Source organism: Mesorhizobium sp. B4-1-4 (genome assembly GCF_006439395.2).
GTDB lineage: Bacteria > Pseudomonadota > Alphaproteobacteria > Rhizobiales > Rhizobiaceae > Mesorhizobium.
This window is the reverse complement of the sequence record NZ_CP083950.1, coordinates 3,054,825-3,111,688: the sequence shown is the minus strand read 5'-3', so window position 1 is coordinate 3,111,688 and position 56,864 is coordinate 3,054,825. Positions and strand designations below refer to the sequence as shown.

51 protein-coding genes and 1 pseudogene (2 of these 52 cut by a window edge) are annotated in these 56,864 nt (G+C 62.6%); 29 read left to right on the top strand and 23 right to left on the bottom strand.

Going from position 1 to position 56,864, the window contains the following annotated elements; genetic code table 11:
* The 4 genes from FJW03_RS14975 to FJW03_RS14960 all read left to right on the top strand — a co-directional run.
* Positions 1 to 165: the 3' portion of an NAD(P)/FAD-dependent oxidoreductase gene (locus tag FJW03_RS14975; protein ID WP_140761760.1), read on the top strand. It extends 1,089 nt beyond the left edge of the window; 165 of the gene's 1,254 nt are visible here — the last part of the coding sequence; its start codon lies beyond the left edge, outside the window; the stop codon is at positions 163 to 165.
* Positions 166 to 319: 154 nt separating this feature from the next.
* Positions 320 to 1,372, top strand: coding sequence for a proline racemase family protein (locus FJW03_RS14970; RefSeq protein ID WP_140761757.1), 1,053 nt, complete (start codon positions 320 to 322; stop codon positions 1,370 to 1,372).
* A gap of 11 nt (positions 1,373 to 1,383) precedes the next feature.
* On the top strand, positions 1,384 to 2,151 hold the full coding sequence (locus FJW03_RS14965; RefSeq protein ID WP_140761870.1) for an SDR family NAD(P)-dependent oxidoreductase: 768 nt from the start codon (positions 1,384 to 1,386) through the stop codon (positions 2,149 to 2,151).
* Between the two features lie 28 nt (positions 2,152 to 2,179).
* The gene (locus FJW03_RS14960; RefSeq protein ID WP_140761754.1) at positions 2,180 to 2,935 is read left to right on the top strand and encodes an SDR family NAD(P)-dependent oxidoreductase; all 756 of its coding nucleotides are present in this window, start codon (positions 2,180 to 2,182) and stop codon (positions 2,933 to 2,935) included.
* Positions 2,936 to 3,573: 638 nt separating this feature from the next.
* Here FJW03_RS14960 and FJW03_RS14955 read toward each other — a convergent pair.
* Positions 3,574 to 4,692 (bottom strand): NAD(P)/FAD-dependent oxidoreductase, encoded by a 1,119-nt coding sequence (locus FJW03_RS14955; RefSeq protein WP_140761751.1) that lies wholly within the window; start codon positions 4,690 to 4,692, stop codon positions 3,574 to 3,576.
* 214 nt (positions 4,693 to 4,906) lie between these two features.
* Between FJW03_RS14955 and FJW03_RS14950 the strand changes: the two genes are divergently transcribed.
* The 5 genes from FJW03_RS14950 to FJW03_RS14930 all read left to right on the top strand — a co-directional run bounded on the left by FJW03_RS14950 (position 4,907) and on the right by FJW03_RS14930 (position 11,633).
* A complete protein-coding gene (locus tag FJW03_RS14950; protein WP_140761748.1) occupies positions 4,907 to 5,812 on the top strand; it encodes a LysR family transcriptional regulator in 906 nt (301 codons plus the stop codon).
* Between the two features lie 89 nt (positions 5,813 to 5,901).
* Positions 5,902 to 7,980 (top strand): hydantoinase/oxoprolinase family protein, encoded by a 2,079-nt coding sequence (locus tag FJW03_RS14945; protein WP_140761745.1) that lies wholly within the window; start codon positions 5,902 to 5,904, stop codon positions 7,978 to 7,980.
* Between the two features lie 4 nt (positions 7,981 to 7,984).
* A complete protein-coding gene (locus FJW03_RS14940; RefSeq protein ID WP_140761743.1) occupies positions 7,985 to 9,970 on the top strand; it encodes a hydantoinase B/oxoprolinase family protein in 1,986 nt (661 codons plus the stop codon).
* Positions 9,967 to 10,269 (top strand): (2Fe-2S)-binding protein, encoded by a 303-nt coding sequence (locus FJW03_RS14935; protein ID WP_140761740.1) that lies wholly within the window; start codon positions 9,967 to 9,969, stop codon positions 10,267 to 10,269. The genes FJW03_RS14940 and FJW03_RS14935 overlap by 4 nt, the downstream gene beginning before the upstream one ends.
* Positions 10,266 to 11,633: an NAD(P)/FAD-dependent oxidoreductase gene (locus FJW03_RS14930; RefSeq protein WP_140761737.1), complete on the top strand. Its 1,368-nt coding sequence runs from the start codon at positions 10,266 to 10,268 to the stop codon at positions 11,631 to 11,633. Before FJW03_RS14935 ends, FJW03_RS14930 begins: the two co-directional genes overlap by 4 nt.
* Positions 11,634 to 11,679: 46 nt before the next feature.
* On the opposite strand, the gene FJW03_RS14925 is transcribed toward FJW03_RS14930, so the two are convergent.
* On the bottom strand, positions 11,680 to 13,005 hold the full coding sequence (locus FJW03_RS14925; protein WP_140761734.1) for an NAD(P)/FAD-dependent oxidoreductase: 1,326 nt from the start codon (positions 13,003 to 13,005) through the stop codon (positions 11,680 to 11,682).
* Positions 13,006 to 13,229: 224 nt separating this feature from the next.
* Between FJW03_RS14925 and FJW03_RS14920 the strand changes: the two genes are divergently transcribed.
* Positions 13,230 to 13,706, top strand: a complete 477-nt coding sequence (locus FJW03_RS14920; RefSeq protein WP_140610868.1) for an Lrp/AsnC family transcriptional regulator — start codon at positions 13,230 to 13,232, stop codon at positions 13,704 to 13,706.
* Positions 13,707 to 13,743: 37 nt separating this feature from the next.
* Here the strand turns inward: FJW03_RS14920 and FJW03_RS14915 are convergent, their stop codons facing one another.
* The gene (locus FJW03_RS14915) at positions 13,744 to 14,685 is read right to left on the bottom strand and encodes a LysR substrate-binding domain-containing protein (RefSeq protein WP_140761732.1); all 942 of its coding nucleotides are present in this window, start codon (positions 14,683 to 14,685) and stop codon (positions 13,744 to 13,746) included.
* A gap of 72 nt (positions 14,686 to 14,757) precedes the next feature.
* Here FJW03_RS14915 and FJW03_RS14910 point away from each other — a divergent pair, with 72 nt between their 5' ends.
* Positions 14,758 to 16,833, top strand: a complete 2,076-nt coding sequence (locus FJW03_RS14910; protein WP_140761729.1) for an NADH:flavin oxidoreductase — start codon at positions 14,758 to 14,760, stop codon at positions 16,831 to 16,833.
* Between the two features lie 217 nt (positions 16,834 to 17,050).
* Here FJW03_RS14910 and FJW03_RS14900 read toward each other — a convergent pair whose 3' ends face one another.
* The 7 genes from FJW03_RS14900 to FJW03_RS14870 form a co-directional block, all read right to left on the bottom strand.
* A complete protein-coding gene (locus tag FJW03_RS14900; RefSeq protein ID WP_140698198.1) occupies positions 17,051 to 18,706 on the bottom strand; it encodes an ABC transporter ATP-binding protein in 1,656 nt (551 codons plus the stop codon).
* Complete coding sequence (locus tag FJW03_RS14895; protein WP_140761726.1) at positions 18,703 to 19,554, bottom strand: ABC transporter permease; 852 nt, start codon at positions 19,552 to 19,554, stop codon at positions 18,703 to 18,705. Before FJW03_RS14895 ends, FJW03_RS14900 begins: the two co-directional genes overlap by 4 nt.
* Positions 19,551 to 20,501 (bottom strand): ABC transporter permease, encoded by a 951-nt coding sequence (locus FJW03_RS14890; RefSeq protein ID WP_140761723.1) that lies wholly within the window; start codon positions 20,499 to 20,501, stop codon positions 19,551 to 19,553. Before FJW03_RS14890 ends, FJW03_RS14895 begins: the two co-directional genes overlap by 4 nt.
* 86 nt (positions 20,502 to 20,587) lie before the next feature.
* On the bottom strand, positions 20,588 to 22,198 hold the full coding sequence (locus FJW03_RS14885; protein WP_140761720.1) for an ABC transporter substrate-binding protein: 1,611 nt from the start codon (positions 22,196 to 22,198) through the stop codon (positions 20,588 to 20,590).
* Between the two features lie 65 nt (positions 22,199 to 22,263).
* The gene (locus FJW03_RS14880) at positions 22,264 to 22,956 is read right to left on the bottom strand and encodes an HAD-IA family hydrolase (RefSeq protein ID WP_413466508.1); all 693 of its coding nucleotides are present in this window, start codon (positions 22,954 to 22,956) and stop codon (positions 22,264 to 22,266) included.
* A gap of 266 nt (positions 22,957 to 23,222) precedes the next feature.
* Complete coding sequence (locus FJW03_RS14875) at positions 23,223 to 24,596, bottom strand: aspartate aminotransferase family protein (RefSeq protein WP_140761717.1); 1,374 nt, start codon at positions 24,594 to 24,596, stop codon at positions 23,223 to 23,225.
* A gap of 14 nt (positions 24,597 to 24,610) precedes the next feature.
* Entirely contained in the window at positions 24,611 to 25,450 is an 840-nt protein-coding gene (locus tag FJW03_RS14870) for a GNAT family N-acetyltransferase (protein ID WP_140761714.1), read from the bottom strand.
* Positions 25,451 to 25,767: 317 nt separating this feature from the next.
* Here FJW03_RS14870 and FJW03_RS14865 point away from each other — a divergent pair, with 317 nt between their 5' ends.
* Together FJW03_RS14865 and FJW03_RS14860 are read left to right on the top strand one after the other, a co-directional pair.
* The gene (locus FJW03_RS14865) at positions 25,768 to 26,436 is read left to right on the top strand and encodes a haloacid dehalogenase type II (RefSeq protein ID WP_140761711.1); all 669 of its coding nucleotides are present in this window, start codon (positions 25,768 to 25,770) and stop codon (positions 26,434 to 26,436) included.
* 16 nt (positions 26,437 to 26,452) lie between these two features.
* Positions 26,453 to 27,727 (top strand): NAD(P)/FAD-dependent oxidoreductase, encoded by a 1,275-nt coding sequence (locus FJW03_RS14860; RefSeq protein ID WP_140761867.1) that lies wholly within the window; start codon positions 26,453 to 26,455, stop codon positions 27,725 to 27,727.
* Positions 27,728 to 27,751: 24 nt separating this feature from the next.
* Here the strand turns inward: FJW03_RS14860 and FJW03_RS14855 are convergent, their stop codons facing one another.
* The 6 genes from FJW03_RS14855 to argE all read right to left on the bottom strand — a co-directional run bounded on the left by FJW03_RS14855 (position 27,752) and on the right by argE (position 34,333).
* A complete protein-coding gene (locus FJW03_RS14855) occupies positions 27,752 to 29,209 on the bottom strand; it encodes an NAD-dependent succinate-semialdehyde dehydrogenase (RefSeq protein WP_140761709.1) in 1,458 nt (485 codons plus the stop codon).
* Positions 29,210 to 29,225: 16 nt separating this feature from the next.
* On the bottom strand, positions 29,226 to 30,269 hold the full coding sequence (locus FJW03_RS14850) for a tartrate dehydrogenase (RefSeq protein ID WP_140610881.1): 1,044 nt from the start codon (positions 30,267 to 30,269) through the stop codon (positions 29,226 to 29,228).
* Between the two features lie 10 nt (positions 30,270 to 30,279).
* Positions 30,280 to 31,743 (bottom strand): aldehyde dehydrogenase family protein, encoded by a 1,464-nt coding sequence (locus tag FJW03_RS14845; protein WP_140610882.1) that lies wholly within the window; start codon positions 31,741 to 31,743, stop codon positions 30,280 to 30,282.
* 150 nt (positions 31,744 to 31,893) lie between these two features.
* Positions 31,894 to 32,247 (bottom strand): cupin domain-containing protein, encoded by a 354-nt coding sequence (locus FJW03_RS14840; RefSeq protein WP_140610883.1) that lies wholly within the window; start codon positions 32,245 to 32,247, stop codon positions 31,894 to 31,896.
* Between the two features lie 24 nt (positions 32,248 to 32,271).
* Positions 32,272 to 33,195: a 2-hydroxyacid dehydrogenase gene (locus FJW03_RS14835; protein WP_140761706.1), complete on the bottom strand. Its 924-nt coding sequence runs from the start codon at positions 33,193 to 33,195 to the stop codon at positions 32,272 to 32,274.
* Positions 33,196 to 33,208: 13 nt separating this feature from the next.
* Positions 33,209 to 34,333 (bottom strand): acetylornithine deacetylase, encoded by a 1,125-nt coding sequence (gene argE, locus FJW03_RS14830; RefSeq protein ID WP_140761703.1) that lies wholly within the window; start codon positions 34,331 to 34,333, stop codon positions 33,209 to 33,211.
* 233 nt (positions 34,334 to 34,566) lie between these two features.
* Between argE and FJW03_RS14825 the strand changes: the two genes are divergently transcribed.
* Entirely contained in the window at positions 34,567 to 35,469 is a 903-nt protein-coding gene (locus FJW03_RS14825; RefSeq protein WP_140761700.1) for a GNAT family N-acetyltransferase, read from the top strand.
* A 255-nt stretch (positions 35,470 to 35,724) separates the two neighbouring features.
* On the opposite strand, the gene FJW03_RS14820 is transcribed toward FJW03_RS14825, so the two are convergent.
* Entirely contained in the window at positions 35,725 to 36,759 is a 1,035-nt protein-coding gene (locus FJW03_RS14820) for a LacI family DNA-binding transcriptional regulator (RefSeq protein WP_140761697.1), read from the bottom strand.
* A gap of 192 nt (positions 36,760 to 36,951) precedes the next feature.
* On the opposite strand from FJW03_RS14820, the gene FJW03_RS14815 reads away from it, so the two are divergent.
* The 11 genes from FJW03_RS14815 to FJW03_RS14765 all read left to right on the top strand — a co-directional run bounded on the left by FJW03_RS14815 (position 36,952) and on the right by FJW03_RS14765 (position 46,548).
* Positions 36,952 to 37,998, top strand: a complete 1,047-nt coding sequence (locus FJW03_RS14815) for a sterol desaturase family protein (protein WP_140761694.1) — start codon at positions 36,952 to 36,954, stop codon at positions 37,996 to 37,998.
* Positions 37,999 to 38,110: 112 nt separating this feature from the next.
* The gene (locus FJW03_RS14810) at positions 38,111 to 39,061 is read left to right on the top strand and encodes a sugar ABC transporter substrate-binding protein (RefSeq protein WP_140698288.1); all 951 of its coding nucleotides are present in this window, start codon (positions 38,111 to 38,113) and stop codon (positions 39,059 to 39,061) included.
* Between the two features lie 208 nt (positions 39,062 to 39,269).
* Positions 39,270 to 40,214, top strand: coding sequence for an ABC transporter permease (locus FJW03_RS14805; RefSeq protein WP_226890695.1), 945 nt, complete (start codon positions 39,270 to 39,272; stop codon positions 40,212 to 40,214).
* Positions 40,214 to 41,233, top strand: coding sequence for an ABC transporter permease (locus tag FJW03_RS14800; protein WP_140761864.1), 1,020 nt, complete (start codon positions 40,214 to 40,216; stop codon positions 41,231 to 41,233). The genes FJW03_RS14805 and FJW03_RS14800 overlap by 1 nt, the downstream gene beginning before the upstream one ends.
* A gap of 127 nt (positions 41,234 to 41,360) precedes the next feature.
* A complete protein-coding gene (locus tag FJW03_RS14795; RefSeq protein ID WP_140761688.1) occupies positions 41,361 to 42,206 on the top strand; it encodes an ATP-binding cassette domain-containing protein in 846 nt (281 codons plus the stop codon).
* An 89-nt stretch (positions 42,207 to 42,295) separates the two neighbouring features.
* The gene (locus tag FJW03_RS14790; RefSeq protein ID WP_140761861.1) at positions 42,296 to 43,300 is read left to right on the top strand and encodes a Gfo/Idh/MocA family oxidoreductase; all 1,005 of its coding nucleotides are present in this window, start codon (positions 42,296 to 42,298) and stop codon (positions 43,298 to 43,300) included.
* A complete protein-coding gene (locus FJW03_RS14785; RefSeq protein ID WP_140761685.1) occupies positions 43,297 to 44,256 on the top strand; it encodes a sugar phosphate isomerase/epimerase family protein in 960 nt (319 codons plus the stop codon). Before FJW03_RS14790 ends, FJW03_RS14785 begins: the two co-directional genes overlap by 4 nt.
* A gap of 11 nt (positions 44,257 to 44,267) precedes the next feature.
* Positions 44,268 to 44,576 (top strand): MocE family 2Fe-2S type ferredoxin, encoded by a 309-nt coding sequence (locus FJW03_RS14780; protein WP_140610892.1) that lies wholly within the window; start codon positions 44,268 to 44,270, stop codon positions 44,574 to 44,576.
* A gap of 6 nt (positions 44,577 to 44,582) precedes the next feature.
* Complete coding sequence (locus tag FJW03_RS14775) at positions 44,583 to 45,374, top strand: TIM barrel protein (protein ID WP_140761682.1); 792 nt, start codon at positions 44,583 to 44,585, stop codon at positions 45,372 to 45,374.
* A gap of 57 nt (positions 45,375 to 45,431) precedes the next feature.
* Positions 45,432 to 46,211: a 3-methyl-2-oxobutanoate hydroxymethyltransferase gene (locus tag FJW03_RS14770; protein ID WP_226890673.1), complete on the top strand. Its 780-nt coding sequence runs from the start codon at positions 45,432 to 45,434 to the stop codon at positions 46,209 to 46,211.
* Positions 46,212 to 46,305: 94 nt separating this feature from the next.
* A complete protein-coding gene (locus tag FJW03_RS14765) occupies positions 46,306 to 46,548 on the top strand; it encodes a MurR/RpiR family transcriptional regulator (protein WP_140761679.1) in 243 nt (80 codons plus the stop codon).
* Positions 46,549 to 46,985: 437 nt separating this feature from the next.
* On the opposite strand, the gene FJW03_RS14760 is transcribed toward FJW03_RS14765, so the two are convergent.
* Together FJW03_RS14760 and FJW03_RS14755 are read right to left on the bottom strand one after the other, a co-directional pair.
* The gene (locus FJW03_RS14760; protein WP_140761676.1) at positions 46,986 to 47,168 is read right to left on the bottom strand and encodes a hypothetical protein; all 183 of its coding nucleotides are present in this window, start codon (positions 47,166 to 47,168) and stop codon (positions 46,986 to 46,988) included.
* Between the two features lie 593 nt (positions 47,169 to 47,761).
* On the bottom strand, positions 47,762 to 49,237 hold the full coding sequence (locus tag FJW03_RS14755) for an inorganic triphosphatase (protein WP_319022915.1): 1,476 nt from the start codon (positions 49,235 to 49,237) through the stop codon (positions 47,762 to 47,764).
* 44 nt (positions 49,238 to 49,281) lie between these two features.
* On the opposite strand from FJW03_RS14755, the pseudogene FJW03_RS30360 reads away from it, so the two are divergent.
* Positions 49,282 to 49,494: pseudogene (locus FJW03_RS30360) on the top strand (hypothetical protein); the annotation flags it as partial.
* 343 nt (positions 49,495 to 49,837) lie between these two features.
* On the opposite strand, the gene FJW03_RS14745 reads toward FJW03_RS30360, so the two are convergent.
* The 3 genes from FJW03_RS14745 to FJW03_RS14735 are packed head-to-tail and all read right to left on the bottom strand — an operon-like array spanning position 49,838 to position 52,386.
* Entirely contained in the window at positions 49,838 to 50,626 is a 789-nt protein-coding gene (locus FJW03_RS14745) for an amino acid ABC transporter ATP-binding protein (protein ID WP_281407076.1), read from the bottom strand.
* Complete coding sequence (locus tag FJW03_RS14740) at positions 50,623 to 51,591, bottom strand: amino acid ABC transporter permease (RefSeq protein ID WP_140761673.1); 969 nt, start codon at positions 51,589 to 51,591, stop codon at positions 50,623 to 50,625. The genes FJW03_RS14745 and FJW03_RS14740 overlap by 4 nt, the downstream gene beginning before the upstream one ends.
* Before the next feature lie 36 nt (positions 51,592 to 51,627).
* Complete coding sequence (locus tag FJW03_RS14735) at positions 51,628 to 52,386, bottom strand: ABC transporter substrate-binding protein (protein WP_181173184.1); 759 nt, start codon at positions 52,384 to 52,386, stop codon at positions 51,628 to 51,630.
* A gap of 502 nt (positions 52,387 to 52,888) precedes the next feature.
* Between FJW03_RS14735 and hutC the strand changes: the two genes are divergently transcribed.
* The 3 genes from hutC to FJW03_RS14720 all read left to right on the top strand — a co-directional run bounded on the left by hutC (position 52,889) and on the right by FJW03_RS14720 (position 56,423).
* Complete coding sequence (gene hutC / locus FJW03_RS14730; RefSeq protein ID WP_140610897.1) at positions 52,889 to 53,650, top strand: histidine utilization repressor; 762 nt, start codon at positions 52,889 to 52,891, stop codon at positions 53,648 to 53,650.
* 86 nt (positions 53,651 to 53,736) lie between these two features.
* Positions 53,737 to 54,858, top strand: coding sequence for a histidinol-phosphate transaminase (hisC, locus tag FJW03_RS14725; RefSeq protein WP_140761667.1), 1,122 nt, complete (start codon positions 53,737 to 53,739; stop codon positions 54,856 to 54,858).
* A 203-nt stretch (positions 54,859 to 55,061) separates the two neighbouring features.
* Positions 55,062 to 56,423, top strand: coding sequence for an FAD-binding oxidoreductase (locus FJW03_RS14720; protein ID WP_226890672.1), 1,362 nt, complete (start codon positions 55,062 to 55,064; stop codon positions 56,421 to 56,423).
* Between the two features lie 54 nt (positions 56,424 to 56,477).
* Here FJW03_RS14720 and FJW03_RS14715 read toward each other — a convergent pair whose 3' ends face one another.
* A protein-coding gene (locus FJW03_RS14715) for a LysR family transcriptional regulator (protein ID WP_140761661.1) crosses the window boundary here: on the bottom strand, positions 56,478 to 56,864 show its 3' end. It continues 513 nt past the right edge of the window; only the last 387 of its 900 coding nucleotides appear in the window; the start codon falls outside the window, past its right edge; the stop codon is at positions 56,478 to 56,480.

The following is a 56,864-nucleotide window of genomic DNA, read 5'->3' as shown; positions in this document are numbered from 1 at the left end:
CCAATCATCGGCCCATCCGCGAGGACAAGAGGCCTCTATTACGCAACCGGCCATGGCCATCTCGGCCTGACCTATGCCGCAACCACCGCCCGCCTCATCGCCGATCTAACCACGGGCAAAACACCGCCGATCGACCTTCGCCCCTATCGCGTCGACAGGTTCTAAGGGAGGGCCAACGAACCGTCAGCAGACAGTCGATGCGGACTTCTGCCCGCCGGCAATGAAGCATTCGCCGCAAGCTGAGGAAGTGGGGCGCGGAACACTACTTTGAGACTAAGCAGATCATCGATCAACGGGCAGTGACAATAGGTTGGTTCAAATGAGCGTTCTTTCAGCCCCCCAATGGCAAGGGTCGATAGAAATACTGCAGGTGCACTGCCAAGGAGAGATCGGCAAGGTAATCACCGGCGGCGCGCCAGAGATCCCCGGTTCGACGCTGCTCGACAAGATGAATCACATCAACTCTGTCGATGATAGCCTGCGTCGTTTCGTGACGTTCGAGCCCAGGGCCAGTGTCGCCATGTCGGTGAACCTGCTTGTCGAGCCGTGCCGACCGGATGCCGATGCCGGCTTTATCGTGCTGCAGGCCGACAGGGCGCATCCGATGTCGGGAAGCAACTGCATCTGCGTCGTGACTGCGCTGCTGGAATCCGGCCGTGTGCAGATGCAGGAGCCGGAAACCATTGTCCGTCTCGACACGCCGGCCGGATTGATCGTGGCACGCGCGCGCTGCTCCAACGGTCGCTGTCTTTCTGTCAGTCTTGACAATGTGCCGGCCTTCGTGGAGGCCCTCGACCAGACAGTCGAAATGCCGCGCTGGGGGCGCCTCAAGGCCGACATCGCGTTCGGCGGAGTCTATTACGCCATCGTCGATGTCGACCAGATCGGCCTTGAAATCGTACCGCACCACGCTCGCGCGCTCGCTGAAGCCGGCATTGAGTTGAAGGCATTGCTAAAGGATCAGATTTCGGTTCAGCATCCCGAACTGCCCGGCATTAACGAGATTGCCTATGTGATGTTTCGCGGCCGCGACGACGACGGCGCGGTGCGCACCTGCACGACGCTGAAACCCGGCCGGGTCGACCGCTCCCCATGCGGGACTGGCAGTTCCGCCAATCTTGCGGTGCTGCATGCAAGGGGCGAGCTCAAGGTCGGCGATGTGCGCAAATCACGATCGATCATCGGCGGCGAGTTTCTCGCCGAGGCCATCGGCCTGGCCACGGTCGGCGGCAGGGATGCGGTCCTGCCCAGGATCACCGGTCAGGCGTGGATCTATGGCCGGGAACAGCTACGACTGGACGACAATGACCCCTTCGCCTCGGGATTTGCACTCTCCGACACTTGGGGACCGCAGGTCGACGAACTCGGTTGATTGGAAGTTCAATGTCATCCCTCACCAAACCTCTGGACGGCCAGACCGTCCTGGTCACCGGCGCCTCCGGCGCAATCGGCAGCGCGATTGTCCGGCAGATCGCGAACGAAGGTGCCCGCGTCATCATTCACTACGGCCGCGATCGCAAGAGCGCGAACCTCCTCCTGGAGCAGATCGGCGGCGCGGGATGGACGGTCCAAGCAGATTTGGCCTCTGCCGCGGGACCGACACAGTTGTGGAACCAGGCCGTCGGGCTTGCCGGCCGTATCGATTCCATCATCAACAATGCCGGCGTACGAACTGAGATTTCCATCGGGTCGGATCTCGATGAGTGGCAGGCAGCCTGGCGCCGGGAGTTTCAGCTCGACTTCTTCGCCGTTACCGACCTTTGCAGGGCTGCAATCCTGCACTTTCGCGAGCATGGTGGTGGGCGCATTGTCAATATGGCGAGCCGCGCAGGACAGCGCGGCTACAGCGCCGAAGCGATGCCGTATGGCGCGGCGAAGGCTGCGCTGATCAATCTCACCAAATCGATTGCCCGCAGCTTCGGCGCTGAGGGGGTTGTGGCGATAGCGATCGCGCCGGGCTGGGTGCGAACGGAAATGGCCGAGGAATTCGTGTCGCGGTTTGGCGAGGCTGCTGCGGTCGCCGACATTCCGATAGGGCGGATGGCCGAGCCGTCCGAAGTGGCCGAACTGGTCAGCTTCGCCTTGCGCCCTTCGCAGCGCTCGCTCAGCGGAGCCACGCTCGACGTCAACGGCGCCAGCTACATCAGATGAAAAGTCATCAGGGCCAAGGAAATGCGAGATGAAGCGGTTTGATGAGAAGGTCGCCATTGTGACCGGCGGCGCTGGCGGCATCGGATCGGCTATTTCCCGTCGCCTTGCTGATGAGGGCGCTTTCGTCGTCGTCACCGACATGGATCTGGACGCCGCCAGTTCGGTTGTTGCTGAAATTTCGGCGAGCGGCGGTAATGCGCGTGCGGTTCGCACCGACATATCCAATGGGCTTGCCTGTGCCGACCTGGTTTCGGATGTGCTGCGCGTCAACAGACATATCGATATCCTCGCCAACAATGCAGGCATCAACCGGCGCGGTAACCTGCTCGACCTTAGCGAAGGTGACTGGCACGCCAGTTTCGATGTCAATCTGCACTCGATGTTCTACCTCTGCCGTGCCGTGCTGCCGCATATGATCGAGAATGGCGGCGGCGCGATCGTCAACACCGCGTCGCAATGGGGGTTGCATCCTGCGCCCAATCACATCGCCTACAATGTGACAAAGGCCGCGGTTGCGTCGTTCACGCAGAACCTCGCCCGCGACTACGCGCCTCACAAAATTCGTGTAAACGCCGTCTGCCCAGGCGAAATCCACACGCCCATGCTGGAGGCCGGTGTGAAGCGCTCCGGCAGGACGATTGCCGACCTCGAGAGACTTGTCCCGTTCGGCCGCATTGGTAAGCCTGAGGAAGTCGCCGCACTTGTCGCCTTTCTCGCGTCGAATGAGGCCCAGTTCATGTGCGGATCGCTTGTCGAGATCACTGGCGCGCAGGCTGTGGCTTGATTTGACGCATTTGCACGAATACCGAAAACAGGGATCGACTGACGTTCTGGAGACAATACCTGAATTTCGGGAGCCCGCCACCGCACTAAACAGCTGGCGCAGAAAGTGCGGTGTGGCGTTGCCGCCGAGCATTTCGCTGTCGACGTCCGCTTCTGCTGCCGGATCATCTTGGGGTTGCCAGTGTCGTTTTTGGCCAAAACACCTATTTCAATCTTCGCCATCAGTGATGGTTGTAGGTGAAAAGAAATAGACAGAGGGTAGACAGCGCGGCCGGCGTACGAACAGTGGCACTATACCTGAAGGTCATCAGCATAATTGCGAGGTTCGATCTAATCAGCGGCGAGATCATACGGAACGATACGGGAAGACATCTGATTTTTGCCCACGAAAAAGCCAACGAAATCAATAACATTCGGACATCCTCCGGGCCCACCATTATCGTTATTTATCAATGGCTTACGGAATGGCTCGCCAAAGTCGATTCAAGAAGCCGGTCCGCCACTCGCCGATCGCCTTTATCTTCTAGCGAATGGCGGCTTTGCGCGCCTCATATCGCCCGTTGCGGTAAGCTCTGGTGTTTCCTAAAAAAGACCATTGCTAATTGCTTCGGGGAGGCCAACCCTGATCGGTTCGCTTCATTAGGCTGCGCGGCTGAAGCGATTGATCCTGAAATCGTCGATCGGTATCTCGCAACGGTCGGTCACGATCAGTTCGGCCATGGCGTCACCAACGCCGGGGCCGAGCTGGAAGCCGTGTCCGCTGAAGCCGAAAGCGTGAAACAACCCTGGCGTCGTTGCCGAGCGTCCCATGACCGGCAGCATGTCCCGCACATAGCCTTCGCATCCGGACCAGGTGCGGATGACTGCAACCCGCGTGATTGCCGGCAGCAGCCGCGCGACAGCACGCAACTGCACCGGAAGTCGCATCGGATCGGCGGCCGCATGGCCAGGATCGAGGTCCACCGGCACCCTTTCGGCCGCGCCGCCGAAGACGATGTTGCCCCGCTCGACCTGGCGCAGATAGGCGCCATGGTCCTTGTCGCGCGTCCAGATGCCCACCACCGGCAAGATCCGATGCGGCAGCGGCTCGGTCACGCCCATCTGCGGGCCACGGGCGTCGAGCGGCACCTCCTCACCGAACTGCGCGGCGATGCGCGCGCCCCATGCGCCGGCACTGTTGAGCAGGCACTCGGCGGCGAACGTGCCCTTTCCAGTGGCGACAAGGAAGCCGGAATCCGTATGCTTGATCGTCTGGACTTCACCTCCCTCAACAATTTCCGCGCCCAGCTTGCGCGCGGCTTCGGCGAAGGCCGGCGCGATCAGCCGCGGATTGCCGCTGCCGTCGCGGGGCGAGAACGAGGCCGCGATCGCGTCGGGACCGAGTCCGCGAAAACGGGCACGAATTTCGCTCGGACCAAGTTCTTCCAGTTCAAGCCCCCAGGGCCGCGCCGCTTGAGCATAGGCGCGCATGTCGGCGAGACCGCCTTCATCGAAGATCAGCCGGACATGGCCGGTGGCGCGGAATTCCACGTCGCGGCCGAGCATTTTCTCGGCCTCGCCCCACAGACTGAGCGAGCGGTGGGCCAGCGGAAGCTGGGACAGATGGCGCCCGGTGCGCCGGATATTGCCGAAGGAAGCGACGGTTGCCCCCGTGCCGATCCGATTGCGCTCGATCAACGTCACGCGCGCGCCGCGCCTGGCAAGGAAATAGGCCGAAGCCGTCCCCATCAATCCGCCGCCCAGCACGATCACATCCATAGTCGTTTCTCAGAGCATGATTCCGAAAGTGGGAACCGGTTTTCGGAAAAGATCTGCTCCAACGAAGAGCTAAATCAGGATGACGACTTAACCAAACTTCATCCTGATTTAGCCCAGAGCGGATATCCTTGAACATGACGATCTTGTCCGCCCGGCGGCATTGCGTCAAAGATGGGTTTGGACAAGAGCCATAAGTTTTACCTATGGAGTGGCAATGCGGGCGCGGCAGCTCGAAGTGTTTATCTCAATCATGCGGGCGGGCACTGTGACCGCCGCGGCGCGGATGCTGAACATCTCCCAGCCTGCGCTCAGCCAAATCCTGCTCCACACCGAGGACGAACTCGGCTTCACGCTGTTCGAGCGTGTCAAGGGCCGGCTGCGTCCGACGCCGGAGGCGCTCGAGATCTTCGCCGATGCCGAAAGGCTGTCGGCGGGACTGGAGGGTTTGCGCCGCAAGACCACCGACCTGCGTCTCGGCCGGACCGGCTTGGTGAGGGTCGCGGCCTCGCCGCCGCCGGCGATGGCGATATTGCCGCGCGCATTTACCAAATTCCGGGCGCAGCATCCCGATATTCTGCTGCGTTCCCATATGGCGCCAATCGCCGCGATCGTCGACATGCTGCGCGCCGGCGATGCCAGCCTCGGCGTGGCCATGGACGACCGCCTGCCTCCCGACATCGAAGCCGAAGTGATCGGGAGCGTAGGCTTTGCTTGCCTGCTGCCCACTGGACATGCGTTGGCAAGGAAAACCGAGCTGGTTCTCGCTGATCTCGTCGGGGAGGAGTTGATATCCTATCGCGGAAATACCCGTCCCGCTGACGAGCTGGCCCACGCCGGCCGCGCGCAGGGCGTCACGCTCTCGCCGTCGCTCGAGATCGACGTCTCCATTTCCGCAGTCGGCTTCGTCCAGGCCGGTCTCGGCATCGCCTTGGTCGACGCGCTGCTGCCGTGGCACCAGTTTGCCGGGCTTGCCGTCAGGCCGCTGGTCGAAGGGCCGGAATTTCCGATCGCGTTGCTCACCTCGCGCACACGGGGGCTGTCGCGGGCCGACGAGATGATGCGCGACGAAATCCGTGCTGCCTGTTCGGCCGTCCTCGGCGAACATCGCGCCAAAGCATAAGCAAGGCTTATATCTTTGCTCGTCATCCATCTTGGACCCTGACCGTCCGCTCGTGCCAGTCTTGGTCGGCGGACAGGAAGGGACGCATCATGGACGGTACGATCACGGCGAATGAGGCGCTGAAAGAGGCTGACTGGAAGGTCGGCGTCGATATTGGCGGAACATTCATCGATTTCTGCGCGCTCGAAGTAAACTCCGGACGCGTCGCTTCGCTGAAGGTGCTGACGACGCCGGAGGATCCCGGCGCCGAACTGATGACGGGTCTTGCCCTTCTGGCCGAGCGCGAAGGCTTCGATCCAGTCCGCATGACGCGCTTCGTGCACGGCACGACCGTCGGTATCAACACGATCATCCAGCGCAAGGGCGCGCCGCTCGCGCTGTTCACCAATGCCGGCTTCGAGGATGTCATCGAACTGGCGCGGCTTCGCATGCCGGACATGTATTCACTGTTCTGCTCGCGGCCGGATCCGCTGATCTCGCGTGACATGGTCTTCGGCATTCCAGCTCGCATGCGCGCCGACGGGAGCGAGACCAGAGCGCCGGACATGGCGGCGGTGGAAAGCGCGGTCGCTGCAGCGAAATCGAACGGCGCGCAAGGGATCATCATCTCCTTCCTTCATGCTTGGCGCAATGCTGCGCAGGAAGCTGCCGTCAAGGCGGCGATCACGCGCCTTGCGCCCGACCTGTTCGTCTTCACCTCCGCCGAGGTCTGGCCTGTCATCCGCGAATACGAGCGCAGCTCGACCGCCATTCTCAATGGCTATGTCCATCCGCGCGTCTCGGGCTATCTGACGGCGCTGGAAGAGCGGCTGAAGAGCCGCGGTGTACCGGCGCGCCCGATGCTGACGAAGTCGAACGGCGGGCTGATGAACGCTGCGGAAGGCAAGCGCGCCTGTGTGAACATGCTCTTGTCGGGGACGGCGTCAGGAGTGATCGGCGCCTCGTGGCTGGCGCGCCAGGCTGGCGAGGACAAGGTTCTTACCCTGGACATCGGCGGGACCTCGGCCGACTTCGCGCTCATCATCGGCGGCAAGGCGCAATTCGGCACCGGCGAGCTGATCGGCGAATTCCCGCTCCATATCCCCTCCGTGTCGGTGAGCTCGATCGGCATCGGCGGCGGCTCTATTGCCGGTGTCGACGCCCAGGGTGTGCTGCGCGTCGGGCCGGAATCGGCTGGATCGACACCTGGGCCGGCATGCTATGGCCGGGGCGGCGAGCGGGCGACAGTGACGGACGCCATGGTGGTGTGCGGTTGGCTCGGTCACAGCGAGATGGCCTATGGACAGCTTCGCATCGATACCCGGCTGGCGTATCGCACGGTCGGTGACCTTGCCGCCCGGCTCGGCCGCCCGGTGGAGCAGACGGCCCAGGCGATCCTGGACATCGCGGTGTCGGAAATGTTCGTCGAGGTCGAGAAACTCGCCTCGCGCGCCGGCGTGGACCTGCGCGAATTCACGCTCATGCCGTTCGGCGGCGGCGGCCCGATGCTCGGCGCCTTCCTTGCCCGCGAACTTGGTATGAAACGCGTCATGGCGCCGCGCCGCCCCGGCGTGGTGTCGGCCCTGGGTGGGCTGGTGGCGGATCTGCGCGGAGATTTCATCCGGACCGTCTTCAGCCCGTTATCGGACGCGTCGCTGCCGGCAATTCGCGAGGCCTTCGACGCGCTTGCGGGCGAGGGCCGTCATTGGCTCGCAGCGCAGGGGCATAATGCGGCCGCGGAACTCAATCTCTTCTGCGACATGCGCTATGTCGGGCAGAGCTATGAGATCGAAGTCGTCCTTTCGCCGCAATGGCTGGCGGATGGCGATATGGCCGCCATCGCGCAGGCTTTTCACCTCACCCATCAGCAGCTCTACGATTTTCACGATCCGGACGGCGACATTGAGCTTGTGAACATCCGGCTATCCGCCATAGGCGCGGGGCCGAAACTTTCCTTCCCGCAAACCGATGCGGTCGACGCCCCGGCCAATCCGGCACGACGGCTCGCGGTCTATACGGGCCTCGGCGTCGAGACCGTCGACCTTCACGACCGGCAGACCCTCGTGCCTGGCAGCACGTTCCATGGGCCTGCCGTGGTCGTTCAGGAAGATACAACGTTTGCAATCCCCGCGGGAGCGCAGGCACGGGTCGACCGCCATCTCAACCTTCTGCTGACCTTCCCGGAGTGACGCCATGTTTGACCGCACAAACCTGCAGGTTCTGGCGAACCATGCCCGCGCGGCGGCCGAAAACATGGCCCACACGCTCCACCGCACCGCGCACTCCGCCTTCGTCAAGGAGACGCAGGACTTCACGGTGATGCTGATGGACACCACGGGAGCGACCTTCGCCGTGCCGATGGAACTCGGTGCCACCTGGTATCCGGGGCTTTCGTACCACCGCGCGATCGCGATGGTCAGCGACTACCGGCCGGGAGATGTTGCCTTCACCAACGATCCCTATTCCGGCCACGTCGCCACGCATGCGCCCGATACGCATCTGTGGAAGCCGGTCTTCGTCGACGGGGAGATCGTCGCCTGGACCGGCGGACACATCCACAACACCGACATGGGCGGGGCGGTGCCGGCCTCGCTCAGCCGGGCGCTGACCGAAATCCACCAGGAAGGCATCCGCTTTCCGCCCATGAAGCTGGTGAAGGAGGGCGTCTTCGACGAAACCATCCTGCGCATCATGAGCACCAATGTGCGCAAGCCCGACCTCAACATCGGCGACATCAAGGCGCTGGTCGGCGCACTCAACACCGGCGAGCGCAAGATCCAGGCGATGGTGAAGAAGTTCAGCAGGGCCGGCTTCGTCGAAGGCGTCGCCGCGCTTCTCGATCACGCGGAGGCGCAGGCGCGTGACGTGCTCCGCTCCATGCCCGACGGCACATGGGAGTTCGCCGACTATGCCGACGAGGATTCGGTCGAAGCCAATCCTTGCCGGCTGAAGCTGACGCTGACGATCAGGGGCGACGAGGCGGTGCTCGACTTCACCGGCTCCGATCCGCAGCTCGGCTCCTCGCTCAACGTGCCCTCGGGTGGCGACCCGCGCCACACCATGCTGCTGGTAGGCGTCTACTATGTGCTCTACACGCTGAACCCGAAGATCCTGCTCAACACGGGTCTCACCCGGCCGTTTACTTGCATCACGCCCCTGGGTTCGGTGCTCAATCCGGTCCATCCCGCCGCCGTCGGCATGCGCTCGCTTACCTGCGCCCGGCTACGCTCGGTTATCTTCGGCGCTTTCTCGCAGGTCGTGCCAGAGCGGCTGCCCGCAGCACCTGCCGGCAACAACTGCATCGTCAACGTCATGACCACGAATGAGCGCACCAGCCGGACCGTTATCGCGGCGGTGAACCCCGTGGTGGGTGGCGGCGGCGCGATGCCGCATCGCGATGGGACCAACGGATCGGGCGCGGATGCCGCCTATCTCAAGAACACGCCGATCGAGATCACCGAAACCGAAACCCCGGTCGAATTCGTGAAATACGGGCTCGCCAGGGACAGCGGCGGTGCGGGCCACTGGCGCGGCGGCCTGGCGACCGAAATGGCCTTCCGCGTCTTCGCCCCCGACTCCAGGATTACAGCACGCAACCGCGACCGCAGCGTTTTCCGTCCCTGGGGCGTACTGGGCGGCAGGGCGGCCGGCCTGTCGGACATGATCGTCAATCCCGGGACTGAGCACGAGCGGCGGCTGGGCAATATCGACACGGCGGTCCTGCAGCCAGGGGACATGCTCGAGATACGCTCCGCTGGGGGCGGTGGGCGTGGCGATCCGTATCAGCGCGAGCCGTGGCAGGTGGCGCGGGACGTGCGGCGCGGCTATGTCTCGGCGGCAGCGGCCGAGCGCGATTACGGCGTCGTCCTGCGCGGCGGCGAGGTCGACGAGCAGGCGACGACGCAGCAGCGCGCACGGCACGGGCCCCCTGCCGGCCATTTCCATTTCGGTCCGGAGCGCGACGGCTACGAAGCACAGTGGACGCCGGCCTCCTATGATCGGCTCCACGCTCTGTTGGATGCCTTGCCGATCCATTGGCGGTTCTTCGCCAAGACAGAAATCTTCCGGCGCATGAAGGGACGCGCCGGGCCGGAGGGCGTTCAGGCGGCCTTCGATGCGGTCTGCGAACGCTTCCCCGAACTGCCGCGTCCTCGCCCGGTGCGAGAGGCCGCGGAATGATCTCGCCCGGCCGTATCGTCCGGCTGGCGGAGCGCGACCGGGCAGAGGTGCATTTCCTTCTCGCCGGTGAGATGCGCGGCGCGCTCGCGGGCGACACCGTGCTGACCGCCATGCTGGCATCAGGACACGCCTTGCGGAACTCCGAGTTCGGATCGGAGCCGCGCGCCGGTTTCTGCCTGATGGGCGCCTGCCAGGACTGCTGGGTTTGGCAAGAGGAGGGACCGCGTCTGCGCGCGTGCACAACCCTGATTGCCGAGGGCATGCGGCTGCGCACGACGCCGCCGGAGAACTGGCCGTGAGCGATCTTGCCTCGCCGCGGATCGTGATCGTGGGTGCAGGCCCCGCCGGTATAAGGGCTGCGGCGACGCTGGTTGATGCTGGCCTCCATCCGATCGTGATCGACGAGGGGCAGCGCGCGGGCGGGCAGATCTATCGTCGCCCGCCTGCCGGGTTTACCCGCCCCCCGCAGCAGCTCTACGGGTCGGAGGCGCAGAAGGCGCGCGCGCTGCATTCGCTCTTCGATCGGCTGTCCGCAGAGGGGCGGCTTACCCACTGCGCGGGAAACTCGGTAATCGCCGTTCAGGAGGGGCGGCTGCATGTGCTGGGAGAGGGCGGCGTGCGGCTGGTCAGCTATGACCGTCTGATCCTTGCGACCGGCGCGTCCGATCGTGTCGCTCCGATCCCTGGCTGGCAGAGCGCCGGCGTCTACAGCCTTGGCGCGGCGCAGATCGCGCTCAAGGCACAGGGCGTGGCACTCGGGCGACGGATCGTCCTGATGGGATCCGGGCCTTTACTGACCCTGGTTGGCACCCAACTCGTCAAGGCCGGCGCCGACGTTGCGGCGGTGCTCGACACCTCTCCCTGGCGCCAGCAACTACGAGGGCTGTGGGAGCTTGCCGCTCGGCCAGTCGTCGCGTTGCGCGGCTTGGTTATGCGAGCGCGGCTTGGTGGCCGTTATCATGCGGGCGTGACGCTCGAACGGATCGAGACCGACGGGTCGGGCGTGGCGGCGGTGCGCTGGCGCGACGCTGGCGGAAGGCAGCGCGCAACCTCATGCGACATGGTGGGCATTGGCTGGCATTTGCGGGCCGAGACGCATCTCGCCGACCTGGCAGGATGCGCCTTCACCTATGACGAACAGTGGCGGCAATGGCTGCCAAAGATCGATGGGATGGGTCGGGCCTGCAATGGGGTCTATCTAGCCGGCGATGGGGTCCGTTTCCTCGGGGCGGACGGCGCGGAGATTGCTGGGTGCCTTGCCGCGGCTGCGTGCCTTGCCGATCTCGGACGTCCGGCGCCGTCCGCCAAGGCCGATCTGCACAAGCTTGCGCGGCTCGAGCGTTTTGCCCGCGGTCTGGCTTGCGCGTTTCCCTGGCCGTCCGAGATGGTGCGGGCGTTGCCCGAGGACGCGATCGTCTGCCGTTGCGAGAATGTGAGCGCGGGCGCCGTGCGCGAGAGCGCGGATGCCGGCGGCGGCGAGGCCAACAGGGTGAAATCGCTGTCGCGCGTCGGAATGGGGCGCTGCCAGGGACGCTATTGTCAGTTGGCCGCCGTCGAACTCATCGCGGCGCAGACCGGCTGCACGCCTGGTGCCGTTGGCCGGTTTCGCGGGCAGGCGCCTGTCCGACCAGCGCCGATCGGCGCCTTTCTTCGGGAAAGCTGATGCGATTGCTAAAGCCACGGCGTTGGGGGCGGGCATGAATCGCCTCTCAGAAGTCGGCGACCTTGCCCCAAGCCGAAGCGTCGAAGCGGCGCGGATCGTAGGGTGTCGCATCGACGGTCGGTTCCGATCCGGCCACCAGATCGGCGACGAGGTGTCCAGCGCCAGGCCCGATGCCGAAGCCGTGCCCCGAAAATCCGGCAGCCAAGAAGAAACCCGGAAGGGTAGGGATCTCGCCGATGGCGGGCACGCCGTCCGGCGTGCTGTCGATGTAGCCGGCCCAGGCCGCGCTGATCGTCGTCTTGCGCAGCGCCGGCAGCAACTCAAGCGCACGGGCATGGGTCAGGCGGATGGTCGCCTGGTCCGGGGCCGGATCGAGAATGCGCATGCGCTCCATCGGCGTCGGTTGGTCGAGCCGCCAAAGCTGAAGCGTTTCGTGCCCAGAACGCACACCCTGCAGGCCGCCGGGCGCGAGGCTGCGCCACCGCTTCAGGAACATCGGCACGAACTGCGACGAAAAGCGCAGTTGCTGCGGCGTGACATCCACGCGTCCGCGACCGCTTATGGCGAGCGTATAGCCGCCGTTGCCGCGACGTGTAACCGAGATCCGTGCCGTGTGCAGCGCATCCGGAAGGCCCTCCGCCCCGGGCGACACGGACAGGATGGAGGAGCGGACCGAGGCCTGCGGGAAGCGGAAGCCGAACTGATGGCAAAAGGAGGAGGCCCAGGCGCCGCCAGCCAGGACCGCCACCTTCGTGCGGATCGTCCCTTTTTCGGTGACCACGGCGCTCAGGCGTCCGCCCTCGGTCTCGATGCCGCGTGCGGCGCAATTTTGGTGCACCGTGCCTGCGAGCTTCAGGATGGCACGAGCGACCGCGGGCGCGGCTTGCGATGGATCGGCGGTGCCGTCGGTCGGCGAGAAGACGCCGCCCTTCCACGTCCGGCCCGTGGCGCCGCCCCGCCCGCTGGCCTCGGCGCCGTCGAGCATGTGCGTCGTGACGCCGGCCGTTCTGGCAAAGTCGCGCCAGCGCGCCCACCCGGCCAGTTCCGCCTCGTCATTGCTGAGGTAGAGCAGGCCGCAGCGGCGAAAGCCGGTGTCCTCCCCGGTGTTCGCCGCAAAACGCTCCCACAGATCGAGGCTTCGTGTCGCCATCGGCAGTTCGCGGGCGTCGCGATTCTGCTGGCGGCACCATCCCCAGTTCCGGGAGGACTGCTCGGCGCCGATGCGCCCCTTGTCGATGAGCGCAACCTTCATGCCGCGCCCCGCCAGGTAGTAAGCCGCAAAGACGCCAACGATACCGCCGCCGATTACCACCGCGTCCGCGGATTGCGGCAGTTCGCCGGATGTCTCGATTTGCTGCAGCGGCGCGCGCATGATCCTCTCTCATTTGACGTTTCAATCTATCGCGTTGCGCAGGCAGCCGCTGCTGCAGTTGAAGGCGAAGCAGAATTTTATTCCGACGAGCCCGTGGAAATCGGAAGTCCCTGCGTTTCTAAGCAGTGTTCGTTCGGATGGACAGGCATGCGGGCTGTGGTAGTGTCGATGGTTGTTGGCACGGCAGCATTTTGTGCTGTGGCTTGCGTTGTTCGGAGACGGCCATGAAATTGGATCGGATCGACATCAAGATTCTGCACGAACTGCAGAAGAACGGCCGCGTCACCAATGTAGAGCTGGCCGAGTTGGTGCATCTGTCGCCGAGCCCGTGCCTCATGCGGGTCAAGAAACTCCAGTCGGAAGGCTATATCGAAGGCTATTCCGCGCAGATCAATATCGGCAAACTCGGCCAGATGCTGACCGTGTTCACTGAGGTCACCCTGAGGAACCATCGCCAGGTGGACTTCGCCCGCTTTCTCGCCGTGGTGGAGAAGATCGACCAGGTCATCGAATGCCATCTCGTCTCGGGCGGCTACGACTACCTGATTAAATTCGTGACCGCCGGCATCGGCGAGTACCAGACGATTATGGAAAGGCTGACCGATATGGATATCGGTATCGACAAGTATTTCAGCTTCGTGGTGCTGAAGTCTCCCATCGTCAAGGCGCACATGCCGCTGCCCAGCCTGTTTCCGATGTAGTCAGCGGCTGCCGTGCCGCACTGCATTTGTCGCCTCGCTACAAGATGTCAGTCCGCAAAATCGGGTGCAGTGCTTTTAATTCGGCTTGCATCTCGGCCATCATCCAGGCGCGGATGTCAGAAACGATCGGTCGTACCGGCCGTGAGCGCGGTGCAATCAGCTGGTGGATCCGGCCCGTGTTGATCTGCCGGTCCGAAGCTGGGACAAGGGTTCCCTGAAGCAACGCCCTTGAGACGTTGCTGAGCCAGCCGAGCGCCACGCCTTCCCCATTCATCGCGGCCTGAAGCACGACCGCGTAGTCCGAGAATTCGAGCCACTTTGCCCTTCTGGTCTTGCGGTTGGCCACGTTGCCCCAGGCGTCCAGCCACTGCTCCTTGGCGTCCGTGAGATGCAGCAGGACATGGCCCTCCCCAGTCCCGGCATGCATCAACAGACCGTGGGCTGACAAATAGGATGGGCTGCATACCGGAACAATGATTTCCGGCGAGAACGCCCAGCGGTGATAGTGGGTGTCGTCGTCCGACAGGATCCTCGTGGCAAGGTCGACATTCTCGGCGGGGCCTCTCAGAACGCCCGCGATCAGTTCGAACCTCAGGTCCACATCAGGAAACCTCGTGTTGAAAGCTCCTAACCTGGGAAGGAACCAATATGTTGCCAGAGAACTAGAAAGAGAGAGGGTGACCACCGGCTTTGCAGCACCGCTCTGCTTCATTCTCCGGATCACCTCCTCGATGCCGTCAAATCCCTCCCGCACGGCCGAATAGAGCGCACGCCCTTCTGCGGTCGGGGCCAATCCCGCTGGACTGCGCGTGAAAAGCGCGACCCCAAAATCGGCCTCGAGCTGGGCGATGCTGCGGCTGACCGATGGTTGCGTGACATTGAATTCGCGCGCGGCGGCGGTGAAACTGCCGGAGCGGACAGCAGCTTCGAAAACGAGCAATCCGCGCGCGGAAGGGATGAGTTTTGCGAAACCGGCCATACGTCCAGCGTATAGCCACCCTAACAATTTTCAAGCTTTCTCCGGCCTCACAAATGACGGACTATAACCTTCATGAATGGGAGGGGGCACGACGTGAACACAGCGGCATCTCCCGCAAGCGGCACGTCCGGCGATCCTCTGCTTCAGCCCTTTCGACTCAAGGGTCTGACGCTGCGCAACCGTGTCGTCAGCACCAGTCACGCCTCGATGCTGGATGACGGCGGCCTGCCGCTCGAGCGCTATCAACGCTACCATGAGGAGAAGGCGCGCGGCGGCTTGGCGATGACCATGGCGGGCGGCTCGGCCATGACCTCGCCCGACTCCAGTTGGGGCGGCGGTCAGCTGGACCTTTCGACCGATCGCATCGTCCCTCATCTCCAGTTAATGTCGCAGCGAATCCATCGCCATGGCGCCGCCGTCATGTGCCAGGTCTCACATCTTGGGCGGCGCGCCACCGCCTATGCCGGGAACTGGCTCCCGCCGGTGGCACCGTCACGCATTCGCGAGCCGCGAAACCGCAACTTCCCGAAGGAGATGGACGGCGCCGACATCGACAGGATCATCGAGGATTACGCCAGCGCCGCCAAGCGCTGCCGTGACGGAGGTCTGGATGGCATCGAAACCGTTACCGGCGGCCATCTGATCGGACAATTCCTGTCGCGCAGAACCAATAAGCGCACGGACGCCTACGGCGGCTCGCTGGAAAACCGTGCCCGCTTCGGCTTGATGGTTCACGAAGCGATCCGCCGCGCCGTCGGCGACGACTTCGCCGTGGGTATCCGCTTCGTGATCGACGAGGCGGTCGAAGACGGACCGGATTTCGAGGAATGCCTTGATTTCGCCGGGCTATTCGAGCGGGAAGGCCATATCGACTTCTTCAACTGCATCTTCGGCCGCATGGACACTGACCTGTCCTTGGCCGAGCAGAACATGCCGGGCATGTTTAGCCCGAGCGCCCCGTTTTTGCCTCTGGTCGGCAGGTTCAAGCGGGAAACCAAACTGCCCGTCATCCACGCTGCGGCAATACGGGATGTAGCCACGGCTCGACATGCCATCCGCGAAAACCTTGTCGACCTGGTTGGCATGACCCGGGCGCATATTGCCGACCCCCATATCATCAACAAGGTGATGCGCGGAGAAGAAGAACGCATCCGCCCGTGTGTCGGCGCATCCTATTGCCTGTATAAGAAGGTGCAATGCATTCACAACCCGGCCAGCGGCCATGAGACGATCATCAACCATATCATCGACCGTGCAGAAACGCCGAAACGGGTGGTCGTGGTCGGCGGTGGCCCGGGTGGGATGGAAGCGGCACGGGTCGCCGCCGAGCGCGGACACAAAGTGACCCTGCTTGAAGCCGGGGCACGGCTTGGCGGACAGGTGCTCGTCGCGGCCTCCGCCTCCGAGCGCAAGGATCTCATCGGCATAGTCGACTGGCGTACCGGCGAACTCGCTCGCCTTGGTGTGGAAGTTCGTCTCAACACCTATGCGGACGCAGAAGTGGTCCTCGCCGATAAACCGGACGCGGTCATCATCGCCACCGGCGGCGTTCCCGACATGGAGTGGCTGGAGGGCGCCGAATATTGCCACAGCGTCTGGGACGTTTTGACCGGGGTGGTGCCGGCGAAGGACAATGTGCTCATCTACGACGAGACCGGACGCCAGGCCGCAATTTCCTGTGCTCTGCATCTTGCCCGTCCGGGACGCTTGGTCAGCCTGGCCATAGCGGACGACACCCTGGCGATCGAGACACCTTATCCGGACAGGGTGAGTTTTCGCAAACGCGCCGCGGAACGCGGCATCCGCGTCATCAGCGACGTGCGCCTGGTCAAGGCAGCACGCCAAGGCAACGGAATCGCCGCCACGTTCCGGCACGAACTCACCGGTGCGGAAACGGAAGTGCCCGCAGCCCAACTCATTGTCGAGCGCGGCACCGCGCCCATGGAGGATACCTACCAGGAATTGCGTGCGCGCTCAGCCAACAACGGCGTCACCGATATAGCACTCATGACCGGAGCGGGGACAAAGGAAGCTGATAATGCCCAAGCCGCTGGATCGTTTGTCTTGCACCGCATTGGAGACGCGGTTGCCAGCCGGGACATCTACTCGTCGATCTACGAGGCCTACCGGCTCTGCTCGCAATTGTAGCGTCGGGAGAGTTCCGCGGCACGGATGACGGCGGAGCCTGACGGCGGCTCCCAAAACCTCTATTCCTGGGCAGTTCATGAAAGTCGATCGAATTGACGTCGAGATTCATGAGCGGCTCACCACATGAATCGGCATTGACAGGTGTTTCAGCTTCCCGGTGCTGAGGTCTCCCACCGTCACGGCGCATATACCGCTGCCCCGCCTCTTTCCCTTGTAGTCAGCGATGGCCGTACTGGCTGACCAGCTCGGGGTCTCGGACGAGGCCATCGAGCCATGTCGGATCGAGCTTCGGCACCGAGGAGAACAGAAGCTTCGAATAGGGGTGGGTGGGCGCCTTCAATTTGTCGGGCGTAATCTGCTCCACCCGCTCGCCATTGTACATGACCATGATCTCGTCGCAGATCGCTTCGACGACCGAGAGGTCGTGGCTGATGAAAATGTAGGAAAGCCCCAACTCGCGCTGCAGTTCCTTCAGCAGTTCGATCACGGCGGCCGCCACTACCGTGTCGAGCGCCGAGGTGATTTCGTCGCAGATGATGAGCTTGGGCCCGGCCGCCAGGGCGCGCGCGAAGTTCACCCGCTGCTTCTGGCCGCCCGAGAGCTCCGACGGGCGACGGTAGCGCAGCGCCCGCGGCAGGCGGACCATGTCAAGAAGTTCGTCGACGCGCTTCGAGCGCGCCTGCCGGTCGAGCCGGTGGTAGAAGGCCAGCGGACGGGAGATGATGTCTTCGATCGGCTTGGCTGGATTGAGCGCGGTGTCGGCATACTGGAACACGATCTGCATCTCGCGCAGCTGGTCCTGGCTGCGTTTGCCTGCGGCACGCTCCAGTTGCTTGCCGTCGAAGATGATGTCGCCGGCCGCGGCCGGATGAATGCCCGCGATAACGCGCGCGAGCGTCGATTTTCCGCAGCCGGATTCGCCGATGACGCCGAGGTTGCGTCCTTTCTCGACTACCAGGCTGACGGTATCGACGGCCCGGATAAGTGGCAGTCCGTCATCTCGCAGCGCGCCATAGCCGGCAGTCACATTGTCGATGCGCAGCAACGGCTTCGCGCCGGCATCTGCGTCCGCATGCGCTTGCCGCGGCTTCGGTTCGAAGGCAGCAAGCAGTTCGCGCGTGTAGGCGTGCTGGGCAGCCGAAAGAATCTGAACCGTGCTGCCGGTCTCCTGCACTTCGCCGCCCTTCAGCACGACGATGTGGTCGGCGATCTGGGCGACGACGGCGAGATCGTGGGAAACATAGACCCCAGCTATCCCACCCGCCCGCATGACCGACTTGAATGCCTTCAGCACGTCGATCTGCGTCGTCACGTCGAGTGCCGTCGTCGGCTCGTCGAAGATAACCAGCTTGGGATCGCCGATAAGGGCCATGGCCGCCGACAGCCGCTGCAATTGCCCACCTGAAACCTGGTGCGGATAACGGGCGCCGATCCCTTCCGGATCCGGCAGCGACAAGGCCCTGAACAGCTCGACAGCCCGCTTTCGCGCCTTCTGGGGGGGCATCAGCCTGTGGATGCGCGTAACCTCGATCACCTGCTCCATGATGGTCGACGAGGGATTAAACGAGGCTGCGGCACTTTGCGGAACATAGGCAATGTCGGTGCCTCGCAACCTGGCGCGCTGCTTTTCGGAAAGTGCGGCCATGTTCTTGCCGTTCACATTGATCTCGCCACCGGTGATCCGGCAGCCCGGTCGCGCGTGCCCCATGAGCGAGAGCGCCACCGTTGTCTTGCCGGAGCCGCTCTCTCCGATCAGGGCGACGATCTCGCCGTCGGCGATATCGAGACTGACGCCCTTGATGATTTCGACGACACGTCCGGCGTCGGTCGTCGCCTCGATCCTCAGGTTCCGGACCTCGACGAGATTGGTCATGCGTCCCTGTCCCTGATCTTCTGCGGCAGGTTGTCGATCAGCAGGTTGACGCTGATGGTGAGGCTGGCGATCGCCAGCGAAGGCACGATGACTGCCGGCGCCGCGAAGGGCAGGCCGCCGATGTTCTCGCGCACCAGCGCGCCCCAGTCGGCGAGCGGCGGCTGCAGGCCGAGTCCCAGGAACGAGAGGCCGGAGAGCAGGAGCACGATGAAGACGAAGCGCAGGCCGAAGTCGGCGAGCACCGGGCGGATGATATTGGGCAGGATCTCCGACCCGATGAGATAGACGATGCTCTCGCCACGGACGCGAGCGACGGTCATGAAATCCATGGTGTTGATGTTGACGGCGAGCGCCCGCGCGAAGCGGTAGGCGCCTGGTATATAGATGACGGCCAGCGTCAGGATCAGCGCCGGGATCGACGAGCCGACCGCGGCAACGACCACAAGGCCGAACAGTTTGCTGGGAATGGAATTCAAGGCGTCGAGGAAGCGGCTGAGGCAGGTGTCGAGCCAGCCGCCGGTGACGGCCGCGATCATCCCCAGCACGACGCCCGAGAAGCAGGCGATGGCGACGGCGGCGAGCGATATGCCGACGGTGTAGCGCGCGCCCATAAGCACCCGCGAGAGCATGTCGCGCCCCAGATAGTCCGAGCCGAGCCATAACCCCTGACGCATCGGGCCGAAATAATCGTCGTCGACGATGTCTCCAATCGAATGAGGAATGATGTAGGGCGCGAGGATCGCGACGAGCGTCCAAGCCAGGATGACCAAAGCGGCCACGATGCTCACGAGGCTGTAGCTGTGGCCCAGGAAGGACCGACGGGAGGTTGTGGCGCGCGCAACCGTCATCTGAGCCTCGGGTTGGACATGATGGCGACGACATCGGCGGCGGTGATGAGCAAGAGGTAGCCGAGGCAGAAGATCATCGCGCAGCTCTGGATCAGCGGCAGGTCTCGGGTGGCGACTGCATCGACCATCAGCTTGGCGATGCCGGGATAGTTGAAGATCGTCTCGACGATGATGACGCCGCCGACCAGATAGGACAGCGAGAGCGCGACCGCGTTGACGATCGGCCCGAGCGCGTTGGGAAGTGCGTGCTTGAGCACCATGCGGCCGCGTGAGGCGCCTTTGAGCAGCGCCATCTCGACATAAGGCGCGGAGAGCGTTTCGAGTACCGCGGCGCGGGTCATGCGGATCATCTGAGCGGAGATGACGAAGGTCAGCGTGATCACGGGCATTGCATAGATGCGCACGAGGTCGGTCAGAGTATGCGCCTCATTGACCGAGGACAGCGCCGGCAGCCATTTAAGATAAACGGCGAAGAGCAGGACCGCGAGGGTCGCGACCATGAATTCCGGCACGGAGATGACGCCGATCGAAACGACGGTGACGGTGCGATCATAGAGGGAGCCGCGCAGCATGGCGGCGGTGATACCCAACGTCAGCGCCAGGGGCACCGAGAGCAGGGTGGTGATGCCGGCAAGCTCCATGGTGTTGATGAAGCGCCCGCCGATCAGCGCCGCGACCGGCATCTGGTTGGCATAGGAAGTGCCGAGATCGCCGTGGAGCAGGCCGAGAAGCCAGCGCAGGAAGCGAAGGATTGCCGGATCGTTGAGATGCATGGCCTCGCGCAGGCCGGCGACGGCTTCCGGAGTCGCCGCCTGGCCGAGCAGGATCGACGCGGTGTCGCCGGGCAGCATGCTGGTGGCGAAGAACACGGCGAACAGCACGATCAGAAGCGTGACGGCCGCGATCCCCAGCCGCTTCAGCACGAGGTTGAGAACCCCAGACGTCATGGAAGCGCTCCCTGCGGTTGTTCGGCCAAGCAATCTTGCGCAATGAAATGCCGGGGGCTGGCTGACTGGCCCCCGGCTGGCTTCCCTCAGGCTTCGAGCCAGAGATATTCCGCCATTGCGTAGCCCATCATGCCACCGAGCGGGTTCGCCTCCAAACCCTTCACCTTGCTGGAGAGGGCATCCACGTTGGAAATGTAGGCCGGGATGATGGTGCCGGCCTCCTCGGAGACCATAGCCTGCATCTGGCCATAGATCTCCTTGCGCTTGGCCTGGTCGAGCAGGCCGCGCGCCTCGATGAGCATCTTGTCGAACTTCTCGGACTTGTACTGGCTTTCGTTCCACGGCGCGTTGGATGCGTAGAGGAGCGAGAACAGGATGTCCGGCGTCGGGCGCGGATTGATGTTGCCGAAATGGATTGGCGCCTTGAGCCAGTAATTGTCCCAGTAGCCGTCGGCCGGGACGCGCTGGACGTCGAGCTTCATACCGATATCCGCGCCGGCGGCCTGGATGATCACAGCCATGTCGATCGACGAGGTGGCGGCGTCGGAAGCGACCACCGGGATGGACTGGCCGAGCAGGCCTGCCTTCTGGAAGTGGAACTTCGCCTTGTCCGGGTCGAAAGCCTTCGGCTTGACGTCGGCGTTGTGGAAGACATTGGCCGGCGAGACGGGCTGGTCGTTGCCGATTTCACCGAGGCCACGCAACGCCGATTTGACGATCTGCTCGCGGTTGACGAGATATTTCATGCCGGCCACGAAGTCGGCCTTGTTGCCGGGGTCCATATCGAGCCGAATGTTGAGATCCGTGTAGTTGCCCGAGGTCGTCTTCGACACTTCGAAGCCCTGCTGGCCGCTGATGAGCTTCATCGCGCGCGGATTGATCGAGGCGGCGAAGCTGATGTCACCGGACAAGAGCGCGTTGACACGGGCGCTGTCGTCACTGATGGCGATGAATTCGAACGAATCCAGGTAGGGCTTGCCCGATTTCCAGTAGTTCTTGTTCTTGGTGACCACCGAACGCACGCCAGGCTCGAACGTTTGCAGCACGAACGCGCCGGTGCCATTGCCCTTGGAGAAGTCCGTGGTGCCGTCCGCGACGATCATGAAATGGTGCAGCGCCAGGATGGTCGGCAGGTCGGCATTCGGGTCGGCGAGCGTGATTTCCACGGTCGACTTGTCGACCGCCTTGAAGCCGGTCATCTGCGCCGCGATCTTGGCGACCTTGGAACCGACCGACTTGTCGAGATGGCGCTTCAGCGAGAAGACGACGTCGTCGGCGGTGAGGTCCTTGCCGTCGTGGAAGGTGACGCCCTTGCGCAGCTTCACGGTCCAGGTCTTGGCGTCCTTGCTGTCGAAGCTTTCGGCCAGCTCCATCTGCGTGACGCCATCCTTGTCGAGGAAAGTCAGTCGGTTGTAAAGCGAGCAGCAGCGGACATAGTCGGTGGAGAGCGACGCCTTTGCCGGATCGAGCGTATCGGCGGTCGAGGACGACCAGCCGGCGGCTTTGAAATTTCCGCCGGAGACCGGCGTGGCGGCTACGGCCTGGGTGGCGCGGCCGAGCACGAGGCTGCCCGCGGCAACCGCGGCGCCACCGGCCAACAGCATCTTGAGAAGTTCGCGGCGGCTTGCACCCCGCCGAATGGCATTTTCGACCATGGCATCGTCTGCGCTGGTCCAGTTCGTGATCTTGTCGGTCATGTTCATTCCCCTTTCTGTTTGTTTGGTCAGGATGCTCGTCTTGCTGCGGCTTTCCGAGCTTTGGCTCAGGTTCGTTCCTTCAGGCTTTCCCGAACGGCCGCTGCAAGGGAGGCCATCGAGGTGAAGTGGTGGTCTGGTACGGTGAAGCGCTCGGGCTCGATCGTGCCGCCATAGCCCTTCTGGGCGTGCCGGCGCTCGATCCAGCAATTGGTCATGCCGAGCGCCCGGGAGATGCCGATGTCGTGATACTGGCTTTGCGCCACATGCAGGATGTCGTCCCTGCTGTCGCCGCGAGAGGCCACGAAATCGAAGACCTTCTGGAAGAAAGCAGGGTCGGGTTTTTCCGTGCCGGTGTCGTCGGCCGTGAAGGTGGCGAAGAAGGGTGATCCGAGCTGCTTCTCGAAATGATCGAGCGCCCAGCGCCGGGCATTGGTCATGGCAATCAGCTTGTGTGACTTCGCAAGCTCGGCCAATGCCGCCGCGCTGTCGGGGAAACCTCGCCAGGCACTGGCGGAGTCCCGCAGCCGGACGCCATATTTCTCCTCGGCCGGCAGGCCGAGCTGTGGCGCGATAACCATGTAGACACGCACGAGATCGTCGGGAAACAGGCCCGCATCGGGCATGTAGCGAGCCTGCCGGTACAGAGCCAGCGCGGCTTCGCCATCGATGGCAACGCCGGCCTCGGCGGCAATCCCGGCCATGCAGGTCGTAATGCCGCCTTCGAAGTCGATCAGCGTGCCGACAACGTCGAAGGTCATATATTTGAATTCGCTGAAGCCCCTGGCCAAGACTGGCTCTCCTCTGCGCGCGGCCGAATTAATCGTGCTGAACAGAACAAAATTCCGTGCTGTCCGGGGCGTCGGCCTTTTCAAAGACCCGGAAATTCGGGTGTTCTGGCCTTGTCTTAAGAGCAGTCTGGCACTTCCCCCGCGCTGGATTCGCCGAAAAGGCGTAAGGGGGCGGCACAAAATTGCGAAATCATCTGCCCCGGCGATATTTCGAGACACGAAATATTCGCTGCCCGTCATGGCAGGGCCTGGCGAACATCCGGGTCCTCGAGCGTCTGGTCGAGCGTTCGGCGCGTGCGCTCGACGATCACGTCGATGTCGCTGTCTGTGCAGCACAGCGGGGGTGCATAGCCGATAACCCCATGCGCAAAGGCACGGATGATGAGGCCGTTGTCCCATGCCCTGTCGAAGACCCGCCGCGCCGGCATGGCCGACGCCGGAAGCGGCGTCTTCTTCTCTTTGTCGACGACCAGTTCGATCGCCGCGAGCATGCCGCGACCGCGCACATCGCCGACCAACGGGTGATCGCGCAAGCCCCACAGACCAGCCATCAGGCGGGCGCCGGCCTTGATGCCGTTCTCCAGAAGACCGTCTTCGTAGAGCTTCAGAACTTCGAGGGCGACGGCGGCGCTGACCGGGTGGGCGGAATAGGTATAGCCGTGGCCGACCGCCGAGGCGCCCGCGCCATCGGCGATGACCTCGTAGACATGGTCGGCCATGAACACGGCGCCCATGGGAACATAGCCCGAGGTCAGACCCTTCGCGGTCGTCATGAAATCGGGAACGATGTCCTCATCCGTGCAGGCAAACAGGGGCCCGGTGCGGCCGAAGCCGGTGATCACTTCATCGGCGATGAACAGGATGCCGTACTCCCGGCAGAGTTCGCGCATGGCCTTGATCCAGCCTTTCGGTGGAACGATGACGCCGCCCGAGCCCTGGATCGGCTCGGCATAGAAGGCGGCGACCCGCTCCGGCCCGATCTCCTCGATCTTGGCCCTCAGCGCGGCAAGCGACGCGGCGATGATCGCGTTGCCGTCCTCGCCTACCGGGTTGCGGTAGGGATAGGGGGAAGGGATCTTGTGCTGCCAATCAAAAGGAATGCCGAAACCGGCGTGAAAGGCGGGCAGGGCGGTCAGGCCCGCGCCGACCACCGACGAGCCGTGATAACCCTGCTCGATGGAGATGAACTGGTCCCGCTTCGGCTCGCCCTTCGCATTCCAGTAGTAGCGGACGAAACGGATCGTGCTGTCGACCGCGTCCGACCCCCCGAGCGTGAAATAGACGTGGTTGAGATCGCCGGGCGCGCGCTCGGCCAGTTCCGAGGCGAGCCGGATGGCTGGCTCCGAGCCGAGGTCGAAATAAGCGGTAGCGTAGGGAAGCTCGCGCATCTGCCGGGCTGCCGCCTCGACGATGCTGTCGTGGCCATAGCCGGCGTTGACGCACCACAACCCCGCGAAACCGTCGAGAAGTTGCCGGCCGGACGCATCGGTCACGGTGACGCCCTTGGCCGATTTCAGCACGCGTACGCCGACCGCCTCATGGCCGCGATAGGAGGCGACCGGATGGATGAGATGGGCGCGGTCGAGTTCGATCAGGGAATTGGCGAGCATTGTTGTTCTCCGGACTAGCCAAGCGCCTGGTTGGCGAGGGCGAAAATTTTTGGCCTGGACTGTCCAGAATCTTTCTTGGGCGGACGGTCCATGGCCACCCCGCCGCCGACATGGGCGAGGCCGATTTCCTCGAGCCAGCCGGCAATGCCGGTCCTGCTGTCGGTATCGACACGCAGGAAGGCGCCGGGGCGGGTCGCGGCGAAGAACGCGATCAGGGCCTTCGCGGCGTCAGCACTTCCCGCGATCACCGGACCGATCACCTCGCCGCGTCCGAACGGTCGGATCGCGGCATAGGCCACGATGGCCCCGTTGCGGCGGATCACGGCGAATTGGCCGCGCTCGGCCAGCGCATCGATCAGGGCTTCACGGTCGGCGCCATAGGCACCGCGGTCCAGCGCCTTGATTTCCGGCAGGTTATGGGCGCTTGCTGCGTCCACGCCGTCGGGCGCCTCAAGCTTGGTGACCTTGCCCTGATGCTGCATGATGGTGCCGGAGGGCACGAAGCCCAGCTTCTGATAAAGAGGCATGCCGTCGGTCGTCGCGACGAGCCGCAGCGGACGTTCGCCCGCGAGGGTGAAGGCTTGCTCCATGAGACGGCGCCCGAGCCCCTTGCCCCGCGCGTTCCTGTCGACGATCACCATGTTGATCATGGCGCAGTCCTTGCCGTAGGGCGTGACCAGGATGGTTCCGGCGACGCGGCCCTGGTCGTCGAGCGCGACCGCGCCGCTCGAAAGCTGCAGAGCCATCTGCCAGTCCTGCTGCCGATGCGGCCATTTCTCCTGGCGGGAAAGCGCCACCGCGCCCTCGATGTGGTCGGGCCGGAAGGCCTGGAGTTCGATCTCGCCCTGCTGCATTGAGCGTCCTTTCGTCTGATGCCAAGTTTCGGCCATCGGCGCGCAGCAGATCGTCTGAAGACCTCGGCTTTGGCAGTATCTTTCGCCGTAGCGCGACGGGCGCGCCGCATCTTGTGCCGGCGCCGTCCGAAGCGAACGCGCCACGCCACGAAACCGCGCTGCCATCGCCAGGCAAGATGCTACAGCGTGCCAAACGGGATGGCGGATACGGAACTTTCTGCTTTCGGGAGGTTCATTTCGGTCAGGTGACTCGCCGTGTGCCGGCATATGATCAGGCATCCCGAATGCGGATGTGCTTCCACCGGAGATCGACGGACATGGCTTCCTTCAGGCCCAAATACATCACCTTCGACTGCTACGGCACGTTGACCTTCTTCCAGATGGCGGAAGCGGCGCGCGATCTCTACGGCAGCCGTCTCGACGAACCGCGCATGCAGGAGTTCATCAAGAACTTCGCGGCCTACCGGCTCGACGAGATCATGGGTGACTGGAAGCCCTATGCCGATGTCGTCCACAACGCGCTCGAACGCGCTTGCAAGCGCAACGGCGTCGCCTTCAGCGCCGAGGACGCCAGAATGGTCTATGAGCGCGTCCCGACCTGGGGGCCGCACCCGGACGTCCCGGCCGGCTTGGCGAAAGTCGCCAAGGAAATCCCGCTGGTCATCCTCTCCAACGCCATGGACGCGCAGATCATGTCCAATGTCGAAAAGCTCGGCGCGCCATTCCATGCCGTCTACACGGCCGAACAGGCGCAGGCCTACAAACCCCGCTTCAGGGCGTTCGAGTATATGTTCGACATGCTGGGCTGCGGCCCGGAAGAGGTGCTTCACTGTTCGTCTTCGTTCCGCTACGACCTGATGTCGGCACACGACCTCGGCATCAAGAACAAGGTCTGGGTCAATCGCGGCCACGAACCGGCCAACCCGTATTACGGCTATGTCGAGATCGCCGATATTTCGAGTCTTCCGAGCGTGGTCGGGCTTTGAGACAGGCAGGATGCCGATGAAGTTGGTCTCCTACTGGCACGACACCGCCCCAGTCTTTTCCGGCGGCGCGCAAGGCCCGGTCCAGGGGCACTACGACGCCGCCATCGTCGGCGGCGGCTTCACCGGTCTCGCCGCCGCGCGCCATCTGGCGAAGGCGGGCGCGAACGTGGCAGTGCTGGAAGCGGAGCGGGTGGGCTGGGGCGCGTCGGGGCGCAATGGCGGGCACCTGAACAACGGCCTTGCGCATAGCTACCTTTCGGCCAAGGCGGAGCTCGGCAAGGAACGGGCGATCGCACTTTACCGGGCGCTGGACAGTTCCATCGACATTATCGAGGCGCTGGTCGCCGAGGAAGGCATCGACTGCAATTTCCGCCGCGCCGGCAAGCTGAAGCTTGCCTCCAAGCCGCAGCATTTCGAAGCGATCGCGCGCAACTTCGAAGCCATTCATGCCGAGGTGGATCCGGACACGGCGCTGCTGTCGGCGACCGATCTCAAGTCCGAGATCGGCTCTCGCTTCCATGGCGCCATGCTGTCGAAGAAGAGCGCCATGATGCATATGGGCCGCTATGTGGCCGGCCTCGCCACGGCCGCCGTCCGCCACGGCGCCGTCATCCACGAGAACGCAGTGGTGACTGACCGCAAGCAGGCCGGCAACAGGCATCAGATCACCACCTCCCGCGGCCAGATCAGCGCCGACAATCTACTGGTGGCGACCGGGGCGTACACCACGCCGAATTTCGGCTATTTCCGCCGCAGGATCATCTCCGTCGGCAGCTTCATAATCGCCACCAGACCGTTGAGCGATGCCGAGATCGCAGCGACCATGCCTGGCAACCGGACATGCGTGACCTCGATGAACATCGGCAACTATTTCCGGCTTTCGCCGGACAAGCGCCTGATCTTCGGCGGCCGCGCGCGCTTTTCGGCGACATCCGACCAGCGCTCCGACGCCAAGAGCGGACAGATATTGCAGGCGGGCCTCGCCGCGATTTTCCCGCAACTCGCCAAGATCGAGATCGACTATTGCTGGGGCGGGCTGGTCGATATGACCAAGGACCGTTTCCCGCGCGCCGGCTACCAGGACGGAGCCTGGTACGCGATGGGCTATTCCGGCCATGGCGCGCAGCTTTCCACCCATCTCGGCATGATCCTGGCCGACGCCATGCTTGGCCGCGAGGACCGCAATCCGATGAGGGGGCTCGAGTGGCCATCTATTCCAGGCTACTCGGGCAAGCCCTGGTTCCTGCCGATGGTCGGGCTCTACTACAAGGCGCTCGACCGGATACGGTAATCAGCAATCCGGCGCGGCCGGGCCTCAGCCCAGCCCGCCGATATGGAAGCTCTTCATCTCGAGATATTCCTCGATGCCGGCCTGTGCCCCCTCGCGCCCGAGGCCGGACTGCTTGACGCCGCCGAAGGGTGCCACCTCCATCGACACCGAGCCGGTGTTGAGCCCGACCATGCCGAACTCCAGTGCCTCGCCGACACGCCAGGCGCGTTGCAGGTTTTCAGTGTAGAAGTAGGAGGCAAGCCCATAGGGCGTGCCGTTGGCCAGCGCGATTGCCTCCTCTTCCGTCTCGAAGCGGAAAAGCGGCGCGACCGGACCAAAGGTCTCCTCGCCGGCGAGCTGCATATCCTTTGTCGCGCCCGTCAGCACCAGCGGCGCGACATACTGAGCTCCCTCCGGCAGTGCCGGGCTCGTCGTGACGATTGCGGCGCCTTTGGCGAGCGCGTCCTCGACGTGCCGGTTGATCTTCTCGACCGCTGCCATGTTGATCATCGGCCCGATGGTGACGCCGGGCTGTGTGCCTGGCCCGACTGTCATGGCGTTGACGCGGGCGGAAAGCCTCGCGGCGAAAGTTTCGTAGACGCCGGCCTGGACGAGGATGCGGTTGGCGCAGACGCAGGTCTGACCGCCATTGCGGAACTTCGAGGCGAGCGCGCCCTCCACGGCGAGATCGAGGTCGGCGTCGTCGAAGACGATGAAGGGCGCATTGCCGCCGAGCTCCAGGCTGAGCCGCTTCACGCTGTCGGCCGCCCCGCGCATCAGCAGCGAGCCGACTCGCGTCGAGCCGGTGAAGGAGATCTTGCGCACGGTCTCGTTCGCCATGATCTCGTTGCCGATCTCGGCCGGCATGCCGGTGACGATATTGATGACCCCGGCGGGGATGCCCGCCCGTTCGGCGAGCACGCCGAGCGCCAGCGCCGAATAGGGCGTGAACTCGGACGGCTTGACGATCACGGTGCAGCCGGCAGCGAGCGCCGGCGCGACCTTGCGGGTGATCATCGCGTTGGGAAAATTCCACGGCGTGATGATGCCGCACACCCCGACCGGCTCCTTCAGCACGATGATGCGGCGGTCGGACGTCGGCGAAGGAATCGTGTGGCCGTTGATCCGGCGCGCTTCCTCGGCGAACCATTTGACGAAGGAGGCGCCATAGCGGATCTCGCCCCTGGCCTCATCCAGTGGCTTGCCCTGTTCCGTCGTCAGGATCAGTGCCAGATCGTCCAGATGCGCGAGCATCAGGCTATGCCAGGCTTCCAGGAGGCCAGCGCGTTCGGCGTTGGTCTTTTTCCGCCAATCCCGATAGGCGGAAGCCGCGGCATCAATGGCCGCGCGGGTCTCGGAGCCGGCCATGTCGGGCACCGCGCCGATCGCGGTCTGCGTCGCCGGATCGACGACATCGACCGTTCTGCCGGAGCCGGCCCCGACCCATTCGCCACCGATCAGGCCTGCCTGGCGGAAGAGAGTTTTGTCCTTCAAGTTTTTCATCGAAAAGACCTTGCAATCAGGTGAGTGCCGCGATGACGGTGGCCGTGATGGCCTCCGTCCGGTCCTTGCCGGCAATGGTGCCGATGCCTCTGGCGGTCGTCGCCTCGAGCGCCTTCATGACGCGGCCGCCCGCAGCCTTTTCGCCGAGATGATCGAGCATCATGGCGCCGGACCAGATGGCGGCGATCGGATTGGCGATGCCGAGATGGGCGATGTCAGGCGCGGAGCCGTGCACCGGCTCGAACATGGATGGCGCCGAGCGGTCGGGGTTGATGTTGGCGGAGGCGGCGTAGCCCAGCCCGCCCTGGATCGCTGCGCCGATATCGGTCAGGATGTCACCGAAGAGATTGGACGCGACGACCACGTCCAGACTTTCCGGTGCCATGATCATGCGCGCGGCAAGCGCATCGACATGATAGCTGGTCACGGCGACGTCGGAGTATTCCGCGGCGAGCTTTCGCGTGATCTCGTCCCAGAACACCATAGAATATTTCTGCGCATTGGATTTTGTGACGGAGGCAAGCTTGCCCCGCCGTGCCCGTGCCTGCTCGAAGCCGAAGCGAAGGATGCGCTCCACGCCGGCGCGGGTGAAGATCGAGGTCTCTACGGCGACCTCGTCCGCAGTGCCTTGATGCACGCGCCCGCCGGCGCCGGAATATTCGCCTTCGGTGTTCTCGCGGATGCATAGGATGTCAAAGTTTTCCGCCCGTAACGGTCCCGTGACGCCGGGAAGCAGGCGGTGCGGCCGTATGTTGGCGTACTGCACGAATGCCTTGCGAATTGGCAGCAGCAGGCCGTGGAGCGAGACGGAATCCGGCACCTCCGCCGGCCAGCCGACCGCGCCGAGCAGGATGGCGTCGAAGCCGCGCAGGGTCTCAATGCCATCCGCCGGCATCATGCGGCCGGTTTCCTTGTAGAATTTGCATGACCAGGGAAATTCGGTTGCCCCTAGCGCAAAGCCGGACTGCGTGGCCACCGTTTCCAGCACCGTCCACGCGGCGGCGGTCACATCGCTGCCGATGCCGTCACCGGGGATCAGGGCGATCGAATAGGACTTCATCGGCATCTCTCTAGAGGCTGACCAGGACGCTTTTGGTCCTGCGATTGGCGAGATAGGCCTCGCGGCCAAGGTCCTTGCCGATGCCGGAGCGTTTGTAGCCGCCGGTCGGCAGGATGTGGTCGCGCGAGCGGCTGTAGCGGTTGACCCAGACGGTGCCCGCTTCGAGCTTGCGCGCGATGCGGATCGTGCGGGACAGGTCGGCGGTGAACAGGCCGGAAGCCAAGCCGTAGGTCGGATGGCTGGAGAGCGCCAGCGCCTCGTCCTCGGTCTCGAAGGTCTGGACGGTCAGGACCGGACCGAAGATCTCCTCGACGATCGCCGGATTGGCCTGGTCGACATTGGCAATCAGCGTCGGCTCGTAGAAATAGCCGGGGTTCTCCATCGCCCCGCCGCCGGTCAGGCATTCGCCGCCGGCCTCGATGGCGGCTCGCACGATGCCATCGACACGTGTCCGTTGCCTGTCTGAGATAATGGGCGAATAGTGCGTCGCCTCGTCCCAGGTAGGGCCCGGGCGCACCGCCTTCATCCGCTCCAGAATCGCGGCCGTCAGCCTGTCCGCAACGGTCTTCTCGACAATCAGGCGCGTGCCGGCGACGCAGGCCTGGCCGGCGTTGAAGGTGACGCTGCCGGCGATCGCTGTCGCCGCCTTGTCGAGATCGGCATCCGCAAAGACGAGCTGCGGGCTTTTGCCGCCGAGCTCCAGCGTCATCGGCTTGACGCCGGTGCGCGCGACATTCTCCATGATGGCCGAGCCGGCGCGGGTCGAGCCGGTGAAGCTGACCTTGGCGATCTCTGGATGGCCGGTGAGCACCGTGCCGGTCGTCGGGCCGTCGCCGAGCACGATGTTTATGAGCCCGGCCGGCAAGCCTGCTCTGACGGCGAGCTGCGCCATGTAGACTGCCGAGAAGGGCGTCATCTCGGAGGGCTTCAGCACGACGGCATTGCCGGCGGCCAGCGCCGGGCCGAGCTTCCAGCCGGCCATGGAAATGGGAAAGTTCCACGGTGTGATCGCGCCGACCACGCCATAGGGTTCGCTCATGATCATGCCGAGGCTGGCATCGTCGGTCGGCACGAGCTCGCTGCCTTCCTTGTCGGCGAACTCGGCGAAGAAGCGGATCTGCTCGGCGGTGACGGCGATGTCGCCGGCGATGAGCTGTCCCACGGGCCGGGTCGAGCTCATGGCCTCGATCCTGGCGAGCGTTTCGGCTTCCACCTCGATCAGGTCTGCCCAGGCCTGGAGCGCCTTGGTGCGTTCGCGAGGCCGAATGCCGCCCCAGTTGCTGGACTTCAGTGCGGCTTTGGCGCTCTCTACCGCGCGGGCGACGATGTCGCTGCCGGCAATGGGGCAGGCGGTGTATGACTTGCCGTCAGACGGTCGGCGCATCTCGATCGCACCCTCGGCCGCGATCAGCTCTCCGCCAATGAAATGCCCAACGGGGAAGGGAACTGTATCCGGATCGAAGCTTAGGCTCATGGGCGACCACTTTCCTGCATTGACCGGAGCGTAGCGCGTGCCAGCACGCAGCTTGCGCTGTTCGGCGGCCCGTCGCCGACGAATGTTGCGTGCTGGGCGCGGGGGACGGCAAAATCTTCCGCGCAGGTCGGCGCCTGTCGCCCACGCCCTCTACCCCACGGTTACGTAGATCTTGCGCACCGTTTCGATGGTCTTCCAAACTCCGGTGAAGCCAGGCTTCATCACAAAGCTGTCGCCGGCGCGGTAGGTCACCGGCTTGCCGCCGTCGGGGGTGATTTCGACCATGCCGGAGAGGATGTGACAGAACTCGAAGGTCTCCCCCTTGATCGAGCGCGTCTCCCCAGGCGTCGCCTCCCAGATGCCGGTATGGACGAGGTCGTCCCTGGCCACGTCCTGTGCCCAGGTCTTGAAGGCGGGATTGCCGGCAATCAGCCGTTCGGGCAACGCCTTGGATTCGCGCGGTGAAAAGGCTGGATTGGTGTCGACGGTCTTGAGCAGGAGCAAGGTATAGTCCTTCCAGTTGAGGTTTTAATAGCCGCGCGAGCGGTCGACGAGCCCGATGGGATCGAGTCCGGCGCGGTGGCGCCTGATGTTGTCGATTACGGCGCGCGCGGCAGTCGCGGGCTGGGTGACGCTGGCGACATGCGGGGTCAGGATGATCTTCGGATGCGACCAGAACGGATGGCCAGCGGACAGCGGCTCGGGATCCGTCACGTCAATCATCGCCGACGACAGATGGCCGCTGTCCAGCGCGGCGACAAGCGCTTCATGGTCGAGCTGCGGTCCGCGCCCAGTGTGGACGAGAGCCGCGCCCTTGGGCAATCTCGCGAACAGGTCGGCATTGAGGAACCCACGCGTCTCCTCGGTCAGCGGCAGCAGGCAGACCAGTATGTCGCTGGCCGCGAGCATCTGTTCCAGCCCGAGCTCGCCATGATTACAGGTAACGCCCTCGATCCGTCGCGGCGAGCGGCTCCAGCCGGCAAGCGGGAATCCGAAGGGCTTCAACCTGTCCAGGACGGCCTGGCCAAGCTGTCCGAGGCCGAGCACGCCGACCCGGCGCGACCGGGCCTGAAGTTGCGCGATATCGTTCCACTGGCCGGCGCGCTGCTGCGCCAGATAGGCCGGCAGGTTGCGGTGGAGCGCGAGCACGGCCAGCGTCACATATTCCTGCATCATGCGCGCGATGCCTTCCTCGATCATACGCACGACCTTCACGTTTTGAGGCACCGCATCGAGGCGAAACTGGTCGACGCCGGCGCCGATGGAAAACAGGATTTCCAGGTTCCTGTAGCGGGCGAGGTTGTCCGGCACGGTCCAGCTGATCAGGTAACGCACGGCGTCGGGATCGACTGTTGCGGCATCGATCGTGAAGGGGACGTCCGGTAGTTCCCCCGCGAACGCCTCGGCGAAGACGGCACCGCGGCGCGCATCGGAATTGAACAGGAATGTCATCGTGGTTGCCTCGTCACGACGCGCAGCGCGTGCCCAGCGCCCCGATCAATCGCTGGCAGGCGGCGAGTTCGCTCGCAAGGATGTACTCGTCCGGCTTGTGGGCGCGGCCAATGTCGCCTGGGCCGCAGATGATCGCGTCGAAGCCGGCGGCTTGGTACAGGCCGGCCTCCGTGCCGTAGCTGACGGCGCCGAGCGGCGCTTCGCCGGTCAACTCGCCCATCAGGGTCGCCAGCGCCGCGTCTCGCGGAAGCGACAGCGCCGGATAGGCGCTGATCGGCGTCCATTCGATCCGGAAGCCGTCGGCCGCAAGGACCTCTGCCTGCGCTTTGACGGGCGCAAGCAGGCTGGCCGGATCGACGCCGGGTATGGCGCGCGCCTCCAGGTCCAAAGTGCAGGTGTCGGGAATGATGTTGACTGACTGTCCGCCTGCCACCACGCCCGCCTGCAGCGAGGAGTAGGGCGGCTCGAAGGCAGGGTCGAACGGACCATGCGTCAACCGCTCGGCTTCGCTCACGGCCGCGCTCAGCGCCCCGGCCATGGCGTGGATAGCGTTGAGTCCGAGATCGGGCCGCGAGGAATGGCCGGAGCGCCCGTTGATCGTTACGCGGGCGGCTGCCTTGCCCTTGTGGCCGCACACGGCGCGCATGGCGCTCGGCTCGCCGACGATGACGCCGAGCGGCTTCGCGCAAAGGGCAGGCAGGCGGGCAATCAGATGCGGAACGCCGCGGCACCCCACCTCCTCGTCATAGGAGAAGGCGAGATGGATCGGCCTGGCGAGGCGCAGTCCCCTCAGTGCAGGTACGGCCGCGAGCCCCGCGGCCAGAAACCCTTTCATGTCGGTGGTGCCACGTCCGTAGAGCCTTTCGCCCTCCTGACGTAGCGCGAAAGGGGCCGAGGTCCATTGCGGCTCGGCGGCGGGGACGACGTCCATGTGGCCGGACAGTATGTAGCCGGGGACATCAGCAGGGCCGATCGTCGCGAAAAGATTGGAACGATCGCCTTCCGGTCCGGGGAGGACGGTGACCTGCGTCCCATGTTCCATGAGATAGGTCTCGATCCAGCCGGCGATACGACCGTTGGGTTTGCCAGCGACCGATGGAAAGGCGACGAGACGGTCGAGGATATCAAAGACGTCCATTCCAGCCCTCAACGGATTTCGGGTCGCCGGATGGATACCGTCGACTGTATGCTGCAACAACTTGGAACAGCATGTGCGGCTTCTTTCGCGATTGCGTGCTGAAAGCGGAAATGTTTCAGTCGAATCTTGCGTTGGCGCGCGCCTTTCGAGCAAATCGTATCGACCTGGTTGTCTAGCGTTGGCAGGGGGCGGGCGGCCATTGTGTGTCACCCGTTATGCAATCGTTCTGAGGCATGAAATTGAAGCCGTCCGGAAGTTTCAAAATCGATGCCTTCTTGATGCGCATCGGCGACATCGAGGGCATCGAACTCGACCGGTTGCACGCGCACTCCCTATCCGTGGGATGGCCGCACCGAGCCGAAGACTGGCAGTTCCTGCGCGAAGTGGGGCAAGGGCTCGTGGCGCTTGATGAGATTGGCCGTGTTCTGGGCTCGGCCATGTGGTTCGCGCATGGCGCCGATTTCGCGACCGTTGGAATGGTCATCACCTCGCCGCGACTGCAGACGCTCGGTGCGGGGCAATGGCTGATGCAGCGGGTCTTCGAGAAGGTCGCCGGGCGCGACCTGCGCCTCAACGCGACCAGGGCGGCAAGGCGGCTCTACCTTTCGCTCGACTTCCAGCCTGAGAAGACCGTCTATCAATACCAGGGCATAGCCCGCATACCAACAACGGATAGTCAGCCGGGGGCGCGCGGCGACATCCGGGCTTTGGCGGCAAGCGATATTCCGGCAGGGATCGCGCTCGACGCGGCCGGCTTTGGCGTGAAGCGGACGCGGCTTATTGAAATGCTCTTCGCGCATTCGGCCGGCTATGGGCTTTTCAAGGGCGACAGGCTGAGCGCCTTCGCGCTCTGCCGGCCGTTCGGGCGCGGCCATGTGGTGGGACCGGTTGTGGCCGAGAGCGATACCGACGCCGTAGCTATCGTGCGGCCGCACGTCGCCGACCATTCGGGGTCTTTCCTTCGGGTCGACACCCACATGGACAGCGGCGAGTTCGCCGCGTTTCTCTCGAACGCCGGAATGCCGGTCTTCGATACGGTGCTGACCATGTCGCTGGGCAAACGCCTCGCCGATTTCTCCGTCGGCGGCTCGGCTACGCCGAAGACCTATGCTCTGGCGAGCCAAACTCTCGGATAGTCCGGTGCTCTCGTCGACAATTCAACCATTGCACGGTTGTTCCCTATGTATCTCCAACTGGACCGGTTCCAGCCTCAAGCCTTAAGATCTGAACGTCCGGACATGGACCTCTCAGGCCAGAAGCCGCCAGTCCGGTTTCGGAGCGAGATGACATGGCTGCTTTGGGGGCATCAATCTCGGTCGTTGAGCTCAGCTCGCATGTCACCTGAAAGCAGACTCCTAATCAGATGTCCGAGTGTGACCTATCAGCCACCCTCAGATATTCTCCGGCGTGACTATTTCGAACGGTATGGACCGTTGAAGAGTTGCGAGCGGTGCTTGTGGTCCGCTGACATCGATCATGGTCTGCACGAGAAGGGCGGAGGTCGCCTCAAGCGGGTGACAGAGAGCTGCAGTGATTAACCCTTCCGACAATCCCCTGCGAGTCTCAGGACCAATGTCGCGGCATACTACCCTGATGCCCGAACGCCTTTCCGAAGGGACCTCTCTCAATGCACGAAGGACACCGGTAATTCCGCCGCCGACGATCAGAATTCCCACGAGATCGGCGGTTGTCTTAAGCAACTCGGCGACCATTCGGTAAGCCTCATTCGATTCCTCGTGGGTTGGGCGGCTTTCCTCCACCGTGAGCCGTGGAGCGTGTTCGCGCAAATACGAACGGAAGCTGGCGTCTGAGACGTCCTGGCACTGATATCGATGGTTGCCAATGAAAACCGCAATTCGACCAGGACCGTGGGTGGTTTGGGCAATCAAAAATGCAGCTGTACGCCCCAGCTTCCAGTTGTCCGTGCCCACATAGGCCGCCCTTTCAGGCGCCGACTGATCCGTGATGTAGGAAACAACTGGTTTTCCCATCTCCTTCAGGGAACGGATGGCTTGGCCAATGATCGGGTGATCCGCCGCGACCACCGCGACGGCGTCGCATTCCTCGCCGAGCGCGATAAGGCGGTTCGAGATCGTCTCTGGCGTCAAAATATCCACGAAGTCGACGACAGGTTCGATGACCTCGTCCCGACGCTCGCGACAGGCGGTAACGATCTTCTTCCCGAACAACTGGTAGAGGTCACGGGTCGACTGCTGGAGCAGGAAACCCAATCGGTAATGCGGCGATATCTTACGGGCCCGATCGTCGATTGCGCCGATCCCGTAAAAGCCAATTTCTTCCGCAGCGCTCTGGACGCGTTGGACTGTTTTCGGCCGCACGGAAACGGTGCCACCCAAAATCCTGTTCACAGTCGCCACTGATACGCCTGCCGCAATGGCGAGATCGTGGATTGTCGGCCGCTTCATTGAACGCCCATTCCTGTATCAGCATGATTGAAACTAAATGATACAAATGCAATTCTGATATTATTTCTGCCTTCTCCGAATATCAACCCTCCGATATGAATTGCGCCGAACGAGGGCTCGGCCGGCTGAGCCCCAGGGCGGGGTCGAACCCCGCAGTCACCAGACCGATCCGGGTGAGGAGGCGCTGTTACGATGGAGGACCTTCAGTATGGAACACGCGACAAGCGCGGCAACTGGGCTCCCCATCGCCGGGCAGAGCCGGCACCGATCTGGCACCGTCCGTTCAATGCGAAAAAGGTCTTGGCCTGGATTCCTGAATTCTTCTGGCCGTGGAATACCTTCCACCTCGCCACGTCGCTCATTTGGGTCAACCTGCTGATCCCGAGCTGGCAGAGCCTCGCGAGCCTTTCGCTGCTAAACTACCTTTGGCTGTACGGCCTCAACGCCGCTGGGATTTTTCTTTTCTACGGCTTCTTCGAGCTGCGCTACTATGTCCAGCGCAAACAACAGAACCGCTTCAAGTACAATCCGAAATTTCCCTCAGACGCGCGGTCCGACGTGTTCTGGTTTCAAAGCCAGAACATCGACAATTTCGCCCGCTCGTTTTTCGTCACCATACCACTGTGGACGGTAGTCGAGATCGTGATGTTGTGGGTCTATGCCAACAGCTGGGCGGTCTGGCTGCCATGGACCACGAACTGGCTTTACCTGTCGTTCCTGGTGCTTATCGCGCCTGCCGTGCATGAGGTCTATTTCTTCTTCCTGCACCGGGCGATCCATTGGCCTCCGCTCTACAAATGGGTGCACTCGGTCCACCACAATTCGATCAATCCGAGCCCGTGGTCGTCGCTGTCGATGCATCCGGTTGAGGGCTTCCTCTATCATGCCGAAGCCTGGCTGCACCTGTTGATCCCGTCCAACCCGGTCTGCGCCTATTTCACGCTGCATGGAGCGGGCTTCGGCGCGGTCAACGGCCACCTCGGCTTCGAGACGTTTGAAATCACCGACAAGATCAATCTCGATAGCCATTCTTACGTGCATTACCTGCACCACAAATACTTCGAGGTGAATTACGGCGGCGACGGGCTTGTGCCCCTCGATAAGCTGTTCGGCACTTGGCACGACGGAAGTAAGGAAGCCGACGAAGTCATGAAGACCCGCTTTCGCAAGAAAAAGGAAAAGGTACGGGGCCGACAGGAAGGCCGCGGCGATCCAGCGTCTGGAATGCCGGCCGAATAACGAAACCAAGCGCTGTTTCGGCTGAGTCCGTGAGGAGCGGGCCTGGAACAGGAAGACTTTTGTCGAAACCCTACGGGGTAATCTGGGAGGAAAAACCATGAAGCTTTTCAAGATGCTTGTGTCGACAGCGGTGCTGGTCGGCTTCAGCACCGGCGCGACGCTTGCCGCCAACATCTTCGTCGTCGGCGGCAAGCCCGACGATCCGTTCTGGTCGATCGTCAAGCGCGGCGCCGAAGACGCCGGCAAGGTGGTCGAGGCTCAGGGTGGCAAGGTCACTTGGCTCGGGCCGCAGAACTACGACAATCTGGGCGTCGACGCCGCCGAACTGATCCGCCAAGCCATCGACCAGAAGGCGGACGCCATTGTCGGCCCGGACTGGGTGCCGGAAGCGATGGACCCTGCGTTCAAGGCTGTCAGGGATGCTGGCATTCCGCTGCTCATCTACAATGCCGGCGGGCTGAAAGCGGCCGATCGTCTTGGCGCCATGAACTATGTCGGCTCGGACGATTACAAGGGCGGTGTCGCGGCTGGCGAGTACCTTGCCAAGGGCGGCAACAAGAAGGGCGTCTGCATCAACACGCTGCCAGGCGCCGCCAACATCGAGGCCTTCTGCGGCGGCTTCAAGGAGGGGATGAAGAACGGCGGCGGCGAAGCCGACGTCCTGCCATTGCCTGCTACATCCTTCGGCTCGGCCACGGCCGTCGCGCAGGCGGTGAAAGCCTATCTGCTGCAGCACCAGGATGTGAACGCTGTCTTTACGATCGGTAACGTCGACGCCAACTCCGCCATGAACGGTCTTACGCAGGCCGGCAAGGTCGGGAAAGTGCAACTCTGCGGCATGAACTTTGACGAAACCATCCTGAACAACATCAAGGATGGCAAGCAGGCCTGCGCGATCGATCAGCAAGGCTACCTGCAGGGATACCTGGCCGTTGCGATCCTGAATGGCCACGTCAACTATGGTTTGTCGGTGCCCACCCGCGAGATCCTTACGGGACCAGGCATCATCGACAAGGCAAATGTCGACGCCACCATCGCTGGCGTGAAGGCCGGGACGCGATAATCCTCCCGCCTGGGCCGCTTTCGCGTTTGCGGCGGCGGCCCTTTTTCCTCTCTCTGCGGCGGCGACATCAAGGCTGGCCGTAAGCTCGCGGATTACCCTAATGGCACATCCCGTGACGTCCACATCAACGCCGGCGATTGACCGCCCGCAGTCCGGACTGGCACTCGGCCGCCTGGCGCGACGACCAGAGTCGGGCTCGTTTCTCGGCATGATCGCTGTTCTTCTTTTCTTTGGCGTGTTCGGCGGAAGCGGCTTTATGTCAGCAGCCGGCGCGGCGAGTTGGTTGAACATCGCTTCCGAGATCGGCATCATCGCGCTGCCGATAGGGTTGCTGATGATCGCTGGCGAATTAGATATCTCGGTCGGCGCCGTGATCCCGGCGGCATCGCTGACCGCTGCCATCATCTCCGGTCACTATGGGCTCCCCGACTGGCTTGGAATATCGGCCGCGCTCGGACTCGGTCTCGCCGTCGGCCTCCTCAACGGCCTGCTCGTCACGAGAACGTCCATCCCATCCCTGATAATCACCATCGGCACCATGTTCGGCACGATGGGTCTGACGCTGGGTCTCACCGTCAAGATCGCCGGCAGCACCGGGGTCTCGCTTGTGCCGGATCCGTTCACCAAGGAAATCCTCGGTGATTATCTCGGTGGCATGTTCCAGGTCACGATCCTGTGGTGGGTGGTGTTCGTGGTTGGCCTGTTCTGGCTGTTGCACATCTCGCCGATAGGCAACTGGATCTATGCGCTCGGCGGCGACAAGGAGAGCGCGCGCAATGTCGGCGTCCCAACCAAGCGCCTGAGCATCGGCCTTTTCATGCTCTCCGGCTTCAGCGCCGCTTTCGTCGGCGTCAGCGAGGTGATGGTCTATCAGAGTGCGCAGGTTCTGGCGGGCCAGTCCTTCATCTTCAATTCCATCATGTGCGTGGTCATCGGCGGCGTTTTGCTCACCGGTGGCTTCGGCTCGGTCGTTGGCATCGTGTTCGGCACTCTCACCTTCTCGATCGTGAACCAGGGCATCTACTTCACGAGTTTGGACTCCAATGTTGGAAGCGTCATCATCGGCGTGCTCCTCCTGATTGCGGTGCTGACCAACGACACCTTCCGGCAACTCGCGCTCAGCTATTCGTCGAAGAAGGGAGGGCGGTCATGATGGACGCAATCAGATCCTTGTTGCGGCGTCCGGAAGCCGGGTCGATCCTCAGTCTCATCGGCGTGGTGCTGTTCTTCGTTTTGTTCGGCGGCGCCAATCTGGGCACACTCGTTGGCGCGGCGAGTTGGGTCAATTTCGCGGCCAATCTCGGCATTGTCGCCATTCCCGTCGGCCTGTTGATGATCTCAGGCGAGCTCGACATCTCCATCGGCGCACTGATCCCGGCGGGTTCGATGACCACTGCCATCCTCACTGGCTACTACGGGCTGCCAATATCGGTCGGAATAGCAGGAGCGCTGGCGATAGGCGTGGCGGTCGGCCTGGTCAACGGCCTGCTGACGATACGTACCTCCGTGCCCTCGCTTATCATTACCCTGGCCACGCTGGTCGCCATGCAAGGGGTGGTGCTCAGCGGGTCGGTACTTCTGACCGGCAATGCCAGCGTTGCGGTAACCGCGCCGGACTGGGCCAAATTCCTGTTCGGCCAGCTGATCGGCGGCAGTCACCAAGTCATCATCGTCTGGTGGCTAGCATTCGCCGCTATCATAGGCTTCGTTCTGCACAAAACCCGCTACGGCAACTGGCTCTTTGCAATGGGCGGCGACCGCGTCAGCGCCCGTAATGCTGGCATTCCGACTGATCGCTTGACCATTGCGCTTTTTGTGTTGTCCGCCGTCAGTGCAACGTTCGTTGGCATTTGCCAGGCGATCCTGTTCAATTCCGCCCAAGTCTCCGGCGGCATGAACTTCATCTTCAACGCCATTGTCTCCGTGGTGGTGGGCGGCGTCCTGCTGACCGGCGGCTTCGGGTCCGTCCTCGGCATTTTCGTTGGCACCATCACCTTCGCCATTGTCAGCCAGGGCATCTACTTTACGCAGATCGACCGAAACTGGTCGAACCTGATCATCGGCGTGATGCTCCTGATAGCCGTGCTGATGAACCAGTCGTTCCGTGACCTGGCTCTGTACTTCAGGCCGCGGAGCAAGCGAAGCCTGCCGCGGGAGCCAGCAAACCCATGAGAAATGAGTTGTTAGAGCAGTCCAAGCCCGCGGTCACATGGTTGGCCAAGGATAGGGCTTCGATGAACAGCCTGGCTAGTCGGCAGCATCAATCCCACCGGGCGCGATATGAAGGGCTGAGCACGCCATGAACGACAAACCTGCCATTCTCGAACTGAAGAACGTCAACAAATCCTTCGGCCCAATCGACGTCCTGCACGATATTTCGCTCAAGGTGCGTGCGGGCGAGGTGCTTTGTCTGCTCGGCGATAACGGAGCCGGCAAGTCGACCCTCATCAAGACCTTGGCTGGTGTCCATAAGCCCACCAGCGGGCAGATACTGATGGACCGTCAGCCAGTAACTTTCGTCGGACCGAGTGACGCGCAGGGGCGGGGTATTGCCACGGTGCACCAGTTCGGCGGCACGTTCCCGCTGATGAGCATAGGGCGGTCTTTCTTTGTTGGGGTCGAGCCGACCAAAGGTTGGGGACCGTTCAGGATCTACGACCGCAAGCGCGCCAACGAAATCGCGGTGAAAGCGGTGCGGGATTTCGGCATCACCCGCATTGATGACGGTGACCGCTTGGTTGGGGGCCTGTCGGGCGGCGAGCGCCAGTCGCTCGCCATTGCCCGCGCCGTGTATTTTGGAGCCCGTGTGCTGATCCTGGACGAGCCGACCGCTGCGCTCGGCGTCAAGCAGGCCTCGCACGTGCTGCGTATCGTCAACGAGGCCAAGAGGCGCGGCCTGGCGGTGGTCTTCATTACTCACCAGGTCATGCACGCCATGGCCGTCGGCGATCATTTCGCAGTGCTGATCCGTGGCGCCATCGCCGCCGATTTCCGCAAGGGCGAAAAGTCCCGCGAGGACATCACAGATCTGATGGCTGGCGGCGAGACCATGGCTGACCTCGAAGCGCAGGTTGAGGGTTACATGGAGACCCATGAGGGGCATCCGCCGTCCCCGCAGGTGCTGGAGGTCCCAGCCGCTTACTAGACTTGCTCGGGAGGCTATCCAGTCCGGCTCGGCTTCATCTCGTCGCTTGTCGCGGCCCCGTAAACTCGAAAGCAAAAAACAGGACAGAAATGACAGTTCGTATTGCAGTGATCGGCGCCGGCTTGATGGGCGCGGATCATGCCAAGATAGTCGCGGAGGAACTGCCCGGCGCAACCCTCCAATTGGTTTGCGACATGGATGAGCAGCGCGCTCGCCGCGTCGCCGATGCGTGCGGGGCCTTCGACATTGCGACCGACCCCAAGGACGCCATCGCGCGGCAAGACGTCGACGCCGTCATCATTGCGAGTCCCGATTTCACGCATGCGCCGCTTGCGATGGCCTGCATCGCCGCCGGCAAGCGGGTGCTGTGCGAAAAGCCCCTGTCACAAGCCTCGGCTGACTGCGTCGCGGTGATGGAAGCCGAACAGAAGGCGGGGGCGAAGTTCGTCCAGCTCGGCTTCATGCGGCGTTACGATCGTTCCTACCAGGAGATGAAGCGGGCTCTGGATGATGGCCACCTCGGCCGGGCGCTGATGATGCATAATTTCCACCGCAATGTTGAAACGCCTGCAGCCGATTTCACCGGTGCGATGGCTATTACCAATTCCGCCCCGCATGAATTCGACGTCGTGCGTTACGTGCTGGGGACGGAATATGCCTCTATTTCCGCATTCCAGCCGAGACGCTCGGACGCGCGGGTCGCGCCCGTCGTGATGGTGCTGGAAACGGTGGACGGCCAGCTCGTCAACATCGAGATCAACAACAACGCAGCCTATGGCTATGACGTCCGTGCCGAGCTGATCGGCGAGCGGGGAGCCGTTGCGACGAATAATGTTGCGTACACCCGCACCGAGTCCGCGCTCACCCAAAGCACAAGCTACGACGCAGACTGGCGGACCCGCTATTACGACGCCTATCGCCGCCAGAACCGCGACTTCCTTCGCTTCGTGATGACTGGCGAGTTCCCCGCGATCGCCTCGGATTGCTGGGACGGCTATTGCGCCGCCGTCGTTGCCGAGGCTGGCGTGGTGGCGCTGAAGGAGGCCCGTCACACACCCATCCAGATGATTGCAAAGCCGGAGTTCTACGCGTGAAGCTGGGTTTCGTTTCAGACAGTCTCGGCAACCTGCCGTTCGACGCCGTGCTCGATCATGCCCGGCGCATGGGGGTATCCGGCATCGAGGTGAACACCTGTGGCTGGTCGACCGCCCCGCATTTCCGGCTGTCGTCCATGCTGGGCGACAGGGAAGCCCAGAAGCGGTTCGCCGGCGCGTTCGAGGAACGCGGGCTGGAGATCATCAGCCTGAACGCGAACGGCAATCCGCTGCATCCGACCGATCCGTCCCAGGGCGAGGGATTGAAAGACACGATCCGCGTCGCCGGCGAAATGGGCATCCGCACCGTCTGCACGATGAGCGGTCTGCCGGCCGGCAGCGCCAGCGACAGCCTGCCAAACTGGGTCGTCTCCTCCTGGCCGCCGGAAACGCAGACCATTCTCAAATATCAATGGGAAGACAGGCTAATCCCGTTCTGGTCCGAGATCGTGGCGCTGGCGAAGGAAAACGGTGTCGAGCGCATCGCACTCGAACTGCACGGCAATCAGTGCGTATACAACGTGCCTTCGCTTCTGAAATTGCGAGAAGCGGTCGGGCCTGTCGTGGGCGCCAATCTCGACCCCTCGCACCTGTTCTGGATGGGCGCCGACCCACTCGCCGCCGCCGAGGCGCTGGGCGAGGCCGTGTACCATGTTCACGCCAAGGATACGATGCTCAACCGGCCCGTTCAGGCCACGACCTCGCTGCTTGAGAATGGCAGCCTCATGGACATTCCGGCCCGCTCCTGGAGCTACATCACGCTTGGGTTCGGCCATGGCCAGGAGTGGTGGCGGCAGTTCTGCTATCGGCTCAAGATGGCTGGCTATGACGGCTGGCTTTCCATCGAGCACGAGGACGTACTTCTCAATTCGCTCGAGGGGCTGGAGAAGTCCGTCGCGCTGCTCCAGGGCGTGATGCCATCAGCCCCCGCGGACTTCAAACCACAAGATATCTGAGGAGACACTCAATGCCCTGGGTCGACGCATGCGCCGCCGATGACATCGAAGCCGAGGAAGCCAGGCGGTTCGACAATGGCGGCCGGGCCTTCGCAATCTTCCGCAACGACGCCGATGAATATTACTGCACTGACGGACTGTGCACGCACGAGGCGATCCACCTTGCCGACGGCCTGGTCATGGGCAACACGGTGGAGTGCCCCAAGCACGCTTCCGTTTTCGATTTCACGACCGGCGAGGTAGAGACGCCACCGGCCTGCGAGAACCTCAGGATTTACAAGACGAAGGTCGAGAACGGCCGCGTCATGGTCGAGGTTTGAGCCGTCATGAGCCAACCGTTCCAACTGGCAGCCTGCGCCGAAATGCTTTGGCGCGATCGTCCGATGGCTTGGCGCGTCGCGCGGCTGCATGAAATGGGTTTCGGCGTCGGATTGTGGAATTGGCCGGACCATGACCTCGCGGCGCTCGAGAAGACAGGCGCAACCTTCACGATCATGAACGGCTATCTCGAAGGACGGCTCGCCGACGAAGAGGGCGCCGACATTCTCCTGAAATCGGCGCTCGAGACCGCAAGGGTTGGAAAGCGCCTCGGCATTGCCCGGTTGAACCTGCACGGCACCGGGCTCGGCGAGGGTGGCATTCCCATCGTCAAGACCGACGTCGAGACCGGTCCGATGTGGCTGAAGGCGCGGGACACGTTGAACCGCATCTGCGACATGGCGGAGGCCGAAGGTGTCGTCTTCACGCTCGAAAATCTGAACCTGCTCGACCACCCTGGCTGCCCGTTTGGCTCGACGGCATCGGTGCTGGCATTGGTGTCGTCGATCAACAGACCCCAACTGGGGATCAATCTCGACCTCTATCACACGCAGATCGGCGAAGGCGATGTCGTGCGCTGGTGCGAGAAGTGCCTGCCGTTCATCGGCGAGGTGCAGGTGGCCGACAACCCGGGTCGTTGCGAGCCGGGAACGGGCGAGATGAACTGGCCCTACATCGCAAGAGCCCTGTTCGACATGGGGTACCGCGGGCCAGTGGGTCTGGAAGCGTTTGCCCAACACGATCCCGAGGCGGCGCTGGACGCTTTCCGGCGGGCGTTCACGGTGAGCGATGAACTATAGGGGAGGCTGACCATGGGCATGTATCACAACCGTCCTCATGCCGAGGACATCCGAAAGATGAAGCGGAATGGAAAGAAGATCTCCATGCTCTTCGTCAGCACGCCCGACGAAGCCGCGGCAGCAGCGGCAGCGGGCATTCACATGCTTTCGATCGAAGGCCGGTATTTCGATCAGGAAATGCGGGATGCAGCCGGCAACTGTTTCGTGCAGGTCGGTCTGCCTTATGGCGGCTGGGGCAGTTTTGCCGGCCGTCCGCTCGCGACGGCGGAGGACTATCTGCGTGCGGCCTTCCACTTTGCCGGCATCGGAGGCGACGCCTTCTACTGTGCCGCGTCCTACGATATCCAGAAGGCGCTTTGCGACAACCACCTCCCTGTCGTCGGCCATATCGGCCTGATTCCTTCCTATATCACCTGGACGGGTTGGCGAGCGGTCGGCAAGACGGCGGACGAAGCGCTCCGCCTCTGGCGACATACGAAGAGACTGGAGGAGATCGGCGTCTTCGGGGCGGAGTTGGAAGTCGTGCCCGACCGCGTTGCGAAATTCCTGACCGAAAACTCATCTCTGGTCATGCTCGGTATGGGTGCCGGCAGATATGCGGATGCGCAGTATCTGTTCACCGAAGATGTCTGCGGCTACGGCAAGAACCACAAGCCGCGGCACGGAAAGGTATACCGAAACCTCAGCCCGGAGCTGCAAAAGATCCAGGACGAGCGCGTTGCGGCCTTCAGGGAATACAAGGCCGACGTCGATTCCGGCCGGTACCCCGGTTACGAACATACCGTTTCGATTGGGGATGCCGAGTTCGACAGCTTCATGCAAGCAGCAGAACGGTGAAACAATGCCTTTGGAGCTACCCATTTCATCACGAGCGGATGCCGGACAAGTCGTGGTTCGCAACACCAGGGCGCCAACGCTCGATGAACTCAAAATGCTGATTGCCAAGCGGGAGCTCATCCTTCCGACGAAATTGGAAACTGTCGCCCGCATGATGTTTGCAGAGCCGGACTACGTCGCCTTCGAGAAGTCGGCCTCGATCGCACGCCGGTGCAACGTCTCAACGACAACACTGTCTCGCCTCGTTCCGCGCCTTGGCTTCAGGTCCTTCAAAGAAATGCAGAACTGCTTTCGCAATCATATTCTTGATCGGAAGGCGCAGCGGAAACCCAGCTAACAAAGCGACTGGATTCAGTTTAGATATGCGCTTTGATCTGAAATGAGCCGGAAATCGGACATTTTACGGAAAACAGGTTCATGTTCGAAATTTCTGGCACTGAAAGCAGCATTGTGAGAGACGCGGGGCGGCGAAGATGATTGATGCAAGTAGGTCAACGGCAACCCGCGCGATCGAAGTGCTGGCTGAAGCTGGCATCTCGTCGAAACGACCGGCAAGAAGCGTGACCGCAGCTTTGCCTACCGAGCCTATGTGGAGCGTCTGCGGATAGGGACGGACTTGCCTGATCGCAGATGACACGAACGGGTCAGGGCTGGCGTCCGCTCCTTGAGGCTGTGACCGATCATTGGTCGGCTGCTTCTTGGGGCACAGCGGTAACAACTGCTTCGCAGGTGCTTCGCGCACTACTGATTGCCCAAAAGGACGGCCGGCCCTGATCAGTGCCTGCTGCGCTTGCCGTGCTTTGGTTTCTTGCTCTTGTCAGGCTTGGAACTGTAGGCACTTTCAACGATCCGCAACGCGTCTTCAAGAGGGATGCCGCACTTTCTGGCGTAGTAATCCGCCTCGGCCAATGGTTCCTCCGACATGGCTTCAATGATCAGCCTAGCTTTCTTCCCCACGGCAGACCTCCGGCGTTCACCGGGCCCGTTCCGTTCGATTCAGGCGACACGTCCAAGCCGATAAGGCGCTCCTGCCGGAACTGACAGCCGTCACGACCGTTTTCATTCATATGCGGGCCAGGCTTGGAAAGCTAAACAGAGGAGGATGAAAATTGACTGTCATTCTCATCGGTGCGCTACTCATCGTCGCTGGCATTGTCTACATGGCAGGCGCGGCACTCTCATACGGTCGGCTCAGCAATTTGGCACCGCTCGGCACTCCAGCCGACCGGTCGGCCTCAAGGCTGGCAACGCCTGGCCCAACTCTCGAGCCGCGACGGCGTGGGTTCGGGTTTCTCGGCTTTTCGCGCAACTGGCCAGGCCTGCTAATGATAGCGGTCGGCATCGTTCTAATGTTGTCGAGCGCAGTGCCTTAGGCGCGGTGCTAGGCGGCGCGACGGTCGCTTTCGTTACCAGTCCGAACCCTAGCTGCTTCGCTCATAGGTTCGCCGGACCATACGAGGTCATACGAAGGATATGGGTTGGCCGACATCCGCTAACTAGCATGTTGTCCGGCTAGCCGGTGCTGCACCTTCGTCGCTCTGCATGCTGCCTCAACGCCAGAAGCGCCTGGTGTTGACAAAGGTATCGTGTGCTTCCGCGGCGTCCTTGAGAAGCTTGGATTTCTCCTCGGCGCTGAAGAGATCCTTCGCACCGGCTACGTCCGAAAGCTCCAGCGCTGCCAGCAAATCGGGGGCGGTGGCAATATCGTTGAGGCTGCCGAGCTGATCCTGCAGGCTCTTCATCGCCTCGATGAATCGTCGATGGCGTTTGACTTCCGCCTTGCTGTTGTAAAGCGGTTCAAAGAACTCCGCCGCGTAGCGCAGTTTCTTTGCGGCAATGCGCACTTTGTGGCGGGTCTCGTCATCGGCATCAATGAGGTTGTTGCCGCCCTTCGCCACCTTTTTCCAAAATTTATCAAATACACTCGAGGCAAAATCGCTTAACGACTGCTCGTCAGATTGGGTTCGCCAGTCTCTGATGGAGATCCACTCGATGGCATCGATCATCAACGAGCGGGCGCGCACCGAGGAGAGCGATGCTTCGACCGCCACATAGGCGTCGTCGCGCGCATCTTGAAGACGGCTTGAAAGAGCCTCGCTCGAAGCGCGGTCGATCATCACGTCAATATTGCGCGCATCGCCAAGTTCCGAGGTAAGCCATTTAAATTCTTCTCGCAGGTGGTCGAAGCGGCTGTCGTCGAACAGGGACTTGCAGATCGAAAACAGAGATCGCAGCCGTCGCAGCGACACACGAGCCTGGTGCAGGGCCTCTGCATCGTGGGACCAGCCCAGCGCCGTTTCATTCAGACGAAACTGTCTGAGACAGGCTGCGGCGATACGCGCGAAAGCCGTTGCCGCGCTCATCTCGGACGAGAGCGGGGTCGCCGCCGATTTCACAGCACCCGGCGCCGAGTCAAGCAGACGATAACCCCGTTCTGCTTTGCTCAGCACCCCGAGATGCGCCGGCGTGATCAGGTCGACTTTCCGGGCGAGCGCAAACAGCGCCTTCGGCGAGCCCACCTTCTTTTCCAACTCGATCTCGCAGACCGGCGCCTCGCGATCGGCTGCAACGACCTTGCCAAGATCCAAGGCGACTTCGACTGTGGCGCCGCTGTCCGTCACATTCCAACGATGCCGTTTGACATGAACCTCGAACAAGGGCGCCAGCCTTGGGCCAGCCTCCGCAAGCAGGCCTCGGATCTGCGGATCGTCAAGCACCGGAATATCGTCGGCGACCGGCCGCTCCCATTCCTCGCGTGCGAACGATCCGGCCGCGGCGTCATTGCTGGCCTTGACGGTTTGTATCCGTTCATTTCCCGATTTGCGAATGCGAAGCGACAGGCCGCGCTTGGACAGGTCCCGTCCCGGGGTGTCGAAATAGATCGATCTTTGCTGGAGAATGGTGGGCGAGGCTCCGAACGGATTTTTCTTGAGGAGCGATCCCGCTCCCGACCGCGAAAGCTCGAGCTTCAGTTCCGTTTCCTGCATAGTGTCCTCGGCGCAGCGTCGCTTCGCATAGTGCGTCATAAACCTGTCACAAACAACTGGACCAGCTGCGTCCGGATCTCAAGCCGGTCGAGGTCGAGGACATCCTGCGCCGCCGCCAGGCGTTCAAGGTGGAGAACGACATCATTGGCCGCGAGGCAGCGATCGGCATCGAAGTGGCCGACAGACAGACCCGCGTGGAAGCCGGGCTGGCGGAAACCGAGACCATCTTGCGGCAGCGCAAGCACGCTGGGATCGGCAAAAGGCACTTGTGACCAAGATTCTCGACCTGCGCGATTCCTCTCCTGCTCCTGTTCTTTGCCTGGACGCAAGCTGTGGGGACGCCTGTTTGCAGCCAGTCGGAATCTCGCCGTCAGACCATGGTGCTGGCCCGGCCGGGCGGACTGTCAACGACCCGCGACGCGCCTCGTCCACTTGAATATCGTATTTATGGACGAGCTCGTGCGCCATATGCGCCATCATGACATCCTAACAAAACGGCCGAAGCAACCTTATCGCCTGAAGAAGTTTCTGTGTTTCGAAGCCGATTATGTGGCGAAGCCCGATATGGCTATCTCACCATCCTGAGTGCCACGGTCGGTGTCGGAGTGAATTGCTCAAAGGTCTGCAACAAGCCTCTACCTAAGCAAGCACCTTGGCGAGAAAGGATTGCGTCTGAGGATGAGAAGGGTTGCCGAGCACGTCCGCTGGCTTTCCTTCCTCGATGATCTCGCCGCCCGCCATGAAGACGATGCGATCAGCCACCTCGCGAGCAAAGCCGATCTCGTGGGTCACCACGATCATCGTCATGCCGCTCTCCGCCAGATCGCGCATCACATCGAGCACGTCCGATACCAGTTCCGGGTCTAGTGCGCTGGTCGGCTCGTCGAAGAGGATGAGTTTGGGCTGCATGGCGAGGGCGCGCGCGATCGCCACGCGTTGCTGCTGGCCGCCCGAAAGCTGGCGGGGATAAGCGTTGACCTTTTCAACGAGACCGACCCGCTTCAGGATGGCATGCGCATGTTCTTTCACTTCCTCGCGTGCTTGCCGCTTCACTCCGACTGGTCCCTCCATGATGTTTTGGAGAACGGTCATGTGCGGGAACAGGTTGAAGTGCTGAAACACCATGCCGATGTGGATGCGTTGGCGCACTATCTCATGCTCGTGCATTTCCTGCAGGTAGCCATTGTGCTCCCTATAGCCGATCAGTTCGCCGTCCACTCGGATGCGGCCATGGTCGATACGCTCGAGGTGGTTGATGCAACGCAGAAAGGTGCTTTTACCCGAACCGGACTGACCGAGCAGACATGTCACTTGACCGTTCGAAACGGACAGGTTTATCCCCTTGAGAACCTCTAGAGAGCCGAAGGATTTTCTTACCCCTGTCGCCTGCACCATCAGCTTGCTCTGTGGCCTTGTCTGAAAGGTCATGACGGCCTCCTTTTCTCGCTGGCCGCGAGTGGACGGGCGCGTAATAGCCCGAGAAAGGAGCCGATGCTTTGCCAGGGCGTGGCAGGGAGGTTGCGGCTGCTGCCGCGGGCGTAGTGACGCTCTATGTAATATTGGATGACGCTGAGCACCGAGACGATGATCAGGTACCAGATCACCGCGACCATCAGCAGGGGGATCGTCTCGAACGTGCGCGTATAGATTGTCTGCGCCGCGAAGAGCAGTTCCGGCACGGCGATGATGCTGACCAGCGCCGACATCTTGAGCATGTTGATGGTGTCGTTGCCGAGCGGCGGGATGATGACGCGCATCGCCTGCGGCAGCACAACACGCCGCAAGAGCCGCCAACGCGACATGCCGATCGACTGGGCCGCTTCAGTCTGGCCATGGTCGATGGAGATGATGCCCGCCCGGATGATCTCGGCGCTGTAGGCGGCCTCGTTCAAGCCGAGGCCAAGGATGGCCGCGATATAGGGGGTGATGAGCGCGTTGGCATCAAGCTGGACGAAGTCCGGACCGAAGAAAGGAATGCCGAGCGAAATGTTCGGAAACAGCGCCGAGAGGTTGTACCACAACAGTAGTTGCACCAGCAGCGGCGAGCCACGGAAGAACCACACGAACAGCCATGAGGAGCCCGACAGGACCGGGTTGGGGGATAGCCGCATGACGGCGAGCATCACGCCGAGCACGACGCCCATCACCATGGCGATGGCCGTGAGCTCGAGCGTGCGCCGCACTCCCAGCAGGATCGTGTCGGAGGTAAAGTATTGCCCCACCACGGACCATTCGAAGCGGGGATTGGTGAAGAACGTGTGCACCGTCATGGCCGCAAGCAGCGCTACGAAGGCGACGGCCACCCAGCGCCATGGGTGCCGGGCCGGCCTGATTACCAGGTCGATCGTGGGATCGCCGCTCATTTCCGTAGAACCGGTCTCCTTGATGGACATGGCGAACTCCCAGGATTTTGGCTGCCGGGTGGCCCCTTACTTGCCGTCGTTTATCGTGGCCTGCTTGATGGCGCCGACCTCCTGGCCCCATTTCGCCAGGATCTTGCCGTAGGTGCCTTCATCGATCAGCGCCTGCACGGTGGCCTGCAATACCTTGGTCAGCTCGTCGGAGTCCTTCGGCAGCACCAGCCCGTAGGGTCGCGGCGCATAGGAAGTGCCTGGCACCTCGAAGGCGCCCTTGTGCTGTTGCGAAATATAGGCGCCCGCGGAGGTGTCTATCATGGCAACATCGGCCCGGCCCGACTGCAACGCCAGGACGATCTTGCTGGTGCCGGGCAGGACCTTGGCGTTGACTTCCGCCTTGCCGGCCTTCACGCAATCCTCGGAAGCCTTCTTGGCATCCTCGATTTCCGTGGTGCCCTTGTCGATGGCGGCGGTGACGCCGCAGATATCGGCGAGGCTGTGGACGTTCTTGGGATTGCCCTTCTTGACCAGGAAGCCTCCGCCGGAGGTGAAATAGTCGACGAAATCGACCTTGTTGCGACGTTCGTCGGTGTCGGTCATCGCCGACATCGCCATGTCGTAGCGCTTAGCCGCAAGCGCGGGAATAATGGCGTCGAAGCTCATATTCTCGAATTCCAGCTTGACCCCGAGCTTCTGGCCGATTGCTTCCGCCAGATCCTTGTCGAGACCGATGATGGTGGTGTTGTCCGTGTCGTAATATTCGAATGGTGGATATTCGACGTTGCTGGCGACCCTGATCATTCCGGCGTCTTTCAGCTTGGCCGGGAGCATGGCGTTGAGCTTCGGATCCATTTTGGTTGAGATAGCGCTTTCGGCGTGAGCCGGGCCCGCAAGTATCGATCCAGCCAAAAACAAAGCCGCCGCGATGCTCGAGGCGAACCGAGCCCGACTAGAATGTTCATTGCGCATGCGTTTATCTCCCCTGTTGATGCCGTCTTGAAGCTCGCAGTTTTTGACCGGTGAAGGCGGCTGACCGTCGCTAACGCCTCACTCTTCGGTAGGCGCACGATGTTCCCGGCCTCAAGCTCTCTGGTTCCAGGCGTTTGCCCTTGTGCCGCAGGCGAAGACAAAGTTTGCCTATCGATCTTTCCATCGAATCCTTCACTCCGGCCGCACGTCAGAGGCAAGACACCTATAGCAATATATACAACTTTCCAGAATCAGCCTTGTCAAGCGCGATCGTAGCGAGACGCCAGTTTTATTCTGACACAGATGACCAACTTGTACTAATATGTGGACACATTCGATCTCAAACGCATCGGCAAGTGGCGACATGAGCAAGACGACGACTAGGACCGAGAAGGAATTGACCCACGGCAATGGCGAGATCGGAGTTTCGCTGGGGCAGCGGGTGCGCAACCATGTTTTGGAGAAGGTTAATTCGGGGGAATGGCAGGAAGGCTATCGAATCCCGTCTGAATCGCGTCTTTCAGAGCAGTTGGGCGCCTCCCGCATGACAATCCATATTGCCATGCGGGATCTCTCCGCCGAAGGCATTCTTGTGCGCCGACAGGGTGCCGGCACTTTCGTCGCCGCCCGCCAGGGTCAATCCACGCTCATGGAATTGCGCAACATTCAGTCCGAGATCGAAGCGCGCGGCAATCGCCATACGACTGATGTCATCAAGATGGAGGAGGTCGATAGCGACCTTAATATCGCGACGGAACTGAATGTGGTGCCAGGCACCACGGTATTCCATTCGCTGTTGGTTCATAGAGAGAATGGAAGGCCGCTGCAGATTGAAGACAGATACGTAAACCCGCAGTTTTCTCCTGACTATCTGGAGCAAGACTTCACAAAAATAACGCCCTATGTCCATCTGATGGCCGTTGCTCCCCTGGAGGAGGTCGAGCATATCATCCAGGCCGTCCTGGTTGACGAGTTCAACTGTGAGTTGCTCGAAATGAAGCAGGGAGAGCCCCTGCTTCTGCTGCGCCGCCGCACATGGTCGCGCGGTATGATTGCATCCAGCGCACGCTTCCTGCATCCGGGCTCTCGCTTCAGTCTTGCCGCGCGCATGTCCTTTGGTCGCTAGTTAGTGCTCTCGGAGGCGACGCTCACCCGTCTTGGCAGTTGCAGGGCAAGTGAAAGATATCTAAGTCACCTATACAACTATGTGCAATGGATGTCGTTATGTGGGAGCCAATCTTTGCCGTCGGCGATCAGGGATCTGATGCCCCCAGGCCTAGCGGCCGGCTGGCGGGATTGCCGAGCTACGGTCGGGGGCGGGCGGGGCAGGGCGTCGTTTTTGCGCACAGGCTCGGCTCCAATGAGGCGCCGGACCCACCCAGCGCCGCCATTCAGGCCGCCGTGGCAAGGGCAATGGCGGGTGCACACCGCTATCCGGACCTGCGTGGCGAAATGCTGGTGGAAGCGTTGGCAAGCCGGCATGGCTTGCCCTCCGACATGATTGCGGTATCCGCGGGCTCGGTCACCATGCTGGACCAACTCGTCCGAGCATTTTGCGACCCTGGCGACAGGGTCATCACCGCCTGGCGCTCCTACGAGGCTTATCCGATCATTGTCGGCGGCGCGGGGGCGCGCCTCCTCGAAGTGCCGCTGGACAGCGACCATCGGTTAGACATGGCAGCGATCCTCCACGCCTGCAGGTCCCAGGCGCGAGTGGTGATCATCTGCAATCCCAACAATCCGACCGGCACCATGCTTGGGCCGGCTGAATTGGAGGCTTTGCTGGACGCCATACCCGCGCAAACGCTCGTTATCCTCGATGAGGCTTATGCCGACTATGCCGACGAGGCGGGCATGATTGCATCCTCTCCCGCGCGACGTCTTTCCCGACATCGAAACCTGGTCGTGCTGCGCACCTTTTCCAAGGCTTGGGGGCTTGCCGGCATGCGGGTCGGCTACTGCCTCGCGGATCGCAGTATCGTTGCCGCGGCGAACACGGTTGCGCCGCCCTTTCCGTTGCCGATGACCGCGCAGGCGGCGGCACTTGCCGCGCTTGCCGAGGGGGACGTGGTCACGGCGCGAATAACGGCCAGCGTTGAGCAGAGACGGCGCATGTCTGAAGGGCTCGCAGCTCTTGGGTTCCAGGTTGCGCTCTCGAAAGCCAATTTTGTATGGCTGGCGGTCGGCGAGGAGGCGGGGGCGCTGACCCTTCACTTGCATGCGGCCGGCATAGCGGTGCGCTGTTTTCATGGCGAGGGGGTGCGTGTCACAACGGGCACGGCCGCAGATACCCAGGCCCTGCTCACAGCGGCGGCGGCGTGGATGTCGAGATGAGGCAGGCGGCGCGGGACAGCCATCCACCGGCGCCCGCGGGTCGGCTACCTTGTCGCCCATCATGACCCCGACAGGATATTTTTTCACGGCCGCAAACCGTGGTCCCTCGATCCATTCCAGAGCCTTCCAGCAGGCTGCGGACTAACAATCAGTTGAGCGCCATGTCGAGACAAACCACCCTTCCCAACGCGTTCGAGCAAACCATGCGCGACCGGTTTGCGGATCGTTTCCAGACCGGTACGGCCATCTGTGCTCAACACGGTTCCACGGCCACCTGGATCGAGAACCAGCCCCCGGATGGCGTGGTCTTTGCCGAGAGCACCGAGGAGGTGGCGGATATCGTCACGCTTTGTGGCGGCGCCGGCGTGCCCATCATTCCCTTCGGTGCGGGCAGTTCGCTCGAAGGTCAGGTCAATGCACCAAGCGGCGGTATTTCCGTCGACCTGACGCGGATGGACCGCATTCTTTCGGTCAATGCCGAAGACATGGACTGCGTCGTCCAGCCAGGCGTGACACGCAGCCGCCTCAACGACTATCTGCGCGATACTGGCCTTTTCTTCCCACTAGACCCTGGTGCCGATGCAACGTTAGGCGGCATGGCCGCCACCCGTGCTTCGGGTACGACAGCCGTGCTCTATGGGACGATGAAGGACGCGGTCCTGTCGCTTCAGGCCGTGATGCCGAACGGCCGGGTGATCCGCACCGGCCACAGGGCGCGCAAGAGTGCGGCAGGCTACGATCTGACGAGGCTGCTGGTCGGTTCCGAAGGCACGCTCGGCATCATCACGGAGCTGACGATTCGGTTACGCGGCATTCCGGAGGCGGTGTCGGCGGCTCGCTGCTCCTTCCCAACCGTCGAAGATGCGAGCAACGCCGTCATCGGCGGACTCCAATTCGGCCTCCCCTTTGCACGGATCGAACTGTTGGACGCAGCCACGGTCAAAGCGGTCAACGCCTACTCGCAGTTGAGCCTTCCGGAGATGCCATTGTTGCTGGCCGAGTTCCACGGCACACCTGACACTGTCGCCGAATTATCGGTGCGTTTTGGCGAGGTCGCGCGTGAGTTCGGCGCCACCGCTCTGGACTGGACGACCGATCCGCAAGAACGGACGCGGCTGTGGAAGGCGCGCCATGACCTGTTCTGGGCGGTCCTGGGTCTACGGCCCGGCGCCAAAGGTATCAGCACCGATGTATGCGTGCCGATCTCGCGATTGGCCGAATGCATCGGCGCGGCGACGGAGAGGGCGCAATCGCTGGGGTTGCTTGCCCCGATTGCCGGCCATGTCGGTGACGGCAATTTCCACAATTTGATCCTCATCGATCCGCAGAACCCGGCAGAGAGGGCCGCCGCCAAATCCTATATCGGCTGGTTGAACGAGCTCGCTCTTTCCATGGAAGGAACCTGTACGGGCGAGCACGGCGTGGGGCAGGGCAAACGCTCCTACATGGAGCGCGAGATGGGCCCGGCGCTGGACGTGATGGCGGCCATCAAGGCTGCGATCGATCCGAAGAACATCATGAACCCGGGAAAGATCTTGCCCGAACGATCTGAGAAGACAAGCTGACGCTTGGCGACCTCATCACGGCAGCGACGATAGAAGGCATTGGGCAGGGCCTGCTCATGCATGGTCAAACGCGTCAACGATGGCTTGCGAAGCCGGATGCACGATCGCGCTCTTCGCCCCGTCGAGCGAGCGAGCGAGAATGATTGGCTCCCAGGCGAAATCCTCGGTAATCGGAACGCTGGCAAGCGGCTCTCCGTCATAAGCGGATCCGCCCAGGGGTCCCGAATAGGCGATGCCAATGCCTTCGCCATGAGCGGCCAGGCTGCGCATGACCTCTAGCGCCCGCACTCTGTGATGGACGATCGGCTCCGCACCGATCCGTCTGAAGAGGCCCAGGACGTGCCGAACCGACAGCCCTTCTTCGAAGAGGATCAAAGCGCGTTGGCTGAGGTCCTTGAGACTGACTTCCCGCAAGTCAGCCAAGGGATCATCGATCCGCAT

Bases quoted from the DNA above. Each gene is read 5' to 3' on its own strand.
- FJW03_RS14945 (WP_140761745.1), top strand. From the start codon at position 5,902: ATGGACGGTACGATCACGGCGAATGAGGCGCTGAAAGAGGCTGACTGG.
- FJW03_RS14970 (WP_140761757.1), top strand. From the start codon at position 320: ATGAGCGTTCTTTCAGCCCCCCAATGGCAAGGGTCGATAGAAATACTG.
- FJW03_RS14950 (WP_140761748.1), top strand. From the start codon at position 4,907: ATGCGGGCGCGGCAGCTCGAAGTGTTTATCTCAATCATGCGGGCGGGC.
- FJW03_RS14870 (WP_140761714.1), bottom strand. From the start codon at position 25,450: ATGCAGCAGGGCGAGATCGAACTCCAGGCCTTCCGGCCCGACCACATC.
- hisC (WP_140761667.1), top strand. From the start codon at position 53,737: ATGGATGTCGTTATGTGGGAGCCAATCTTTGCCGTCGGCGATCAGGGA.
- FJW03_RS14935 (WP_140761740.1), top strand. From the start codon at position 9,967: ATGATCTCGCCCGGCCGTATCGTCCGGCTGGCGGAGCGCGACCGGGCA.
- FJW03_RS14885 (WP_140761720.1), bottom strand. From the start codon at position 22,198: ATGACCGACAAGATCACGAACTGGACCAGCGCAGACGATGCCATGGTC.
- FJW03_RS14790 (WP_140761861.1), top strand. From the start codon at position 42,296: ATGACAGTTCGTATTGCAGTGATCGGCGCCGGCTTGATGGGCGCGGAT.
- FJW03_RS14875 (WP_140761717.1), bottom strand. From the start codon at position 24,596: ATGCTCGCCAATTCCCTGATCGAACTCGACCGCGCCCATCTCATCCAT.
- FJW03_RS14735 (WP_181173184.1), bottom strand. From the start codon at position 52,386: ATGCTCCCGGCCAAGCTGAAAGACGCCGGAATGATCAGGGTCGCCAGC.
- FJW03_RS14925 (WP_140761734.1), bottom strand. From the start codon at position 13,005: ATGCGCGCGCCGCTGCAGCAAATCGAGACATCCGGCGAACTGCCGCAA.
- argE (WP_140761703.1), bottom strand. From the start codon at position 34,333: ATGGACGTCTTTGATATCCTCGACCGTCTCGTCGCCTTTCCATCGGTC.
- FJW03_RS14810 (WP_140698288.1), top strand. From the start codon at position 38,111: ATGCTTGTGTCGACAGCGGTGCTGGTCGGCTTCAGCACCGGCGCGACG.
- FJW03_RS14765 (WP_140761679.1), top strand. From the start codon at position 46,306: ATGCTGATTGCCAAGCGGGAGCTCATCCTTCCGACGAAATTGGAAACT.
- FJW03_RS14860 (WP_140761867.1), top strand. From the start codon at position 26,453: ATGAAGTTGGTCTCCTACTGGCACGACACCGCCCCAGTCTTTTCCGGC.
- FJW03_RS14955 (WP_140761751.1), bottom strand. From the start codon at position 4,692: ATGGATGTGATCGTGCTGGGCGGCGGATTGATGGGGACGGCTTCGGCC.
- FJW03_RS14755 (WP_319022915.1), bottom strand. From the start codon at position 49,237: ATGACGCACTATGCGAAGCGACGCTGCGCCGAGGACACTATGCAGGAA.
- FJW03_RS14850 (WP_140610881.1), bottom strand. From the start codon at position 30,269: ATGAAGTCCTATTCGATCGCCCTGATCCCCGGTGACGGCATCGGCAGC.
- FJW03_RS14775 (WP_140761682.1), top strand. From the start codon at position 44,583: ATGAGCCAACCGTTCCAACTGGCAGCCTGCGCCGAAATGCTTTGGCGC.
- FJW03_RS14865 (WP_140761711.1), top strand. From the start codon at position 25,768: ATGGCTTCCTTCAGGCCCAAATACATCACCTTCGACTGCTACGGCACG.
- FJW03_RS14795 (WP_140761688.1), top strand. From the start codon at position 41,361: ATGAACGACAAACCTGCCATTCTCGAACTGAAGAACGTCAACAAATCC.
- FJW03_RS14820 (WP_140761697.1), bottom strand. From the start codon at position 36,759: ATGAAGCGGCCGACAATCCACGATCTCGCCATTGCGGCAGGCGTATCA.
- FJW03_RS14780 (WP_140610892.1), top strand. From the start codon at position 44,268: ATGCCCTGGGTCGACGCATGCGCCGCCGATGACATCGAAGCCGAGGAA.
- FJW03_RS14745 (WP_281407076.1), bottom strand. From the start codon at position 50,626: ATGACCTTTCAGACAAGGCCACAGAGCAAGCTGATGGTGCAGGCGACA.
- FJW03_RS14965 (WP_140761870.1), top strand. From the start codon at position 1,384: ATGTCATCCCTCACCAAACCTCTGGACGGCCAGACCGTCCTGGTCACC.
- FJW03_RS14940 (WP_140761743.1), top strand. From the start codon at position 7,985: ATGTTTGACCGCACAAACCTGCAGGTTCTGGCGAACCATGCCCGCGCG.
- FJW03_RS14960 (WP_140761754.1), top strand. From the start codon at position 2,180: ATGAAGCGGTTTGATGAGAAGGTCGCCATTGTGACCGGCGGCGCTGGC.
- FJW03_RS14740 (WP_140761673.1), bottom strand. From the start codon at position 51,591: ATGTCCATCAAGGAGACCGGTTCTACGGAAATGAGCGGCGATCCCACG.
- FJW03_RS14900 (WP_140698198.1), bottom strand. From the start codon at position 18,706: ATGACCAATCTCGTCGAGGTCCGGAACCTGAGGATCGAGGCGACGACC.
- FJW03_RS14880 (WP_413466508.1), bottom strand. From the start codon at position 22,956: ATGACCTTCGACGTTGTCGGCACGCTGATCGACTTCGAAGGCGGCATT.
- FJW03_RS14805 (WP_226890695.1), top strand. From the start codon at position 39,270: ATGATCGCTGTTCTTCTTTTCTTTGGCGTGTTCGGCGGAAGCGGCTTT.
- FJW03_RS14720 (WP_226890672.1), top strand. From the start codon at position 55,062: ATGCGCGACCGGTTTGCGGATCGTTTCCAGACCGGTACGGCCATCTGT.
- FJW03_RS14815 (WP_140761694.1), top strand. From the start codon at position 36,952: ATGGAGGACCTTCAGTATGGAACACGCGACAAGCGCGGCAACTGGGCT.
- FJW03_RS14910 (WP_140761729.1), top strand. From the start codon at position 14,758: ATGAATGGGAGGGGGCACGACGTGAACACAGCGGCATCTCCCGCAAGC.
- FJW03_RS14845 (WP_140610882.1), bottom strand. From the start codon at position 31,743: ATGAGCCTAAGCTTCGATCCGGATACAGTTCCCTTCCCCGTTGGGCAT.
- FJW03_RS14855 (WP_140761709.1), bottom strand. From the start codon at position 29,209: ATGAAAAACTTGAAGGACAAAACTCTCTTCCGCCAGGCAGGCCTGATC.
- FJW03_RS14895 (WP_140761726.1), bottom strand. From the start codon at position 19,554: ATGACGGTTGCGCGCGCCACAACCTCCCGTCGGTCCTTCCTGGGCCAC.
- FJW03_RS14770 (WP_226890673.1), top strand. From the start codon at position 45,432: ATGAAGCGGAATGGAAAGAAGATCTCCATGCTCTTCGTCAGCACGCCC.
- FJW03_RS14920 (WP_140610868.1), top strand. From the start codon at position 13,230: ATGAAATTGGATCGGATCGACATCAAGATTCTGCACGAACTGCAGAAG.
- FJW03_RS14915 (WP_140761732.1), bottom strand. From the start codon at position 14,685: ATGGCCGGTTTCGCAAAACTCATCCCTTCCGCGCGCGGATTGCTCGTT.
- FJW03_RS14890 (WP_140761723.1), bottom strand. From the start codon at position 20,501: ATGACGTCTGGGGTTCTCAACCTCGTGCTGAAGCGGCTGGGGATCGCG.
- FJW03_RS14825 (WP_140761700.1), top strand. From the start codon at position 34,567: ATGAAATTGAAGCCGTCCGGAAGTTTCAAAATCGATGCCTTCTTGATG.
- FJW03_RS14800 (WP_140761864.1), top strand. From the start codon at position 40,214: ATGGACGCAATCAGATCCTTGTTGCGGCGTCCGGAAGCCGGGTCGATC.
- FJW03_RS14835 (WP_140761706.1), bottom strand. From the start codon at position 33,195: ATGACATTCCTGTTCAATTCCGATGCGCGCCGCGGTGCCGTCTTCGCC.
- hutC (WP_140610897.1), top strand. From the start codon at position 52,889: ATGAGCAAGACGACGACTAGGACCGAGAAGGAATTGACCCACGGCAAT.